Origin of the sequence: Glaesserella parasuis (assembly GCF_002015085.1) — a bacterium.
GTDB lineage: Bacteria > Pseudomonadota > Gammaproteobacteria > Enterobacterales > Pasteurellaceae > Glaesserella > Glaesserella parasuis.
In genome coordinates, this window is the sequence record NZ_MUXW01000003.1 from 57672 (window position 1) to 115342 (window position 57671).

Sequence of the window (57671 nt, forward strand, 5' to 3'; positions counted from 1 at the left end):
ATTGAATTATCGCTCTTTGGACAAGTGCTACGTTTATACTGCCCGCCAGAACAACAAGAAGCGTTATTGGCTTCAGCCAAGCGGTTAGAAGATCGAGTTGCAGAGCTAAAAGAGCAATCTGGTATTATTCAGCTTGAAAAAGTGTTGTCGATCGTTGCCTTAAATCTCAACTATGAATTAGAACAAGAACAACGCAAAAATGCTGAAAATAAAAATGTGTTAATGGCGTGTGTAGAGCAGTTAGACAGCTCTCTTGCAAAATTCCAATCTAGTGGGATGGATTCGGTTTCTGTTGGTCAAGAAAATAACGAATAAAGCGAATTTCTATGATTTTATTGATCTGAACACTAGGAAAAATTAGCAAATTCCGTTAGTATTCTCTTTGCCTGAGGTGTGCGTTGTTAGTTACGTCCCTGAGCCGATATTTAAAACACTTTGAGTTGAGCTCTTATATTGTTGGTGAGCAGGCTCGTTTACGAGAAGCCTAAAAACGATAATGTTCGACTCCCTTGGACCGTCTGGTTCAAGGACCACAACTGATGACGGCACTTCGGGTCTTTTTTATGAACGATATTTCTCCACTTTCTATAAGCGAACAACGCTATCAACTTCGCAAGCAGATGCGAGCCAAACGTCTAGCCTTAACCGCTGATGAACAAGCCTTTGCGGCACAAGATATTATCCTAAAATCATTAGAACTCATTGAACGTTATTCCGCTCAACATATTGCCTTTTATTTGCCATTTAACGGTGAAATCTCACCGCTTGCGTTAATGGATAGACTTATCAAACAAGGCAAAAAAATCTATCTTCCCGTGCTACACCCCTTTTCAGCCAACCAACTGCTTTTTCTCCAATATCAAGGGGAAGCACAGTTAGAACGAAATCGCTTTGGGATTTTGCAACCGAAATTAGATGTACGAAATGTGTTGCCACTCAATGAGTTAGAGATGATCTTCGTCCCACTGGTTGCCTGTGACACACAAGGCAATCGGCTGGGAATGGGTGGCGGCTTTTACGACCGCACCCTTTCTCAAGCTAAACAGTTAATCAGCGTTGGGTTGGCTCATCAATGTCAGCAGTTGGAGTATTTGCCGTTGGAGAGTTGGGACGAGCCGTTGGATTATGTGGTGGTAGGAAATCAAGCCTAAAACCGTTTTTCCACCGTCAAAAACCATTCTCCAGTTTTTCTTGAATAGAAATCAGGCATATTGCTTCGAATTTTCACATAACTAAAATTCAGCTTCGGCATTAACCCTTTCCAAGTCCATTGTTTATTCCACAATGACCAATTCGCCCGATATTCATTATCGACACGCTTATAGCCGTAAAGGTAATGTTTCCCTTCAAAATTGCGTTTGGCATAGCCTCCGCTGAGTTCGCTGCCCCAATTTTTCCAACGGTAAATAACACCAAGCGTTCCCCCAATTTTATGGGAAGAAGAGGCTTTTTCTTTAGTTTGATCTCGATTAGCTTCAATACTTGCAAAAATTTGCCAAGATCTGACCGCTTGCCAACGTAATGTCAAAGCGCCACTGTTTTGAAAACCATTATAACGGCTGGCAGTTAAACTATCGTGATAACGTTTTTGACTATGCGTTAAACGAGAGGATACGATCCATTTTTGCGTTAAGTAGCGATAACCGTGCAATGTTGTACCGAATTGTCTGCTATAACGTGGGCTACCTAACCAATTTTGTTCAATAAAAGGTGTAACGCCTAAGCCCATTTTGGCATTGCGATATTGATAGCCCAAACTAAAACGGAGCGATTGTTCGCTGTAATCCTGATTATCCCAGTAGTAAACCCCGCTGTAATGAACTGAGCCGTTAAGATAGTGATTACCTGCTAAGTTATGAGCTTTTGACACGCCAATACCGTAACGAAAACCTTCCGCTGATTGCGGTAAAGCGGTTTTATCTTTGACAAATTGCCGTCCATTGATATTTACCACAGACGAAGAGGAAGCATTATTTACATTATCGGTACGCACATATTGTAGGCTGAAATCTGGTTGCCAACTCTGCTCTTCCGCCATTCTAGCCAAATAACGTTCGGTCAGCTGCTGCATTGGCAGGGCTAAATTTGCTTTCGCCATTGTAAGTTGTTCGGTAGCTTGGCGGTATTGTTGATTTTCGTAAAGCATTACTCCTAAATCAAAACGAGGGTAAGCCAATGTTGGCTGTTGCGCTAAAACCGCTTGATAATGTTCAATCGCCTCAGGATAACGTTGCTGCCCGTAATAAAATGCCCCTAAAGCATAATGAACAAGGGTTATATCGTAATGAGATTGTTGTTGATAAGCCTGTAACAATGTCGGTAAACGCTGCCACTGTTGTTCGATAATCGCTTGGTTTATTTGAGCTTCAAGGCTCTGCGGATTAGGCAATGACAAAACGGCTTTTGGGGAAGCGGTCAGATCCGCCGATTTTTTTGCAAATTTTTGCTCAAAACCGACCGCTTGTGACAATCGTTCAAAGCTCACAGGATCAGCAAAAGGATTCGCCAAAAGTATCGGGCTTACAAATAAAAGAATAAAAGTGAATTGAGATGATTTCATATAGGCAATGTAGCAAGGCGAACGAACTGTCCGCCCACAAATTGATAAAATGGGCGGATATCAAGATCCGCCCCAACAAAAGAGTTATCAAATTATTTTTGGATCTCGCCACGAGTGCCTGCTAAGCCGTAGTTATTACCATCTAATGACATTTTACCGCCAATTTCTTCAGCGTTTGGTCCAAAGAATTCTAGACGATAGTTACCATTGCTATTAGCTTTACCCGAAAGTGCTGTTCCATTAATATTTGCCTCACCAAGAGTTACTTGACCAACCGGCAATCCTGATACAGAACCCGAACCTACACGAGTTGCGAAATCAACGTTATAAGTTAGATCACCGGCAGTTTTACCTTCAAAGGCTTTACCTGAGTAAGTTGCAGCTCCCTCATTTGGAATTGCATCTTTTTGAGTTTTCAAACCTTTAACTTGAATATTACTAAATGAAGATTCATCGATCCAAGAACCGTTTAATAATCCTTGTCTTGCACTGTAATCCCCTGAAACAACAGAATATTTTTGGTTGTAGAGTGTTTTCCCTGTGGTTGTTGTGCCACTCCAGCTTGTACAGACAGAATTTACACAACTATTGCTAGCAGATGATGAGGAAGAATAGTTTAAATGGTTAAATCCTTGCTGGTAAGTATTTTCAGAAAACCCTTTTGTACTATCAATTTCCCTTTGTAATCGAGCTTGCTCTTCTGCAATCTTTTTAGCTTTGAAAACTTCTATTGCTTTAGGTAACTGTTCTAGTGTTCCATTAAGATTATCTTGTGCTACCTGAGTAGCTTCTTCATCAGTTAAACCAGCTTGTTTTGCAATCGCAATAAAACTTGCTAATTTTTCTTGACGAGCTTTTTCAGCTGCCAAACGTTCCTCCTCTGCTTTAATCTTTGCTTCTTGAGCTTCTTTTGCAAGACGTTCCGCTTCTTGCTTTGCAGCGTCTGCTTCAGATTTTGCTTGTTCTGCAGCAATTTTAGCATCTTGAGCTAATTTCATCGCATTATCTTTTTCTGCTTCTGCGGCTTTCTTAGCATCATTTGCTTCAGTAGCCAAACGCAAAGCCTCTTCTTTTTGTTTATTGGCATCAGCAAGTGTGGCTTTAGCTTCTGCTGCAGCTCGGATAGCTGCGTCTTTATCGGCTGTTGCCTGAATTAATTGAGCTTGGGCTTCTTTTAAATTCTGGTTTGCTTGTTCTTGTGCAGCAAGGGCTTTTTCTTTTTCGCTATTTGCTGCTGGAATTTGCTCTTGTATAGTTTTTAATGTTTCATCAGCTTGTTTTTTAGCTTCGATAGCTTGAGCAGTTAAACTTTCCGCTTCAGCTTTTGCTTTCACTGCATTATCAAGAACGATTTTAGCATCAGCAGCAGCTTTTTCTGCAATGGTTTTATTTTTTATTGCATTATCTAATTGAGTTTTTGCAGCAGCTGATAATTTTTCTGCTTCTGCTTTTTCTTTTAGAGCCTGTTCTGCTTTAGCTTGAGCTTCTGCAGCTAATTTTTCTGCCTCTGCTTTTTCTTTATTTAAACGGGCTAATTCTTCTTTAGCTAATGCTGATTGTGAGGAAGCTACTTCTGCTTCTTTAGCTTTTTCCGTAGCTAAACGTTCGGCTTCCGCTTTTTCAGCGGCTAATTTATCAGCTTGAGCCTGTTGTTCTGCTGTTTGTGAGGTATTCCGGTTTACGGTGCTATCTGATGAGCCTCCACCACTACTTCCACAAGCAGTTAAACCTAAAAGAATCAAGCTCGCTAAAGTTACTTTTTTCAATGACATAAGAGTTTCTCCATAAAATAAAAATGCTAAAAATAGCCTTGTAATTGTCCTTTTTCTAAACAATGATTTATCAATCAAATTATTTAAAGCGTAAATCGTTTTATTGATAAAAAAGATTTACAGCTATTCATAATGCAGAAATGCACTCAGAATCCGATAAAACAGGCTTTAGCAAAAGATTAAAAGTCGCCTTAGAATTGGCTGGGCTTCAATCTTTATCTTTAGCTGAAATTTCAAACAAATTTAATCTTCGTCACCCGAACAAGCCTGTTACACCACAAGCGGTACATAATTGGCTGATTGGGCAGTCTATTCCTACGCCTGATAAAATCGAAACCTTATCGAAATGGTTAAATATCAGCCCTGAATGGCTACGTTATGGAAAAGAGCATTTTGAAGGGGAGAGCCTTTCTCAAAATGAAATTTTAATGTTGAAATATTTTCGTAATTTACCTGCTAACCGCCAGCAAGCGATTTTGGCATTACTACACGAATTTCATAAATAGATAAAATGACTGGCGTTAATTCAACGAAAACAGCATAATTCCATCGTTTATTTAGTGAGATTAATCTATGGAACTCAAACTTCCCCCTCCCTTAGTTGCACTAATTTGTGCAGTAATTATCTATTTTCTACCGAACTATGCAGAACCTAACTGGGTATATCAGAGCTTTGCGGTCATCTGTTTGATATTGGGAATTGGTGTTGATCTTTGTGCATTGTGGGCTTTTTTGCAAAATAAGACGACAATCAACCCGCTTGCTCCCAATAAAACATCAGCTTTAACAACACAAGGTATTTATCGCTTTAGTCGAAATCCGATGTATTTAGGGTTGCAAGTCTATTATCCGCTTGGGCGTTTTGGTTAGGAAATACGTTCGCATTGCTTGTCGTGTGGGGATTTATTGCTTATATAACCCGTTTTCAAATCGAGCCGGAAGAACGGATTTTAGAACAGAAATTTGGAGAGAGTTATCGCCAATATAAACAAAATGTTGCTCGTTGGTTGTAATAAATAAAGGGGCTGTATTAGATTAGCCCTAAATTCCACACCATTTTCTCAACGTTTTAAGTTGCTCTTTTGGTGTTCCAAAGTTAAATCGAAATTCACATTCTTTAAAGAATAAAGGGAAACTTTTTCGATCAATCCCATTATATTTTCGGAGGAATAGTAGACAAAATGGTTGCTATGCCATATAAAAAGCAGTGTTATGTAGCAAGTGCTATATAACACCGATTAAACGCATAGTTTGTAAAACATTAACACATTTGTCTACTATGTCATTTACTTCGGTAATCTCTGACACTTTGGACAATAGAAACTATTTCGTTGCCCGATTACCTTAGCTTCAATAATAGAGCCACAATCGTTACATTCCTCGCCTTTGCGACCATAGACTTGTAATACTTGGGCGAAATATCCAGGTTTTCCATCGGGTTGAATAAAGTCTTTCAAAGTCGTTCCTCCTTGGATAATCGCTTTTGTCAAAACCTCTTTAATCACAGTGACTAATCTCTCACACTGTTTCGCGGTTAGATTTTGTGTGGCTAATTCGGGGTGGATTCCAGCCATAAAAAGTGATTCGCAAGCATAGATGTTGCCCACGCCAACGACGATAGCGTTATTCATAATGAAGTTTTTCACAGCAACCGTTTTATTGCGACTTTTTTCAAATAAATAACCGCTTGTAAAGGCTTCTGAAAGAGGCTCTGGTCCTAAATTTGCTAATAACTCTGCTGTTTCAGCTTGCTCTGCCCAAAGCCAGGTTCCAAATTTCCGTGGGTCGTTATAACGTAAGATTACGCCGTTTTCTGTGATGAGATCGATATGATCGTGCTTATCTATCGCCTTATTCTCTTTGACCGATAAAATACCCAACGATCCCGACATTCCTAAATGAACTAAAATATCGCCCTTATCTGTCTGAATAATTAAATACTTAGCTCGGCGGTAAATCTTAATTATCGTCGCCCCTTGCATAGTTGAAAGCTCTGAACTCACAGCCCAACGTAATTTCGGCTGACGAACAATAATCTCTTTGATCTTCTGCCCTACAAGGTAAGGCGAGATGCCTCTCATACTTGTTTCGACTTCGGGTAATTCTGGCATTGTTTTTCCTTATAAAAAAGGGGCGAAAACGCCCCTATACAACAAAATAAGATGAATTAATCTTTTTTCACTTTACCAACCACATAACCAATCACACAGCCAACAAGTGCAAATGGCAACCACTCCATTGAGTAGGCTTTAAGTGGAAGTTGAGCAATAAATTCAACGCCTGCCACAGATAAGATTGAAATGACCGTTACAAATACAATCGATAAACCTTGTGCTAAACGTGGTAATGGGAAGAATAAGTTCACTAATAATACCAACAATGCAGTCATTGAAATCGGGTATAACACAAGTAATACAGGTACAGACTTGCTAATTACCGCATTTAAACCTTGGTTTGCTAAACCGAAGCCGATTAACGTGAAAATCACCGCATAAACTTGGTATGAAATTTTCGGGAAAATGCTATTGAAGTAAGCTGATGTTGATACAATCAAGCCAATCGCTGTGGTTAAACACGCAAGAGTTACGATGAAACCTAATACGGTACGACCTAATTCACCAAAGGCTTGGGTTGTGGTTTCATTTAAAATAAATACCCCTAAGTTTTGCCCTTTAGCAGCAACGTCTGCCACTGTTTCTGCACTTAATGGAATTTTATAACCGATCCAGCCGATAGAAATATAGATAACGGCTAATGAAATTGCAGCGACAAAAGAAGCGTAAGTCGTTTGTTTAACTAAAGATACGTTGCTATTTGCATTTTTTGCTTTAATACCATTGATCACTAACACAGAGAAAGCAAAGGCTGCTAATGCGTCCATTGTTTGATAGCCTTCTAAGATACCGCTTGTTAAAGGTGATTCTAAGGTTTTAGCTTCTGCTGTTTCAACGCCTGAGAATAGAGCTATCGCTTTGATCACTAAGGCAATAATTAGAATTAATAATGCTGGGGTTAAAATTGAACCAATGCGGTCGATCATTTTGCTTGGGTTTAGACTTAACCAAAGTGATAAACCGAAATAGATAGCTGTGAAAATAAATAGCGATGTAGAATCAGGCTCACCTACAAACGGCACAATTGCCATATCATAAGCGGTCGCTCCCGTACGCGGAATTGCGAAGAATGGACCGATTGTCAAATAGATTGCCGCTAAGAGAAGCAACGAAATCGCTGGGTGGATATTTTCAAGGGCTTTTTTATAACCACCTTCGTAGCAAGCTGCAACGATAGTTGCGATTAAAGGTAAGCCAACACCTGTTAAGGTAAAGCCTAAAATTGCAGTCCAGAAATCTGCTCCGCTATCGAAACCCAATTTCGGTGGGAAAATTAAGTTACCTGCCCCGAAGAAAATTGCAAACAGCATAAAGCCGATGACAAAGATATTTTTAACCATAATGTATTTCTCTAGTTTATTTTTGAAAAGGGATTTATTATCCACAATAATAGATAAAAATAAAGCTGAATTTTGCCTATTACAAAATTCAGCTTTTATTTATTTTTTGAAATAATTAATTCATATATAAACCGCCATTCACATGAATGGTTTCACCGTTGATATATGCTGCATCATCAGAAGCTAAAAATGCCACCGCTTTTGCAATATCTTGTGCTGAACCAAGTTTGCCTGCTGGGATTTGGCTTAAGATCGCATTTTTTTGATCTTCGGTAAGTTCGTCTGTCATATCCGTTGCGATAAAACCTGGGGCAACCACGTTTACCGTTACGCCACGAGAAGCCACCTCTTTAGCCAGTGATTTAGAGAAGCCAACAAGACCCGCTTTCGCCGCACAGTAGTTGGTTTGCCCTGGGTTACCCACTGAACCTACCACCGAACCGATAGAGATAATACGACCGCCTTTTTTCATCATCGGACGTAATACCGCTTTAGATAAACGGTAGATTGATGTTAAGTTGGTTTGAATAATGTCGAACCAGTCATCTTCTTTCATACGCATCAATAAACCGTCACGAGTGATCCCTGCGTTATTCACGAGAATATCAATGTCGCCAAACTGTTCTTTGATTTGAGCAAGCACTTGCTCAATTGAGGTAAGGTCAGCCACGTTTAACACTAAGCCTTTGCCTTTGTCACCTAAGGAAGCTGAGATTGCCTCTGCCCCTTTTTCTGAGGTTGCCGTGCCAATCACGAATGCACCTTTAGACACTAATTCTTCAGCGATTGCACGCCCAATTCCACGAGTTGCTCCCGTGACTAATGCGATTTTGTTTTGCATGTATATTTTTCCTAATTGAATTTAACCATTTCCCCCTTTGAAAAAGGGGGGGCTAGGGGGGGATTTTAAATGGTACGGGAAAATATCCAGATCTTTAAATCCCCCTTAATCCCCCTTTTTCAAAGGGGGAATTTTTTAATTAAAACACCGCCGCCTCAAACGATGCCACATCATTTACCGCTCTTGCCGATAACTCTTTCACAATACGGCTTGTTAAGCCTGTTAAGACTTTATTTGGACCGATTTCATACAGTGTTGTTACGCCATCTTGTGCCATTTTTTCGACAGTTTCTGTCCAACGAACAGGGCTATAAAGCTGGCGAACTAACGCATCACGAATTTTATCTGCATCAGTTTCAACGGCTACGTCCACGTTGTTAATTACTGGAACAAGCGGTGCGTTTAACGAAATATTTTGCAATGCCGCCGCTAATTTTTCTGCCGCAGGTTTCATTAACGCACAGTGTGAAGGCACGCTCACCGCTAACGGTAACGCACGTTTTGCGCCTGCTTCTTTACATAATTCTCCTGCACGCTCTGCCGCTGCTTTTGTGCCTGCAATCACCACTTGACCTGGTGAGTTAAAGTTTACCGCTGAAACCACTTCGCCGATTTCACTTGCTGCTTGTTCACACGCTTTGATGATCGCATCGTTATCTAAGCCGATAATCGCAAACATCGCCCCAGTACCTGCTGGCACAGCACTTTGCATTGCTTGACCACGCAATTCGACTAATTTGATTGCATCTTGGAAATCCAACACGCCGGCACAAACTAACGCCGAATATTCGCCCAAGCTATGCCCTGCCATTACAGCCGGTTTTTGCTCAGGGAATTTTTCTTGCCAAATACGGTATAGCGCAACAGAAGCTGCCAATAACGCAGGCTGGGTGCGTTCAGTTTTACCCAAATCTTCCGCCGTGCCGTTTTGGACTAAATCCCATAAATCATAACCAAGCACATCGCTTGCTTGTTTGAAGGTTTGTTCTACCACAGGGTAAACAGGTGCAAGATCAGCAAGCATACCAACCGCTTGTGAACCTTGCCCTGGAAATACCATTGCAAATTTAGACATTGTTTGTTCCTCTTTTAAATTTGTAAAAATTTGTTGAAAATTAACCGCTTGATGATGGACACACGCAGTGTGTCCCTACTTTTTAATCGGGTGAATAATATAATTTACCGATTTCAATACGCTGGCGACCTGTTTCTAAACGCCATTTATTCGTGTCACGCAATGAATAAACGCAACCGCAATACTCTTGTTGGTAAAAACGCTCGCGTTTGCTGATTTCGATCATACGTTGTGAACCACCACCTTTACGCCAGTTGTAATCCCAATAAACCACATCATCATAAGCCGCTGCCGCACGGTGTCCGCAGCCGTTGATTTGGTTCATATCTTTCCAACGGGAAATCCCTAAACAACTCGTGAAAACAGGGTAGCCGTTTTCGTGAGCATATTTTGCGGTTTTCTCAAAACGCATATCAAAGCACATTGTGCAACGAATACCACGCTCTGGCTCCCACTCCATACCTTCTGCTTTCTTGAACCACTCTTTACGGTCGTTTTCATAATCGTCATCGACATCAATAAACGGAATACCGTGTTTTTCCGCAAAGCGAATATTCTCTTCTTTACGAAGCAAGTATTCTTTGAGTGGGTGAATGTTTGGATTGTAGAAGTAGATCGCAAATTCGATCCCTGAAGCGTGAATAGCTTCCATTACTTCACCTGAACAAGGCGCGCAGCAAGAGTGTAATAAGAGCTTGTTGTGTCCATTTGGCAATTCTAGTTTTTCACGCACAAAAGGGGCGTTTGGATCTTTGCCTTTACGAGTTAATTTGCGTTTTTGTTGTAACGCTTCTTTGTGGGCTTGGGGTTGGTTGGTTTGTTCTGTCATTGTTAATATATAAAACGTAGGGACACACTGCGTGTGTCCGTTGTAAAAATGAGATATGGTTTATTTTGCGGACACACGCAGTGTGTCCCTACAAAATTGTTTAATAAGATCGATCCACCGACAAATACGCCAATGAGATCAACGCTTGTTTATATTCACTTTCTGGCAAAATGGCGAGTGCATCAACAGCTTTTTGTGCTTCCTGTTTTGCTCGTTCCATTGTGTAATCTAAGGATTTATGCTCCGCCATAATCGCTAAAATCTCGTCTAGGGCTTCACGTTTTCCGCCCTGTTCAATCGCTTCACGGATTAATGCTGCTTGTTGCAGATTACCGCTTCGCATTGCGTGTAGCAATGGCAAGGTTGGTTTACCTTCGGCTAAATCATCACCGATATTTTTGCCTAATTGTTCAGCATTTGCACTGTAATCTAAAATATCATCAACCAGTTGGAATGCCGTACCAAGATAACGACCATAATCACGCATCGCAATCACAGTCGCTTGATCCGCACCTGAAACAATCGCAGAGCATTGACTTGCCGCTTCAAACAGACGAGCGGTTTTACTGTAAATCACTTGCATATAATTTGCTTCGGTAGTTTCAGGATTATTGACGTTCATTAATTGCTGAACTTCGCCTTCGGCAATCACATTAGTGGCATCAGACATCACTTGTAACACATCAAGAGAACGCAGACTTGCCATCATTTGGAACGCTCGGGTATAGATAAAATCACCCACAAGCACACTTGCCGCATTACCAAAACGGGCATTTGCCGTTTCACACCCACGACGCATATCCGACTCATCAACGACATCATCGTGTAGCAAGGTTGCCGTATGAATAAACTCAACAAAAGCCGCACAGGTAATATGCTCTTGACCTTTATAGCCAACCGCATTTGCAGCCAATACTGCAATCAACGGGCGAATACGCTTACCGCCACCGCTAATAATGTAATGTCCAAGTTGATTAATCAGAACAACCTCTGAATTAATTTGAGCAAGAATAGCCTGATCGACTGCCTGCATATCTGCTTTGACGAGAGTTAAAATTTGCTCTAAGGAAAGTTGCGTTGTCATTATCGTTATCTTTTCGTTACAAAATAAGGCAAGATTTTACCTCAATGGCTCCGTCGTATCAAAAAAAGAATGCAAAAAAGCGGTCTGTTCCGATCAGAAAAGTGCAAGGTTTATGTGAACAAATAGACATAATTAATGCTTAGACTCAACATAAGTATAAATAATCATCTCTGACTATCTTTAGAGTAAAATCATTTAGTCGCTATAACATATGATTTTGATACCATTGCGCTAATAAAATCCCTGCATTTACAGCCACATTCAGCCCACTATTGAGAGAATTAGCAAATGAGAGCTGAACAATACTATCTTCAGGATATTCAACTTCATTTGATATAACTTCACTTAAAACAAATACAATCTTTTTAGATAATACTATTCTAGATAAATGTGGCGCTTGCCTTTGGCGAGTTAAATGCACAATTTGATAACCAGCCTTACGTAACTGCATTAAGGCAATGTGTTTATGTTTTGTCTCTAAGGGATACACAAATTCTAGACCGCCTTCAGCAACACGAGCAGCATTACTTGAATTCAGTATGTCATTATTTTCTACAATAATGCCTTTTATTCCATAAAAGGCACAAGTACGTATAATTCCCCCTATATTTTGAGCATTATTTACACCATCTAATAGTATTAAGCAATCATGTTGTCGTTCCAGTTGTAAATAGCCTTCTAACGAGAATGGTGTAGATTTTTTTACTAATAAACACATACCACCGTGATGCTCTGTTCCTGTAACTCTCAGCATTTCTTCAGTATCTACTAAATGATATGCCTTTTTATGATCTGCAAGATAGCTTAATAACGCTCCTGTTTTTTTGGCACACTCAGAGGTAATCCATAAACGAACGATAGCTTCAGGGCGTTGTTGAAAAATAGCAGAACAAGCATGTTCTCCATAAACTTTCATTTCACTGGCTCGATTATTACGGATTTTTTCTGGTGCTCTTGGAGATAGGGCACCACTTTTACTTTTTATAGGTTTGTTTCTGTCTTTTACACTGACTTTTACAAAGCCCTCTTTACTAGATTTGTTAGCTTCAGTTGTATAAATCGATAAACTTGGTTTGTCTTTGTAGTGCTCATTTTTTGATGTTTGAACATAATCTTGTTGTAGTGAAGATTTTTTCGTTTTAAATTTAAGAGGTTGGCATGCTTTTACTGACTTAAAACTAGGGGGGTTAGGATTGAATTTATTGTTCATCATTTTCTTAATAAAAATTACATTTGATAGGTGATTAATGAATATTAAACGGAAATATAAAAAGTGTCGGTAATAGAAAAGCTAAAACCAACACTTTTTACTATCTATCTGGCTTTAACATTTTAATCAACTAGCAATCTTGTTTACCATATTGCTCTTGACGAAGAATTGCACGCACGCTTGCATCGAACTGTGTCAATACCTCTTCCGCGTTTTTCGGATCAGTACCACGCGCATCTAAGTAAAACTTAATTTTCGGTTCTGTACCTGACGGACGAGCGATTAAACGACTACCATTTTCAAGCACAAACACTAAAATATCGCTTTGACGATCTGTTTTCGTATGATCTAAGAAAGTCGCCACTTTGAAACCACCGACTTCGCTTGGTGGGTTAGTGCGTAATGCGGTCATTAACTTACCGATTGCGGATAAGTCATCAACACGAATAGAGATCTGACCGCTTACATAAGCCCCAAACTCTTTAGTAAAGTCATCTGCATAATCTGCTAAGGTTTTACCTTGTTTTTTCAAGTTACGCACAAGATCTAAGAACATAATCGCTGCAGAGATACCGTCTTTATCACGCACTTTATCTGGATCAACTAAGTAGCCTAATGCTTCTTCAAAACCGAATAATAAGCCGTTTACTTTACCGATATATTTGAAGCCCGTTAATGTTTCTTCTGACTCAAAGCCATATTTCTTCGCAATTTCTGCAAGTGCTGGGGAAGAAACAAGTGAACAAGCTAAAATACCTTTTTTGCCTTGTGCGTGATATTGTTTTGCTAAATACCAACCTAAGAAACAACCGATAACATTGCCATGTAAAGGTTTCCAGTTACCTTGTGCATCTGGTACTGCCACTGCCAAACGGTCTGCATCTGGGTCGTTCGCAATAATAAATTCCGCATTTCTCTCTTTAGCTACTTTAATCGCTAAATCTAATGCACCTTTCTCTTCCGGGTTCGGGAAGTTTACTGTTGGGAATGTGCCGTCCGGCCATACTTGTTCAGCAACGATAGATGGCTGCGGTAAACCTGCTTTGGCTAATGTTTTGCTCAATACTTCATAACCTACGCCGTGCATTGCCGTATAAACATAGTTAATATCAACTTGTGGCTCTTTAGCAAGGCTTGCCGTTTTTGCAATATAGGCATCAACAATTTCATCATCTAATACAGTGTAATTTTGGCTACGTGGTAAGTCTTTGATACTGCCTTGAGCTACTTTATCAATACAAGCCGCAATTTCTTGGTCTGCTGGCGATACAATTTGACCACCGCCGTTTGCTTTACCTAAGTAAACTTTATAGCCGTTATCTTCAGGTGGGTTATGGCTTGCTGTTACCATTACACCTGCGGTAGTGTCAAAGTACTTGATTGCATAGGCAAGCACTGGCGTTGGTAATTTTCTTGGAAGAAGGTAAGTTTTAATGCCTGCTGCTGCCATAATTTCTGCAGTATCACGAGCAAACACATCTGAATTTTTACGTCCATCATAACCTAACACGATAGATGGCTCTTTGTCATAGCCTTTTAGAAATTCTGCTAAACCACCCGCAGCTTGAGCAACAAGTACACGGTTCATACCCATTGAACCTGCTTGTAAGCGACCGCGTAAGCCTGCAGTACCAAATTGTAAACGTCCATCAAAACGGCTAGATAATTCAGCTTGAGCTTTCGCATCATTTGCTTTTGCTTGCGAAATCAATTGCTCTAACTCTGCACGAGTTTCTAAATCAGGATCTTGATCTAACCAATTTTGAGCTACTTGAAAGAGAGTTTCCATAGTGAGTTTCCTTATAGTTAAGATAAACAAATAGACAGTAATAAACTAACTGAAAAGCAGTAAGATTGAAATGATTATTTGTAAATATTGCGTAGTTATTTGATATGGATAAAAGACAAACGGTTACATATAAAAACACCGCCTAATTAGACGGTGTATTTATCATTAAATTAGAATGTTTGAGCAATACGATCCAGTTCAACTTTAGCCGCTTCAAGAGCTTTATCTGAAATTTCTGCTCCATAGCCAAGACCTTCCGCGTAAACAAACTCGATGTCAAAAATACCAATAAAATTAAGAACTGCATGCATATACATTTTGGCTAAGTCTGTAGGTGTATCCCTATAGACTCCTCCGTGAGTAAGCACAACAATAGCTTTTTTACCTTTAATTAAACCTTCATGACCATTTTCTGTATAACGGAAAGTTACGCCAATACGGGTTAAATAGTCTAGATATGTCTTAAGCTGTGCTGGTATACCTAAATTATACATAGGAACAGCAAATACAATGAGATCGCATTGATTTACTTCATTGATCAGATTATTAGAAAGAGTCAGAGCATTATATTGAGTATCATCTTGTGATTTTCCTCGTATATCTAATACAGCATTTATATCATAATACGGGAGCGGATTTTCACCTAAGTTGTGTTCTATAATATTAGCTGAAATTTGAGACTTGAAGTGATCAACCAATTGATTAGATTTTGATTTATCCGCAAGAATACTTGACTTTATCACTAAAATATTTTTCATTGCAACTCCGAAGGTCAAACGATTATACCTAATAAACGACGATTATTTTATCTAAATAGCTAGAGAAATAAAATAAAAAACGTCTATGAAAAGAATTAAAGTGAACTTTTTTTTGACAGCTTATTATTTAACTTGTCCAACACCATTTCAGGCTGAATATCGATCAAACTTTGGTGATAACCGTCTTGCCCTTCGCCTTTGCGGATCTTAATTAAACCACCTTCAATCAAGCGGATAATCACCGCAGATTTAGAGAGCGGTGGCGTATATTGCGGGCTAGTTGGACCATAGAGCGCAACAAGCGGTCGGTTAAGAGCAGCGGCAATGTGCATTAATCCAGAGTCGTTGCTGACAACGGCTTTGCAATCAGCAATTAAATCAACAGCTTGGTTTAAATCCGTTTGTCCTGCAAGGTTGATACAGTAGCGTTGTAAGGCTTCAGGCAAACTATTGCGAATTTGTTCCCCGGCTTCTTCATCTTTTTTTGAACCAAATAAACGCACGGAATAGCCTCGCTCAATCAGTTTTTGAGCCAGTGTTGCATAGTGGTAATGGGGATAACGTTTCGCAGGTCCAAACTCTGCACCTGGGCAGAAACCAACCGCTTCGCGGTTTTCGGCATATTCAAACTGTTTAGCAAAATGTTGTTTGGTTTGTGCAATTTTCTCGCTATCGACTTGTAGGTAAGGATAAGCAATCGGTAAGTTTTCTGCTGTCGGGATTTTACCTTGCTCAAACGCAAGTGCCACATAACGTTGTACCATCATCGGATAGTCGTTTTTATTCGTGCGTAAATCGTTGAGAAAGCTATAACGCATTTCCCCTTTCCAGCCACGACGTTGGGGAATTTTAGCAAACAGCGGAATAAAAGCAGATTTCAATGAATTAGGCAGAACGATTGCCATATCGTATTGATTTCGCAAATTTTTGCCTAAATTGTACCGCTTACATAACGCAAACGAGCCGTGACCGATTGGCATTGAAATCGCTTTGCGAACTTCTGGCATACGAGAAAGTAACGGGCGACACCAGTCGGGTGCCATCACATCAATTTGGCAATTCGGATAGTTGGTTTTGAGCTGTTGATAAAGGGCGTGGGACATCATCATATCCCCAACCCAAGAAGGTGCAATAACTAAAATATTCATTATGCTTCCTATTGCTTCACGCAGTTTTCGGCAAGGATTTTATTGCGGTTATCTCGCAATGTGCCTTTGCCATCAAAATCTTCTGACCATATCCAGCGGATATCGCTGTATTTTTTGCCTTTTTTCGTCACACTTGAATAAAGCGTATGGGTACTTTGCTGAAAAGTAATATCAACAGCTCTATTTTTCTTTGTGTTGTCATATTGTACCCTAACGATTTGTTTATTATCACATAGATATTCGTAATAAATACGTTCATTAATTTTAACAATCATTTGGGTATTTTTTGTTGGTATTAATGACTTTTCAAGTTGAGAAACAGGTGATACAGCAGGTACCATACAAGCAGAGAGCAATGCTATCATTGCATATATTGAAGAATACTTCCTCACTATTATGGATATCATCTCATATCTCCTTTTAAATATAGAGAGAGGCAATGATGATATTATTGCCTCAATATTTATTATTTAAAAATATAAGTACCATTTGATTGACGAGTATAAATTCCAGCATTTATTCTCATTTCAACAACACGGCTATTTTTGTCTAATCGAACAGTTACTTTTTCTCCGACTTTGAGATTGCTGACCGCTTTGTTTGCTTTGCTCATAGCGTTTACATCTGAAATATTTAGGTGATTGTCACGGAAAACCTGCATTAAAGACACACCTTTTGGAATCGTTAATGTCTTGCTTGAAATAAAGCCAGATGAAGCTGATGTAACAACAGGTTTAGCAGTTACGACTACCACTTTTGTTTTAGCAGGCTGTTCTTTTTCTATGTTGACTTCTGCTTTTTGAGTTACAGCAGAAACTGGTTTAATTTTTTCTACTCGAGTTTTCTCAGCTTGAATTTTCTCTACTTCTGATTTTTCTTCTTCCATCTGGTAGCTCACACTTCCGCTACTTGTTGGTTTTGTTACGACTTCCTCAGTAGGCTTTGTAATTTCTGTACTTGTTACAGAAATAGGCGTAATAGAAGCATTTTCAACGTTAGATGAAACTGTCGAACCTCCCGTTGTTAATGGCAGTATTGTTTCTACGGTGTTTACGGGGGGAGATATCGGGGGAGCTTGCTCTACTTGAGCTTGTGGGATAGTTAATGCTTTTGCTTCTTCTGCGCGCTTCGCTTCTGCTTCATCAACTGGGCGGAATTCAATAGGTAGAGTATTATCTTGTTCCAATTGTTCCAGTGTTTCCGGTGTATTTGGTTTTAACAAGAAAAGAATCAAAAGTGATGCCAATACCAATGCTCCCACAAGAAGTAATCGGCGAGATTGAAATGGTACCTTTTCTGCGATTGATTTTTGAAAATTAGGTTGAGAACTAGGCAGAATTCTCTCTATAGTTTGAGTAGTCATTGCTGGTTGCTCGGCATTTGTTGTTTCTGTTTCCTTTTGGAGTGCTTCAGATAATGGCTCCTCTGTTGTGGTGACAACAGGAGAAAACATAAATGCAGATGTTTTTTGTTGCTCCAATGTACGCTCTTTTGAATCTTGTTGATTTTTTTGTTCTTCCATTGAAGCAAAAGAAAAAGTACCACCTACAGGACGCTTCATTACTGGAGTAAAAGTGTGTCCTGGCGATTTAGTTGAATGTAATGAAAAATTAACCTTCTTAGTAAGTTTATGTGCTGAGAGAGTTAATTTGCTTTCCGAATTTTCGTTCTCTGTTTTTACTGCGCTAGGCTCACCAAAAACAGGTTCTTTACGTAAATTTTGTTGGCTCATTTTGAGTATCCCAAATGATTAAGTTTAAGGAAAAATTGTATTATTTTAAAGGATTTCTGATGGATTTTCAGAAAAATTTCACAATAAGCTGGCTATTTTTGCTAACTTTTTACTAAAACAAAAAAATAGCAGTATTGTCTAGAAGATTTTTCAATTTTTTCGATCTGCGTCGAAAAACACATTTTTACTCATTGCAGGCTGTTTGTTTGATTTGTAAGGTATGCGTGCAATTTAAACCAACCTTTAAGGAGTAATTTATGAAAAAACTTTCTCGTTACACATTCAGTCTTTTATTTGGGCTTTTCTCTGCAACAACATTTGCTGAAGAAAAAGTAACTACGTCAACAGAACATACACCGGTAGTGATGCAACAAGTCGCAGCGACACAAAAAGTAAATGCGAATGTTGTAAATATCAATACTGCGACAGCCTCAGAAATCCAAGATAAGTTAGTTGGTATTGGAGCGAAAAAGGCTCAGGCAATTGTGGAATATCGTGAGAAAAACGGTAAGTTTTTAAATGTTGAGCAGCTCACCGAAGTTTCAGGTATCGGGAAAGCGACACTTGAAAAAAACCGAGATCGTATTGTGATTGAATAATCATATGAGGGGCGAATCTTTATTCGCCCTGATATACGGCTTATTTAGAGATAGTCAAATTCAAACATCTAGGGGCTGTTGATCTTTTGAGTTTAAATCTTAACCAAACAACAATCTCCCCCAGAGAATACAACAAATCATTGCTAGCGATGCCGCATAATTTCTTGCTAACTTATCGTACCGAGTCGCAATGGCTCGGTATTGTTTTAAAAAAGCAAACGCATTTTCAACTAAATGGCAATAACGATATAAATACCAGTCTATATCCTGATTACCCACCTTTGAATTTCGTCTGCGAGGTATAACTGGAACTGCTTTTGTTGTCAAAATAAGTGCTCGGAAGGCTTCACAATCATAACCTCTGTCTGCAACAATGGTCTCACTGTCAGGTAACAATACCTCAAGCTCAGACGCAGCTTTACTGTCGTGAACTTCCCCCCCGTCAGAACAAAATCAATAGGATTTCTACAACTATCTACCGCTAAATGAATTTTTGTGCTATTACCTGCCACACTTTTACCAATCGCTTGCGGATTTTGACCGCTTGCGCCTGTTGAATGCTGGTGAGCCTTGATGACACTGCGATTAATAAAAATCCATTCAGAATCAATATGTTGTCTAAATGATTTTAGCACTTCTTGCCAAACACCCTTTTTAGACCAAAGATTGAACCGACGATAAATCGTGTTCCACAAGCCAAATTCAGCAGGTAAATCACGCCAAGGGCATCCCTTACGAATACGATATAAAATCCCTTCCACTGTATTACGATGTTCAGGTTTATTATAAACACGTCCTGTACGGTCGAGTAAATAGGCTAGGCGTTTCCAAAGATTATCTGTTAAAATGGTTCTAAGCGACATAGTTTGTATGGGATGGTTAGGTTTTGGCGAACTAAATTATACCAAATTTCTATGTCGTTTGTTTTTTGGGCTTAGGAGATCAACACGCTCTACTTACTCTGCTATAATGTCCCACTTTTATTACAAGCGGTACAATTTCATGGAAAATTTGCAAGAACAACCTGACTGGAAACCATCAGCCTCTATTCAACACTTATTGAAACGAGCCAAAATTATGGCGGAGATCCGTCAATTTTTTACGGAGCGTGGGGTATTGGAAGTTGAAACACCTGCGATGAGTGAGTTTTCCGTGACGGACGTACATCTTTCAACCTTTAGCACTCAGTTTTTATCGCCGTTTTCAAGCCAAGCGAAAACCTTACACTTGATTACTAGCCCTGAATATCATATGAAACGCCTGCTTGCCTGCGGTAGTGGGGCGATTTTTCAGCTCTGTCGAGTGTTTCGCAATGAAGAAGTCAGCAAACGCCATAACCCTGAATTTACGATGTTAGAGTGGTATCGCCCTCATTTTGATATGTACCGTTTGATTAATGAAGTGGACGATCTGCTACAACAGATTTTAGATTGTGAGCCTGCTGAATCCTTTAGTTATCAATTTGTATTTCAGACCTACGTTGGCTTAGATCCACTCTCTGCAACCAAAGCCCAGCTTGTGGCTAAAGCGCGTGAACACGGTTTGCAATGTGATGAAGATGAACAGCGTGATACTTTACTGCAATTTTTATTTAGCGAAGTGGTCGAAGCGAATATTGGCAAAGAGCGTCCAACGGCAGTTTATCACTTCCCTGCAACTCAAGCGGCACTTGCTCAAATCAGTACGGAAGATCACCGCGTGGCTGAACGCTTTGAGTTTTATTACAAAGGGTTAGAACTTGCTAACGGCTTTCACGAACTCAGTGATGCCAAAGAGCAAATTCGCCGTTTTGAACAAGATAATGTGTTGCGTGAATCGATGGGTTTACCGCCACAGCAATTAGACAGTCGTTTCCTTGAAGCGTTAAAAGCTGGTATGCCAAACTGCTCTGGCGTCGCCTTGGGGGTGGATCGTTTAATGATGATTGCGATGAATGCTGACAATATCGATCAAGTGATGGCATTTGGGGTGGAAAGGGCGTAAAATTGATTTTGTACGTCTAACTGATGTACAATTTCAAACAACAGGGGGATTTTATGACAACAATGGCAACGAGCCGTCTAGCTGCTCGAGTAAAACCAGATACTTACGCCTTAATTAAACGTGCTGCAGAAATTGAAGGGATAACGCTCACCGATTTTATGATCACAAATTTACAAGCTGCCGCTCGTAAGGTGATTGCCGATTCGGAAATCATTCATTTATCACTTGAAGATCAACATCGTTTGGCAGACGCATTACTTGAGCCACATCAACCAAACGAAAATATGCTCAAGGCAATGCAAGATTACCAAGCTATCTTTGGTAAAAAATAGATGGATATTGCAAAACTCTCTTTTATTCGATTTTCGGATTTGACTATTCCAAGAAACACCTTTAGCTCTTCTTCTGAAGAGCTAAATAGCTATTTTTATACGCAAGTTTCTCAAGACATCAAAAGACGAGTAACAAATTGCTTTGTGTTAATTGATCCTGAAAATCAAACTATAGTAGGTTACTATACTCTCGCTGCTTCTAGCATTTCACTAAAAGATCTTCCAGTTGAGAAACAGAAAAAACTCCCCCGTTATCCTAGCGTTCCTGTCATTCGGCTTGGTCGTTTAGCATTAGATAAAAGGTATATTGGCAAAGGGCTGGGAAGATTTCTGTTAGTTGATGCTATATTACGAGTAGTCAATGCTGATATTGCTGCTTATGCGATAGTCGTAGATGCTAAAGATAAAAATGCCACTGCTTTTTATCAAAAATATGGATTTTTATCTTATGCAGATAACGACAAACTTTTATATTACCCTTTATCTTATTGGAAATAACAAAGGAATAACCTTGAACAATTTATTTATTATTGACTCACATTGTCACTTAGACTCGTTAGACTATGAAACTCGCCATAAAAATGTGGACGAAGTGATCGACAATGCCAAAGCGCGTGGCGTACAGCAGATGATCTCGATTTGTACGACACTTGGTCGCTTTGAAGCGATGAAGCAACTCACTGCTCATCGTAGTGAAGTGGCCCTCTCTTGTGGTGTTCATCCGTTGAACGTGGAAGATGAACCGTTTGACTATGATAAACTGGTAGCATTGGTGCAAGATCCTAGAGTTGTTGCTGTGGGGGAAACGGGGTTAGATTATCACTACACGCCCGAAACCAAAGCACTACAACAATCGTTGTTTGAGCAACATATCGAAGTTGCAAAACAGGTGCAGAAACCGTTAGTGATCCATACCCGTTCTGCTCGTGAAGATACAATGCAGTTTTTAGAACAAGGGAATGCCGAGCAGTGTGGTGGTGTATTGCACTGCTTTACGGAAGATTGGGCAATGGCAAAGCGTGCGTTGGATATTGGTTTTTATATCTCGATTTCAGGGATTATTACTTTCCGTAATGCTGAAGAATTGCGAGATGTGGTGCGGAAAGTACCACTTGATCGTCTGTTAGTCGAAACCGACTCTCCGTATCTCGCGCCGATCCCTTATCGTGGTAAACCTAACCAGCCAGCTTATGTTCGAGAAGTGTGTGAATATGTGGCAACATTAAAAGGCGTATCTTTAGAAGAATTTGCTAACATTACTACGCAAAACGTGCGAAAATTGTTTAAAATTTAATGATTATATTAATGCCGAACTTTCGGATAAGGATTTTTTATGAGAGCAATGTTTAAATACTTTCTAATTTTAGTTTCACTCTCGTTACACATTGTATTAGTCGGTGCAGTCAACTATGCATTTCCTAGCTATGAACAAACAATGATTACAGGAATGGAAGTACGTCGTATGGATAAAGATGGGGTAATCAGCAAATCAAATCCAGCAGATGGCGAAGTGCGTGATGTGTATTTTCTTTTCACCGAACACCCTGATACCAAAGCGGTAATGGTGTATCGTAATGAAGATACAGGCTGGGGATTACCGCTCTATTTCAAATTTGGCTCTGCCGATATTCAAGCAAAAGCACAAGCCTATGCGAACGAAAAACAGATGGTACAAATTAAATACTACGGCTGGCGAATTAATTGGTTGAATGAATTTAGAAATATCGTGTCAATCACACCACTTGCAGAAGGTGAGAGTGTATCAAAACCGTGGGTAAGCTATATTTTATATGCTTTCTTTGCATTGACGTTCTTCTTGTCTGTGCAGTTTATTCGTGGGTGGTTTGATAGCGAAAAATAATTAGTGTAGGGACACACTGCGTGTGTCCGTCACGGTTTCACATAATAAAAAGATATTGTGGACACACGCAGTGTGTCCCTACATTCAAGGCATTCCATATCATAACAACAAAAAACAATGACCACCTACTTTATCGCCGATCTTCATCTTAACGACAATCAACCCGAATTGACGGATCTGTTTTTGCAATTTATGACAGAAAAAGCACCGCTTGCTGAAGCAGTGTATATCTTAGGGGATCTGTTTGATTTCTGGATTGGTGACGATGAGCAATCGCCTTTAATTGATAAAGTGAAACACGCCATTCGTCAGCTTACAGATCAAGGCATTCCGTGCTACTTTATTCACGGCAATCGTGACTTTCTGATTGGTAAAGCTTTTGCTAAAGCCACAGGAATGACTTTATTACCTGATTATCAACTGATTGATTTATATGGTAAAAAAACCTTAATTTGTCACGGTGATACTCTTTGTATTGATGATATTAAATATCAACAATTCCGCCAAAAAGTTCATCAAAAATGGCGACAATGGCTATTTCTCTGCTTACCACTCAACCTGCGTATTCATATCGCTCAAAAAATCCGAGCTAAAAGCCGTGCAGACAAACAACAAAAGTCGGCTGAAATTATGGACGTCAATCCTGAATTTACTGCTCAAGTTGTGGATAACTATCACGCTGAATGGCTTATTCACGGACATACTCACAGACAAGCGGTGCATTTTAGTAAAAATTTTGCAAAATCTGACCGCACATTCACTCGCATAGTCCTTGGCGATTGGGGGAAAACTGCATCTATTTTATCTGTATCACCTCAAGGTTTTGCTTTTAATGAGGAACGTTAAATGATCGATGTGATTATCCCGTGCTATAACGCAGAACAGACCCTTCAACAAGCAGTACAAAGTGTGCTTAACCAAGCTGAATTAGGCACATTATGGATCATTGATGATGCTTCTACCGATAACACCTTTGCCCTTGCCAAACAGTTTGAAGCACAAGTTCCACATAAGATTAGAGTTGAACAGATGCCTCGAAATAGCGGTGTTGCAAAGGCTCGAAATTGGGGGGCGTTACAAAGTGATGCAGAGGTTATCGCTTTTCTTGATGCCGATGATGCTTATGAAAATGGGGCATTGCAAGTTGCCGAAGCAATTTTCCATTTCCGTCCTGAAGCAATGGTAGTTCGCCTTGCCTTAAAGCCTGTTGGTATTGCAGAACGCTATGCTTCTCACCCTAATTTTGAGTATGCGTGGCAACATATGCGAATGACCTGTGGTGGAAATGTGGTCTTTCGCCGTGCATTCCTCCTTGCTTGTGGCGGTTTTCCACAATATCAACTATTTAGGGAACTGGGCGGTGAAGATGGTGCTTTAGGCATTGCAACGACCAAAATCAGCTATGTCGCAACGGCATTTACTGAAGTGGGCGTATTACATTACTGCCGTGACGGTATGCACGCAGAACGTTTGCTTGACGCAGTTCTCTTTAATAAACACCCTGAAAATGTAACAGAAGAGAAAATGGCTCAAGCCAATGCGGTGACAGACAATATTTGCCAACAAATCACCGCATTAGTCCACCATCTTAAGCAAGAACAGGCAGGAATATATCCGCTTGTATTAACTCGTGAGGATATTGCTTAGATTGAAGTTAGGCCATTGCTCTAACTGCCTTGACAACCCCAACAAGATGACTAAGTTTAGTTAAAATCTCGGTAAGATGTGTTCTGTCTTTCACGCTGACCAATAATTTCACTTGATACACACCACCTTCTCGCTGTTGGCTGTGAATATCAAGGATATTGCTGTTCATTTTGGCAATCGTAGAAGTAATCCCTGCTAGAATGCCTTGTTGGTTGAGAATATCAACCACGATTTCTGCTTCAAATTCAACGGATTTATCTTTAGCAATTTCCCAGCTTACCGGCATATAGTGACGGTGATCCGTCGCAGCTTCTTTCACATTGCGGCACGTTAAGCAGTGAACCATTAACCCTTTGCCCGAACTGATATGCGCAATAATTTCATCACCAGGGACAGGTAAACAGCATTTCGCAAAGCTAATCAAACCGCTATCTACCCCTTGGATTGCAAGAGATTGATTATTTTCAGGATTACCGTCTGTATCAATCTCTAAGGTCTTACTAGATAAGCGTTGAGCAATCACTCCACTAATTTGATTACCCAAACCGATTTCGGCTAATAGGTCATCAAAATTGGATAATTGTAGATCTGTTAGCAATGCCTCAATTACAACGGGATCAAGATGTTCAAAATTAGAGGTATTAAGTGAGAGCAATAATTGTCGTCTTCCAAGAGAAATTGCCTGTGTACGCTGCTGGTTTTTTAAGGTGTTACGAATACAAGAGCGTGCTTTTGCCGTGACCACAAAGTTCAGCCACAATGCATTTAACCGTGGACTTTCTGCCGTTTGAATTTCAATGGTTTGCCCTGATTGTAACGGCTGAGAAAGTGGATACGGCTGATGATCGACCACTGCACCAATACAGCGGTCGCCCACATCAGTATGTACCGCATAGGCAAAATCCACAGCAGTCGCATTGGCTGGAAGCTGTACGATACGACCTTTCGGAGTAAAGACATAAATGTCGCTTGAAAACAGATCAGATTTAACGTTTTCGATAAACTCTGCCGAATTTCCTACATTTTGTTGCATTTCCACAATACTTTTTAGCCATTGTTGCGTTCTGACTTGAACACTCATATTAGCTTGTTCTTGATAGCCCCAATATGCAGCAACACCAAAACGAGCTGCTTGATCCATCTCTTCAGTGCGAATTAATACATCAACAGGCACACCTTTAGGACCAATCATTGAAGTATGTAAAGATTGATAGCCATTTGTTTTAGGAACCGCAATATAGTCTTTTAGTTGGAAAGGACGAGGTTTATATAGACTATGCATCTGCCCTAATACTCGATAGCAATTATCCACACTATCTACAACAACTCGGAAAGAGTAAATATCCAAAATAGAATTAAAACGTTGTACTTTTTGCAGCATACGTCCATAAAGATAATAGAGATGGCGTTCCTTACCATACACACGGGCTTTAATCCCTACTTCATCAAGGCGAATTTGAATTTCCTTTGAAATTTGTTCAATCAGCCCTTGACGGCTTCCTCTAGCCATATCGACTGCTGCTTTTAACACCTTATAACGATAAGGATACATTGCTTCTAAACAGAGATCTTCCAATTCATTTTTAATATGTTCAATGCCTAAACGGTGAGCCAATGGTGTGTAGATTTCAAGGGTTTCTTTCGCAATGCGTTGGCGTTTATCCGGACGCAATGCCCCAAGTGTTTGCATATTGTGAGTACGGTCAGCCAGTTTGATTAACACCACACGAACATCTTTGGTCATCGCCAAGATCATTTTTCGGAAGTTTTCTACCTGTGCTTCTTGGCGGGTACGGAACTTTAATTTATCCAGTTTTGATACGCCCTGCACAATTTCTGCGGTGCTTGTGCCAAACTCTGCGGCAAGCTGTTCTTCGGTGTAAGGTGTATCTTCAATTACATCGTGCAGAAGTGCTGCCATTACCGCTTCGTGATCGAGTTTCATCTCGGCGATAATACACGCCACAGCGACAGGGTGAGTAATGTAAGGTTCGCCACTTGAACGGAATTGCCCCTCGTGTGCATCACGAGCCACAACAAATGCCCGCTTCACAATATCAATTTGATCCGCAGGTAAATAACCTTGAATAATGGTATTAAGACTTTCAAATAACTGCACTTTACACCTCACACAACAAAAACTGAGATTTCGTAATGTATAACGAAAAATGGACAATGAAAAGGGCAAATCACCCTTTTCATTGTCCATTTTTAACGAAATTTGATCTAATTATGAATTTGCTTGCACATCAGCCAAGAATGAAATAGCTTCTTTCTCTGCCACTTCTTGCACGATTGCATCAAATTTCTCTTGTTGATCCATAATTTGATTATTAATCAAACCTTCTTCAATTTCACGCAATGCGATAACCGTTGGTTTATCGCCCTCTTCAGCCACAAGCGGCTCACGAGTGTGAAGTTGAAGCTGTCTTGCACGGCGTGCTGCCGTTAAAATCAAATCAAAGCGGTTACCAATTTTCTCTACTGCATCTTGAACGGTTACACGAGCCATTGTTTACTCCAAATTTTGCAAAATTCTGAACTTGTAAAAGGGTGAGGATTATACAGAAGTTGTATAAGGCTGGCAATGATAGAGAGGGAAATCTTTATAGAGATAATAGCTCTATTTGTAAATAATTTTGCTGTAGTTAAATTTTGTAAAAGATATAAACTCATATAGCCTATTTTATCTCTCCTCGCTGTTTTCTCATTTTAGTGTATCTTAGGTTATCGGTTTTCATTGGAACGAAAATTGTAGGAATATCATTGCTCCACTATTTTCCTCTATCAGATAATTGGAGAGAACCATATTTGTCATATCGAATCAAATAAAAGCCCCGATTATATTTCGGGGCTGTTAATCTAAAGAATAATTAGAACTTCGCTAAAAGCATTGCTTCTAATTTCTCTTGGTCAATCGCAAATTTACGGATACCTTCCGCTAATTTTTCAACTGCCATCGCATCTTGGTTATGTTCCCAATAGAATTCAGCTTCAGTCATTGGTGCTGGACGAGCTTTCACCTCACCTTTGTACTCTAATTTACGCACTAAAGGTGCTTCGCTTTCTTGTAACTCTTTTAATAATGCTGGTGCAATCGTCAAGCGGTCGCAACCGGCTAATTCTGTGATTTCGCCTACGTTACGGAAACTTGCACCCATTACCACTGTGTTATAACCGTGTTGTTTGTAGTAGTTATAGATTGAAGTTACTGAAACCACGCCTGGATCTTCTGCTGGTGCATACTCTTTCTTATCAGAATTTGCTTTGTACCAGTCAAGGATACGACCTACGAATGGCGAAATTAAGTAAACGCCAGCTTCCGCACAAGCACGCGCTTGAGCTTGTGAGAATAATAGTGTTAAGTTACAGTTAATCCCTTCTTTTTCTAACTGCTCAGCCGCTTTGATACCCTGCCAAGTTGAAGCAATTTTAATTAAAATACGGTCGTTGCTGATACCTGCTTCATTATATAAAGCAATTAATTTGCGCGCTTTTGCGATCGTTTTTTCAGTATCGTAAGAGTAGCGAGCATCCACTTCTGTTGAAATGCGACCTTTCACCACTTTTAAAATTTCTAAACCGATATTTACTGCTAATTTATCTTCTGCATCAATCAGTTGCTGTGCTTTATCATTGCTTTTTGTTTTTGCATAAGCAATCGCTTCATCAATTAATGGAGCATATTGAGGTAGTGCAGATGCACTTAAAACTAATGATGGGTTTGTTGTTGCATCTTCTGGTTGATACGCTTTGATTGCATCAATATCACCGGTATCCGCAACTACGACAGTCATTTGACGTAAAGCATCTAGTTGGTTCATAAAAAGTTCCTCTATAATATAAAAAACACCGCCTGTAATAATAACAGTAACTGCTTAAAGCACCTAGTATGAATTAAGTAACGAGATTATATTTTACAATATGTTAACTGGGTACTATTTCTTTTCATTCCAAGGTGCTACCCAAAACAAACATAACATTCCTGGAATCGCTAAGAAAAAGCAGATCCAATAGAAATGGTAGAAGCCAACGCTCTCAGCTAATGCCCCAGATGTCGCACCAATCAATTTACTTGGAATCGCGGTTAAGCTGGTGAAAATCGCAAATTGTGTCGCTGTATAAAGTGGATTTGTTTCACGAGAAATATAGGCAACAAAGCAAGCTGTGCCTAAGCCAATTCCGATATATTCACCAATAATGACCGCAGATAAAGCAAAGCGTTCGTAAGCGCCGATTGTTTCAAACTTACCGTGACTTGCAAGCCACGCAAAGCCGAGTAACATTAGCATTTGGAACACACCGAAAATCCATAAAGAGCGATTTACGCCAATACGCAACATCAGCACGCCACCCACCATGCCCGCCACAATAGAAGCCCATAGCCCATTGATTTTGACTGCGGTGCCTAAATCAGTACGACTAAAGCCCATATCCAGAATAAAGGCACTTTGTAAGGTAGCCGCAAAGGAGTCGCCTAAGTTATAAAGCAATATAAAAGTGAGTGTGCCAACCGCAGCCCATAAACCTTTACGTTGGAAGAACTCTTTGAATGGAATAGCAAAGGCTTCGTGGAAAGGAAGATTGCGGTTATCTTGTAAAATTGTTGGCTCTTTCGCTAAGAATAAACTCAGAATAATCCCAGGGATCATAAAGAGTGCGGTAAACAAAAAGACTGTTTCCCAAGGATAGTGGTCAGAAACAATCAACGCTAACCCACCTGGAATTAACCCAGCAATACGATAGCCGTTAATATGAATAGAGTTACCTAAACCCAGTTCTTCATCAGACAAAATTTCACGGCGATAAGCATCAACCACAATATCTTGTACCGCAGACACAAAGGCAACTGCAATGGCTAACATCATTACGGGTTTAATATCTTGTGCTGGATTGAAGAAGCCGAAGCAAGCAATTAACCCCAATAGAGCTATCTGCGTGAAAAACATCCAGCTACGGCGACGACCAAGGAAATTTGGGTAATAGCGGTCAAACAGTGGAGCAACTAAAAATTTCCAAGTGTAAGGCAAACCAACGATAGCAAAAAAACCAATGGTTTTTAAATCTACCTGTTCAGAGCGAAGCCACGCTGGAATTAATTGATAGATAAAATATAACGGCAAGCCAGATGTAAACCCTGTAAATACGCAGAGCAACATTTTGTAACTGAAAATTTGCCGCCAAAGAGAAACCTTTACTTGCTCGCTCATTTTTACCCCTTATACCCATTTGGATTATTTTTTTGCCAATTCCAAGTGTCTTTCATCATTTGCGTTAAATCGTATTGCGTTTTCCAACCTAGCTGTTCAAGAGCTTTTTGTGGATTAGAGTAACAGACCGCAATATCGCCAGGGCGACGTTCAACCAATTTATAAGGCACTTTAATGTCGTTTGCTTGTTCAAAGGCGTTCACCATATCTAACACAGAATAGCCAGTGCCTGTACCTAAATTATAGACGTGGAAACCTGCATCATCTTGATGTTTTTCCAACGCTTTTAAATGCCCAATTGCCAGATCAACAACGTGAATATAATCACGCACGCCAGTGCCGTCGTGGGTTTCATAATCACAACCAAACACAGACAGTTGTTGCAATTTGCCTACGGCAACTTGGCTGATATAAGGTAATAAGTTATTTGGAATACCGTTAGGATCTTCGCCAATCAGACCGCTTGCGTGCGCTCCAACAGGATTGAAATAGCGTAATACAACCGCACTAAATTGAGGGAAGGCTTTCGCTGTATCCTCCAGGATACATTCTACCATATATTTTGATGTGCCATAAGGGTTAGTTGTTCCACCCACTTCACAAGATTCAGTAATCGGGATCTCTTTTGGATCGCCATAAACCGTTGCTGATGAGCTAAACACAATGGTATTTACATTGGCTTTTAACATCTCTTCCACCAACACAATTGAACCTGTCACATTGTTTTGGTAGTAACGCAACGGCTCTCGAACACTTTCGCCTACGGCTTTCAAGCCTGCAAAGTGAATAACAGAGTCAATCTGATTTTCTGCGAAAATGCGGCGTAACATCTCACGATCTAAAATATCGCCTTGATAAAAGCGAACGGATTTTCCTGTGATCTGCTTAACACGCTCTAAAGAGATTTCAGATGAATTAGATAAGTTATCTAATACTACAATCTCTTTGCTTTGATTTAATAATTCAACCACCGTATGTGAGCCGATATAGCCAGCTCCGCCTGTTACTAAAATTGTCATATGTTATCCTTGTCATGAATTTTTGTTGATTATATTCTGATATAATACAAATTTTAATTAAAATTTAATGATTTACTGCTCTCAATTTTAATTTTGTAAATAAGAGCTTCTTTTGAATATCATCTAAAATTAAATATTCTCCAGGAGCCAGAGAACCTAGTTTGAAGTAACTGACTCCAACCCTAACTAATCTTAATGTTGGAAATCCGATATGAGCAGTCATTCTCCTTACTTGGCGATTTTTACCCTCAACAATTTTTAATTCAATCCATGAGGTAGGAATATTTTTTCTTTCTCGAATTTTGGGGGCACTTTGCCATTTAAAATGAGGATCTGGGATAATTTTAACTTTAGCTGGCTTTGTTAAGCCATCCTTTAATATTACACCACTAGCTAATCTATTAAGATCTTCTGGTTGAGGAATGCCCTCAATCTGAACCCAATATGTTTTTTCTTTTTCAAACTTAGGGTTTGCTAAACGATGTTGAATTTGACCATTATTAGTCAGTAATAATAGACCTTCGCTATCTTTATCTAAACGTCCAATAGGATAGACATTTGGAATAGAAATAAATTCTTTCAGGGTTTTGCATGCCTGATTGTTAGTAAATTGAGATAGGACCCCGTAAGGTTTATTAACTAAAACAACTATTGTTTCATCAAAAGTCAGTTTGGCGTTATTAATACGTTGTACTGGTCTAATTAAGGCAGATTTGAGTTTAAACATAATGATTTTTAGAAAAGTTTTAGAGAAGTTGCTGGATTCTATCCATACTAAGCTATTAAAACAATAGAAAGCTGAGAGCCAATTTTATCACTTGCGCCGACTAAACTGCTTCAGTAGAATGTTAATTATTCTTTTATTAATATCTAATGGGGTCATAACATGTTTGGAAAAGGTGGCTTGGGCGGCTTAATGAAACAAGCTCAGCAAATGCAAGAGCGTATGCAAAAAATGCAAGAAGAGATTGCACAATTAGAAGTAACTGGCGAATCAGGAGCTGGCTTGGTGAAGGTGACAATTAATGGTGCGCATAATTGTCGTCGTATCGAAATCGATCCATCGTTAATGGAAGATGATAAAGAAATGGTGGAAGATTTAGTTGCTGCTGCATTCAACGACGCGGTTCGCCGTGCTGATGAAATGCAAAAAGAGAAAATGGCAAGTGTTACTGCGGGTATGCAATTACCACCAGGAATGAAGTTCCCATTCTAATTATCTAGTTAATCAGTTTAAAAGTAGGGGCAAATTGCCCCTGCTACTATTTATATCATATCACTTATGCAAAGTAGCCCTTTACTTGAAAATCTTATGGAAGCCCTGCGTGTATTGCCTGGAGTCGGCCCAAAATCTGCACAACGTATGGCGTATCATCTTTTACAGCGTAACCGCTCAGGCGGTGTGAATTTAGCTAAAGCATTGAGCGAAGCAATGACTCACATTGGACATTGCAAATCTTGCCGAACTTTTACTGAAGAAGATGAGTGTGCTATCTGCCAAAACTACCGCCGCCAAATCAGCGGACAACTTTGTGTGGTTGAAATGCCTGCAGATATTCAAGCGATTGAACAAACTGGGCAATTTTCAGGGCGTTATTTCGTATTAATGGGACATCTATCTCCTTTAGATGGAATAGGGCCTCGTGAAATTGGTTTAGATTTATTACAGAAACGCTTAGAAGAAGAATCTTTTCAAGAAGTGATTCTGGCAACCAATTCAACGATTGAGGGGGATGCAACCGCAAATTATATCGCTGAGATGTGTTCTATTCACAATATTAAAGTTACTCGTATTGCACACGGTATTCCTGTCGGAAGTGAATTAGAAATGGTTGACGGAACAAGCCTTTCTCATTCATTTGTAGGAAGACGGGATATTTCTTTATAAATAATTTCTTACTAGCCTATCAGGACGTTTTGCTGTAAACTACGCTCCCGTCCTGATGGTTTATTCCATTCCGAATTTCAGCTCTATTTATCACATAAAAGGCAGACAAAATGGCAACGAATTATATTTTCGTGACGGGTGGCGTTGTTTCTTCTTTAGGAAAAGGCATTGCGGCTGCGTCGTTAGCATCAATTCTTGAAGCTCGTGGCTTAGATGTCACTATTATGAAGCTCGATCCTTATATCAATGTCGATCCAGGTACAATGAGTCCAACGCAACACGGTGAAGTGTTCGTAACTCAAGACGGTGCAGAAACGGATTTAGACTTAGGTCACTATGAGCGTTTTATCCGTACCAAAATGACCAAAGCGAACAACTTTACAAGCGGTAAGATCTACTCAGAAGTTTTGCGTAAAGAGCGTCGTGGAGACTATTTAGGTGCGACGATCCAAGTTATTCCACATATTACGAACGAAATCAAAGCACGAGTGATTGAAGGTGGTAAAGGTCACGATGTTGCAATCGTTGAAGTGGGTGGCACTGTAGGCGATATTGAATCACTGCCGTTCTTAGAAGCATTACGTCAATTAGCCGTTGATGTGGGGCGTGAAAAAACATTGTTTATGCACTTAACCCTTGTGCCATATATCCCAACGGCAGGTGAAGTGAAAACTAAGCCAACACAGCACTCAGTGAAAGAGTTGCTTTCTATCGGTATTCAACCTGATGTGTTGATCTGCCGTTCAGATCGTATGATCCCAGCAAATGAGCGAGCAAAAATCGCTTTATTCTGTAACGTGCCTGAGCGTGCGGTTATTTCTCTCAAAGATGTTGATTCCATCTACCGTATTCCAGCGTTATTAAAATCGCAAGGTTTAGACGATTTCATTTGTGATCGCTTCCGCTTAACTTGCAAAGAAGCAGATTTATCTGAATGGGAACAAGTGCTGTACCAACAAGCAAACCCAACGGGTGAAGTGACTATCGGTATGGTCGGTAAATATGTTGAGTTACCAGATGCTTACAAATCGGTCAATGAAGCATTAAAACACGCAGGCTTGAAAAATCGTTTAACGGTGAACATTAAATATATTGATTCACAAGATGTAGAAACCAAAGGTGTTGAAGTGTTACAAGGGGTTGATGCGATTTTAGTCCCTGGCGGTTTTGGCTATCGTGGTGTGGAAGGGAAAATCCGTACCGCACAGTATGCTCGTGAAAATAAAATTCCATACTTGGGTATTTGTTTAGGTATGCAGATTGCATTAATTGAATATGCTCGTAATGTTGCAGGTTTAACTCAAGCGAACTCATCAGAATTTGATAAACACTGTCCACAACCTGTCGTGGGTTTAATTACCGAATGGCAAGATGAATCAGGGAATGTTGAGACTCGCTCAGATGAATCAGATTTAGGCGGCACAATGCGTTTAGGTGCTCAGCAATGCCACTTAATCGAAGGCACAAAAGCACGCGAAGTGTATGGGACTGAAACGATCGTTGAACGTCATCGTCACCGCTATGAAGTAAACAATACATTACTTCCACAAATTGAAGCAGCAGGCTTGAAAGTGAGCGGTTTATCGGCAGATCGTAAATTAGTCGAAATCATCGAAGTGCCAAACCACCCTTGGTTTATCGCAGCACAATTCCACCCAGAATTTACTTCTACTCCACGTGACGGACATCCGTTATTTGAAGGATTTGTGAAAGCGGCAAAAGAGCATCAAGGTAAAAACGCTTAATGATTTTAGGCATAGTAGACAAAATGGTTGCTATGCCCTTTTTTTGTCTACTATGCCTAGCCAAATTCCCCTCCAAAAGTCATTTTTCTTTCAACTTTTAGAGGGGAAACAACAGCTAGTATAAAACCCTAGCCCTAATCGTTCCATCAATCTCTTTCAAACATTTTAATGCCTCGCCAGTCTGTTCGGTTTCAACGTCGATAACTACATAACCAATAGTCGGATCAGTTTGTAGATATTCTGCGGCAATATTCACATTCGCATCAACGAAGACTTTATTGAGTTGATTTAAAATACCTGGGCGGTTTTCGTGGATATGCAATAAGCGTTTTGTGCCTTTATGTTCAGGCAAGGAAACTTCTGGGAAATTGACCGCTGATAATGTAGAGCCATTATCAGAATATTTTACAAATTTACTTGAGACTTCAGTGCCAATATTTTCTTGTGCTTCTGATGTAGAACCGCCAATGTGTGGGGTTAAAATCACATTATCAAATTCGCAAAGTGGAGACTCAAACGGATCGCTTGCAGAAGCTGGCTCTTCAGGGAACACATCAAGGGCTGCGCCACGCAATTTGTCTGTTTTTAATACTTCAACTAAGGCATCAATATCTACCACAGTTCCTCGCGCTGCATTCACTAATACTGCACCTTCTTTCATCTGGGCTAAACGTTTTGCGTCAATTAAATTTTTTGTTGAAGCATTTTCAGGAACGTGTAATGAAATCGCATCACAGGTTGAAAGTAGTTCTTCAAGGCTAGCAACTTGTTGAGCATTTCCAAGCGGTAGTTTATTTTCAATATCATAAAAATACACTTGCATACCGATAGACTCGGCAATAATGCTTAACTGCGAACCAATATGCCCGTAGCCGATAATCCCTAATTTTTTACCACGCACTTCGTTTGAACCAGCGGCAGATTTATTCCAAATACCACGATGTACTTCCGCATTTGCTTTTGGCACTTGACGCATTAACACGATGATTTCACCTAACACCAATTCTGCAACAGAACGAGTATTTGAGAAAGGTGCATTAAACACAGGGATCCCACGACGTTTTGCCGCATCTAAATCAACTTGATTGGTTCCAATACAATAACAACCAATAGCTACTAATTTTTGAGCTTGTTGTAAGACTTCATCTGTTATAAAAGTACGCGAACGGATACCAACAAAATGAGCATCTTTGATCGCATCAATTAGCTCTTGACCATCAAGAGCTTTTTTATGGTATTCAATGTTGGTATAGCCTGCATTTTTCAGAACATCAATTGCATTTTGATGAACGCCTTCCAGCAGTAAAAATTTAATTTTAGATTTATCTAAAGAAACTTTGGTTGTCATATTGCCTTCCTTATACAGAAGAGAGTTGAGTAGCAACCCCCAACCCTCCGTAGTGATTTTTCTTATTCAATAATTTTTGCACCATCAGGCGTACCTACGATGGTCACATTCGCATAACGTTGTGCAAAAATCCCGTTAGTAACAACACCTGCGATATTATTGATGGTATGTTCCATTTTTAATGGCTCAAAAATTTTGAAGTTATACACATCTAAAATCACATTGCCATTATCTGTTACAACGCTTTCACGGTATTCGGGCGATCCCCCTAAGGCTACTAATTGACGAGCAACATAAGAACGAGCCATCGGGATCACCTCAACAGGCAGAGCGAAAGTAGAGCCTAACACATCTACTTGCTTACTTGCATCAACAATACAGATGAATTTTTTTGCAAGTGAACTCACAATTTTTTCACGCGTTAATGCCGCCCCACCGCCTTTAATCATATAGCCTTGCGGAGTAATTTCATCTGCACCGTCAATATAAACATCAAGCTCAGTCACCTCATTGGCACTAAATACTTCAATACCTAACGCTCTTAAACGTTCTTCAGATGCTTTAGAAGCGGCTACTGCACCTTTAATATCACCAGCCATTTCACCTAATGCATCAATAAAACAGTTTACAGTTGAGCCACTTCCCACACCAACAATAGTGTCAGGTTTAACATATTGCAAAGCTGCACGAGCTGCAATTTTTTTCATCTCAAGTTGATCCATAGCGTTCTCCTTAAAGCAAACGTTTGCGTTATTATAGTTTAAAAAAGAACAAGCGGTAAGATCCTTACAAAATTTTGTTGAAATCTTACCGCTTGCGATTAGTTACGTTTCACCGCTTCTGAAATCTCTTCCGCACAACTTTGTGCTAAAGCCCCATCTTCGCACTCCACCATCACACGAATTAGCGGTTCTGTACCTGATTTACGCAGTAAGATACGACCTTTGCCAGCTAAACGTTGTTCAACATCTTTTGCAACAGCTTTAACTTCATCACTGTCTAATGGATTTGCACCACCTGCAAAACGAACATTGATCAACACTTGTGGGAATAACGGCACAGCTTTAGCCAGATCATTTAGGCTTAATTTATGTGATACCATTGCAGCCAATACTTCGAGTGAGGCGACAATACCGTCACCAGTAGTATTTTTGTCTAACACGATAATATGCCCTGAGTTTTCACCACCGAGCTTCCAGCCTTTTTCTTTTAAGACTTCAAGTACATAGCGGTCGCCTACATTTGCTCGTGCAAACGGAATAGCTAACTCTTTTAAGGCAAGTTCAAGGCTCATATTACTCATTAATGTACCAACGACACCGCCGTGTAATTTGCCTGAACGTAATGCTTCACGAGCAATAATAAAGAGAATTTGGTCACCATCAACCTTGTTGCCTAAGTGATCGACCATAATTAAGCGGTCACCGTCGCCATCGTAAGCTAAACCGACATCTGCACCAGCTTCGACTACCATTTGTTGCAAGGCTTTAATGTCCGTTGCACCGCATTTCTCATTGATGTTCAAACCATTTGGGTGTGTGCCAATTTCGATCACTTCTGCACCTAACTCACGCATTACGTTTGGAGCAATATGGTAAGTTGCACCATTTGCACAATCCACCACGATCTTATAACCATCTAGGCTTAAATGTGATGGGAAAGTACTTTTACAAAATTCAATGTAACGTCCTGCCGCATCATTAATACGACTTGCACGACCTAATTCAGCTGAAGCCACGCAATCCATCGGCTGATCAAGCATTGCTTCAATCGCTTCTTCGACTTCATCTGGTAATTTTTCACCGATTGCAGAGAAAAATTTGATCCCATTATCATCATAAGGGTTGTGAGATGCTGAAATTACAATCCCTGCTTCTGCACGAAATGTACGAGTTAAGTAGGCAATCGCAGGGGTTGGCATCGGGCCTGTAAAGGCGGCGGATAAACCTGCCGCTGCCAAGCCAGATTCAAGTGCAGACTCAAGCATATAACCTGAAATACGAGTATCTTTACCAATTAATACTTGTTTAGAGCCTTGAGTAGCAAGCACTTTACCTGCTGCCCAACCCAATTTCAATGCAAAATCAGGCGTAATCGGAAATTGCCCTACTTTGCCACGCACCCCATCGGTGCCAAAATATTTACGTTCTGCCATAAATAATTACCTTAAAAAATATTGATATGCTGGACTATCATTAACATCTTGATAGCGATAACCTAATCGGTCTAAATCTTGTTTAAATGCCTCTTTTTCACTGCCGTTCACAACAAATGCAGCCAAGATGTCACCATAATCTGCACCGTGAGCTCGGTAGTGGAACAGTGAAATATCCCAATCAATTAACGTTTGTAAGAACTTCAACAACGCCCCTTTCTGCTCAGGGAACTCAAAACTGTATAATTCTTCTTGCTGAATAGAACTTGGGCGACCGCCGACCATATAACGAATGTGGGTTTTCGCGATGTCATCATCGGATAAATCGGTAACTGGATAGCCATTTTGTTGTAAATCTTTAATGATCTCTAATTTTTCAGCATTCCCACTAATACGCACGCCCACAAAGATACAGGCTTGCTGATCGTCTGCGTGACGATAGTTAAATTCTGTGACCGCACGATTACCAATAATTTGACAGAACTTGAGAAAAGCGCCTTTTTGTTCAGGAATAGAAACGGCTAAGAGTGCTTCGTGTTTTTCGCCGATTTCACAACGCTCTGACACATAACGTAGTGTGTGGAAGTTAAGGTTTGCCCCCGATAAAATACAGGCGAGATTTTTACCTTCAAGATTGTGTTGAGCCACATATTTTTTCAGTCCCGCTAAAGATAATGCCCCTGACGGCTCTGCCACCGCACGCACATTCTCAAACACATCTTTCAATGCCGCACAGATTTCATCGTTATCGACTAACACAACATCATCAACATACTTCTGACACAAACGGAATGTTTCATCGCCAATACGTTTAACCGCAACACCATCAGCAAATAACCCCACACGTTCTAAATCAACTGGTTGCCCTGCTTGCAAGGCATAAAATAGACAAGCGGAATCTTTAGACTCAACCCCAATGACTTTAATTTCAGGCATCAATTGCTTAATCAGCACAGCAATACCCGCAATCAAACCACCGCCACCGACAGGAACAAAAATATAGTTCAGATCGGCATTTTGTTGTAATAATTCCATACCGATAGAGCCTTGTCCTGCAATCACTAGCGGGTGATCAAACGGGTGAACAAAGGTCATATTCAGCTCTTGGGAAAGCTCAATCGCTTTGGCTTTGGCTTCATCAAAATTTGCTCCATGGAGCAACACTTCCCCACCAAAACCACGTACGGCATCAACTTTGATCGACGGCGTATTTTGTGGCATCACAATTAACGCTCGCAAACCGAGATGTTTCGCAGACAAAGCAACACCTTGAGCGTGATTACCAGCAGAAGCCGCAATCACCCCTGCATTTTTCTGAGCTGGAGAGAGATTAGAAATCATCGCATAAGCCCCACGCAGTTTAAAACTATGCACTGGCTGGCGATCTTCACGTTTAATGGAAATATGATTACCCAAACGCTCTGAGAGCTTTTCCATTTTTTGTAATGGCGTGACTTGGGCAAGATCGTAGATTTTAGAGCTTAAAATGGCACGGAGGTAATCCGTGCCTGATTGTAATGGGGTATCACTCATCGTTCAACCAACCTTTAATTAGTGGTTGCAACCACAACCGCCGTGTCCGTGATGGTGATGATCGTGGTCGTGATGACCGCCACAGCAACCGTGATCTTCATCGTGATCGTGACCACAGCAACCACCTTCTTGATGAACGTGACCGTGAGCAATTTCTTCTAATGTCGCTTCACGAGTTGCAACCACTTCCACAGAGAATAATAACTCTTGACCAGCTAACATATGGTTACCATCAACAACCACTTCATCGCCATCAACTTCCGTGATCACCACAGGTAATGGACCTAAATCTGTGTCGGCGATAAAACGCATACCCACTTCTAATTCATCAACGCCCATAAACACATCTTTTGGCACACGTTGCACCATATTTTCATTGTATTCTCCATAGGCTTCTTCTGGTTTAACACGCACTTCAAAGGTATCACCAACCGCTTTACCTTCTAACGCATTTTCTAAACCAATAACAAGGTTATTGTGACCGTGTAAATATTCTAATGGTTGCTCAACTGGTGCCTCATCAACTAATACGCCATCTTGAGTACGAACTTGGTATGCAATGCTAGGCACAACATTTTTGGTAATTTTCATTTAAGTATCCTTATTTTATTGGGTAAAAAGTTCTAGGCATTGTAGCTTGTTATAGAGGATTTGCAAATGTTAGTAACAAAATGACCGCTTATTCTTACAAGCGGTCAAATTTTGAAATTAATCCACAATATCAGGTGTCACCGCATCAACCACATCAACGGCAGTTCCAACAACACCACCAACAACAGAAGTGACTAAACAGCCACTTACCGAAGTGCAAAGTAAAGTAAGACCGAGTAACTTAATCCATTTCTTCATTTCAAGCCCTTACTTTTCAAATTTCACCTGCCCCGAAGCAAACGCAGAAATAGTGGCTTTGCCTGTCTCAAGTGGAATATCCACATCTGCCTCTTTCGCATAACTTGCGGCTCTTAGTGCGATTGGACGGCTATGATGTTCCTGTCCGTTAGGGGTTTCTAACTGAACATTACTAATAATATAACGTTTCGCATTTAGCCCTTTTTGAATAACTTCGGCTTTGCGCTGAAACTGAGCAATAATGTCTAACGTCATTTCATCTTCAAGAGAAGCTAATTTTTCAGGCGACACACTAAAATGAATTTGACCAATCGCCACATCATCGCCTAAATTCTCAAGCACCTTTGCCATAGCGTCAAAATTTTTACTTTTCAACTGAATGCGACCTTCTGCGAACCAGCCTGTCACCTTACCTTTATTATCGTATTCTGGATAGTTACTAATGCCATCTGTAGATAACTCAATGCTTTTATCTTGTTTCGCTAATTCAATCACCTGATTGAGATGAGCAGAAACTTGCTTTTTCAGTTCATTCAGGTTTTTACCTGACATTCTGCTATATACCTCAGCTTTCATCAGATCTTTATCCACCGCACGACTTACTTGCGTTGAAAACTGGAAAGTCGAGTTGGTATCAAAGGTATTTGGCTCTGCCGATACAGCCAATGAGGTAAATACAAGCGGTAAAATGGCTAAATATTTTTTCAATGTCATTCTCTATTCCTTTTATATCAGGGCGTAAAACACCACTTAGAACGTATTTCTCTTGATTAGTTCAATGTTTAAAATATGTGCAAGATCCTGTCGCACCTTATCTATCTGCCAAGTCACGTTATAGCCAGCCAAGTGCATACCATAAATTCGCTCACTTGGTTTACTTTGCTGATATGCGGGTCGAGGGTCTTGTGCAACCACATCACATAAAAATTGCACAGGATCTTCAATGCCAAATTTCGCAAAGTTCTGACAAGATTTGACCGCTTGTAGTGCTTGCTCAGTCAAAAGCACTTGCAATTTCACCTCAGGTTTATCTTGAGCAAACCCCGATAACGCATTCGGTTCACTATCAGCATAAGCAACGTAAGGTTTAATATCCAAAATCGGTGTACCATCGACTAAATCAACACTGCCTAAATGTAAATAAACCTCGCCCTCTTTAACTTCAATACGATCTAATGCCACCTTCGATAAACCTAACGGATTTGGGCGATGTGTCGCACGGCTGGCAAATACACCAACACGCTCATTCCCACCCAAGCGGGGAGGGCGAACAGTAGCGTGCCACTCTCGTTCAGGAATTTGATGAAATTGAAAAATAAGCCAAAGATGGCTAAATTGCTCCAAACCTCGTACTGCATCAGGCGTATTATAAGGTGGCAACAAACGCAAAATACCTCGCCCTTCACGGACTAAATTGGGCTGACGAGGAACGGCAAATTTTTCCCCATAAGGTGTTTGTATCGTTCCAATGGGAGAAAGGGTTAAAGAGGACGGATTTGTCATAAAAAGGCAAATTTTCTGTTAAAAATCAAAACATATAAGAACATTTTGTAATAAAATACACAGTTTTAAAAGAAAAACTTCATTAAAGTGACTAATTTATTGATATGAATAAAGGTTCTATGTTCTCTATTTGGCTTTCAACGGCTCGCCCAAAAACCTTACCGCTTGCATTAGCTTCTATTTTGGTTGGTTCTGCATTAGCTTTTTGGCAAGGAAAATTTGATTGGCTAACCACCCTACTGGCTTTTATCACAACGATTTTGTTACAAATTTTGTCTAACTTTGCTAATGATTATGGTGATCACATCAAAGGATCTGATACGGAACAGAGGATCGGCCCTTTACGAGCAATTCAACAGGGTGAGATTTCGGGACAACAGTTGAAAACAGCCTTGATTTTTGTTGCTGTATTATCTTTTATATCTGGAAGTGTATTGATTGGTTATGCTTATCAAAGTTGGCAAGATCTTATTGTTTTTGCACTACTTGGCATTTTAGCGATTGTCGCAGCAATTACTTACACCGTAGGAAAAAAACCTTATGGCTATTTAGGATTAGGCGATATTTCCGTACTCATTTTCTTTGGATTTTTAGCTGTTTTAGGTACATTCTACTTACAAGCCCATACCCTACAGTTTGATCTATTACTTCCCGCTTTCGGCTGTGGTCTATTATCTGTGGCAGTATTAAATATCAATAACTTACGCGATATTGAGCAAGATAAACAAGCGGGTAAAAATACCCTTATTGTCCGTATCGGTAGCCAGAATGGACGCCGTTATCATCTTCTTTTACTCAGTTTAGCTGTACTATCCTATCTTTTATTCACTCTGACGAATTTTGCTCATTGGTACAATTTCCTATACTTATTAGCAATCCCTTTACTAGTCAAACACGGTTTATTTGTTTACCTCCACAAACATCCAACAGAACTTCGCCCTATCCTTGGACAAATGGCAGGGTTGGCATTGATAACAAATTTGCTGTTTGGGTTGAGTATCATGTTATAAATCTGGGATTAACTGGCTTACAGTTTGTATATCTTTATAGCTTCTCCGCTTTCTCTGGCAACAACACAGGAATGCCATTTTCAATCGGATAATAAACATTCGCCGAACGGCTAATTAAACGGTTGTTTTCTTTATCCCACTCTAATTTGGTCTGAGTGATTGGGCAAGCGATCGTATTAAGCAGTTTTTCGTTCATTCTGTTTTCTCACTAATTCAAGGACGGGTTCTAATAAACAAGCGGTATCTTGTGCTGAAAATTTTGCAGAAACAGGCACATACCACCAATTTGGTTGAGCAAAACTACGGCATTTTACCGCATCTTTTTCGGTCATTAATAGCGGTAAGCCGTCTTTCTGTAAAGGTTCGATTATGTTTAACGCGTAAGGTTGATGATCAGCAAAGCCATAACTTTCTTTAAGTTGAATGCCAAGCTCTTGCAACATCATAAAAAAACGAGACGGATAGCCAATGCCTGCAAGGGCAATCGCCGACTGATGATAAAAATCGGTTATCGGTTTTTTCTCGCCTGTTTTTAAATTGATTACCCATTCAGGTTCTAACTGCATTAGATGTTCGCCTACTTGTGCAGATTTTCCGTTGCAAATCACCGCTTGCACTGATTTTAAACGGCTTGGAAGCTCTCTCAATCCACCTGCCGGCAAGACAAAACCGTTGCCAAAACGACGCTCGCCATCGACAACAACCCACTCCATATCTCGTTCAAGGGCGTAATGTTGTAAGCCATCATCAGTAATAATGAGATCCAACTCAAATTGGCTCAATAATAGTTCAATGCTTTGTCGGCGGTTCGGCGAAACGGCGACTGGAGCGAGTGTTCGTTGCGCAATGAGTACAGGCTCATCCCCCATTAATTCGGGATTGCTATCGGCTGTGACTAACTGTGGATATTGCTTGTTTTTTCCACCATAACCACGGGAGATAACACCAACTTTCACGCCACGCTGTTGAAGCTGTTCTACCAACCACACGACCACAGGTGTTTTGCCGTTTCCGCCAACAGAAATATTTCCCACCACTAAGACTGGCACTGGCGAGCGGTAAGATGTTAGGATTTTTTTGCGGTATAACATCACTCGAATTTGGCTAATCAACCAAAAAAGCAGGGAGAGAGGGGCAAGTAGCCAAGTGACGAGGGATTTTGTTTGCCAGATGTTCATAGTTGTTATACGTAAAGTCATTTATATGTTTCTATGATGTACTGTCCATTCTATGGCATCAAATAAGTAATGTCTAAAAAATAAATTATTTTTGTAAGCATAGGGCGTGTTGATCTTTTAAGTACAAAAAACAAACGACATAGAAATTTGGTATAATTTAGTTCGCCAAAACCTAACCATCCCATACAAACTATGTCGCTTAGAACTATTTTAACAGATAATCTTTGGAAACGCCTAGCTTATTTACTCGACCGTACAGGACGTGTTTATAATAAACCTGAACATCGTAATACAGTGGAAGGGATTTTATATCGCATTCGTACGGGATGCCCTTGGCGTGATTTACCTGCTGAATTTGGCTTGTGGAACACGATTTATCGTCGGTTCAATCTTTGGTCTAAAAAGGGTGTTTGGCAAGAAGTGCTAAAATCATTTAGACAATATATTGATTCTGAATGGATTTTTATTGATAGCAGTGTCATCAAGGCTCACCAGCATTCAACAGGCACAAGCGGTCAAAATCTGCAAGCGATTGGTAAAAGTAGTTGATTCCAGCATAGCATGACTATAAAATAAATAATAATCATTATTAACTTGTGCATAACAACATGAACTCTTATAGACAACAAATCACCCAGCTTCTTGCTGAAAACCCGAATATGATTACCCTTGAAATTGCGGAAAAATTAGCTCTCCCAGAAGGGCAAGTGCTTTGCAATTTACCGAGTGAATTTGTCCGCTTGTTCTCTGCAGATAGAGCGGAAGAGATTCTACAAGCGATCAGTCAATGGGGAACATTTACAACTATCATCGAAAAAGAAGGTTCCATTTTTGAAATTAAAGACCGTTTTCCAAGCGGGATCTTTGCTCGAGGTTATTACAATTTGAATATGAAGGATCAAGAAGGCACACTTCACGGGCATTTAAAGCTTGATAATATTGCTCGAATTGCCTTTGTTAGCTTGCCGTTTAGAGGGAAAGAAAGCTACAACATTGCTTTTATTGCACATAACGGGCAAACCATTTTTAAAGTGTATCTCGGTCGAGATGAGCAGCGGCAACTCTTCCCAACACAAGTTGAAAAATTTAAGACATTTCAATAAAAAGGAGCGATAAATGTCAAATCGTCAAGAAGTATTACAAAACCGTTTAGGGCCAGAAATTCAAGAATTTAAAGCAAAAATGAAAACATTGGTGCTTGCCACTGTGGATAAAGAGGGAACCCCTAATGTAAGTTATGCACCATTTGTGATCAACAATGGTGAATATCAAGTATTGATTTCCACCATTGCCCGCCACGCATGCAACCTACAGGAAGTGCCGAAAGTGTCGTTAATGTTGCTGGAAGATGAAAGTCAGAGCCGTGAAATTTTTGCTCGTCGCCGTTTGACCTTCGACGCAACCGCTCGCATTGCCGAACGCTATAGTGATGAGTGGAATGATGGCATTGCCAAATTAAAAGCCCGTCACGGCGATTTAGTCGATGAGTTAGCAACCTTGCAAGACTTCAAACTGTTCTGCTTTAAACCACAACAAGGATTATTTGTAAAAGGGTTTGGTAAAGCGTTCCAAGTAAGTGCTGATGAATTAGTGAATTTTGTTCATCTTGATGAAGGGCATAATAAAGAAATCGGTCCGCACAAGAAAGAGGCATAAAATATAAGCGGTCAGTTTTCGCAAAAAATTTGCAGAAACTGACCGCTTGTCTATTTATGGTAAACTATTCAGCGTCTTCTTTCGCCCATTCTAATGAACGTTTCACCCCGCGCGTTTCCAACCTTTGTAACGTCTTGCACGTTTTTCTTCGTCATTATCTGGAAGAAGGTTTTTTCGATTTCCGCTTTACCGCGTAATTCTTCTAAGCTACCCCAGAAACCTGTTGCCAAACCTGCAAGGTAAGCCGCACCAAGAGCGGTCACTTCTAGCACTTTCGGACGTTCTACTTTAGCATTGAGAATATCTGCTTGGAACTGCATTAAGAAGTTGTTCGCAACTGCACCGCCGTCTACGCGTAAAGTCGCTAATTTCGCACCGCTGTCCGCTTGCATTGCGTCTAACACTTCACGAGTTTGGTAAGCGATAGACTCCAATGTTGCACGCACAATGTGGTTACGGTTTGCACCACGAGATAAGCCCACGATAGCACCACGCGCATACGGATCCCAATATGGTGCGCCTAAACCCGTAAACGCAGGAACAACATATACACCATTTGTACTGCTCACTTTAGTTGCAAAGTACTCTGAGTCACGAGCGTCGTGGATAATCTTAAGTTCATCACGCAACCATTGAATTGATGCACCGGCCATAAAGATTGAACCTTCTAAGGCATAGCAAGGCTCACCTTTGGCGTTACACGCAATGGTGGTTAATAAGCCGTTTTTCGATTCAACCGCTTGATCGCCGGTGTTCATCAACATAAAGCAGCCTGTACCGTAAGTATTTTTCGCTTGACCAGATTCGACACAAAGATGTCCGTAAAGTGCCGCTTGTTGGTCACCTGCAATTCCTGCAACAGGAATACGCACGCCATCCATACCACCAATGTTGGTTTGTCCGTAGATTTCAGATGAGTTTTTCACTTCAGGCAACATTTCGCGTGGAATATCTAATAGTTCCAACATTTTGTCGTCCCACTGTTTGGCATGAATGTTGAATAACATCGTACGAGAAGCATTGGTATAGTCGGTAACGTGGCTTCTTCCTTGAGTCAATTTCCATACTAACCAAGTATCGACCGTACCGAATAGTAATTCACCTTTTTTCGCACGTTCTCTTGCACCTTCTACGTTATCCAAAATCCATTTCACTTTTGTGCCTGAGAAGTACGGGTCTACCACTAAACCTGTTGTTTTACGAATATAGTCAGCGTGACCTTCTGCTTTTAATTTTTCACAGAAATCAGATGTACGGCGACATTGCCATACAATCGCATTGTAAATCGGTTTACCTGTTTCTTTTTCCCAAACAATCGTGGTTTCACGTTGGTTGGTAATACCAATCGCCGCAATTTCATCGGCTTTTACCCCTGCTTTTGCAACAACTTCATTTAAAGTTGAACTCTGACTTGCCCAAATTTCCATCGGGTTATGTTCAACCCAACCCACTTGCGGATAAATTTGAGTAAATTCACGTTGTGCCACTTCAACAATGTTTGCATTTTTGTCTAATAACACCGCACGAGAGCTGGTTGTGCTTTGATCTAAGGCAATGATGTATTCTTTAGTCATAGGATCACCTCTGAAAATTATTTAAGATTACATGGTAAATTTTTACCAATAACACGGGTATAGATAAAGCCACCTAATAAAGCCCCAACAATAGGGCCAAAAATAGGTACTAGGAAATAAGGAATATCACGTCCGCCAGTGAGCGCTATATCTCCCCAACCAGCTAAGAATGCAAAGAGTTTTGGGCCAAAATCACGATCAGGGTTCATCGCAAAGCCAGTTAATGGCCCCATTGCACCACCAATAGTCGCAATGAGTAAACCGATAAGTAAAGGAGCCATTGCACCTCTTGGTAAACCGTTACCATCATCCGTTAAAGCAAAAATTAATGCCATTAATACGGCGGTAATCACCACTTCAACAAAGAAGGCTTGTAATACGCTGATATGTGGATTAGGATAGGTCGAGAAAACACCTGCAAAGCCGACACCTTCACCACGCACAATATTTTGTGCCGCTTCACTGGCAGCAAAAAGATCTTTATATAAGAAGTACACTAATGCTGCCGCACAGAAAGCACCGAGCATTTGAGAAATAATGTAAGGCAGAATTTTTTGCCATCAAAACAAGCGAATTTCCATAACGCAATAGTAACAGCAGGGTTTAAGTGAGCACCAGATAACCCCGCAGAAGCATAAACAGCCATTGCGACCGCAAGTCCCCACACGATTGAAATTTCCCACAAGCCGAATGTGGCTCCAGCAACCTGTGCTGCGGCAACACAGCCTGCCCCAAAAAAGATAATCAAACCTGTACCAATAAATTCACCAATACAAGCAGCTTTTAATGATTTGTCCATAAATTCCCCCTAAGGAAATTAAATTAGAAAGTAAAAATGTTTGAAAACGAAAGTTTTCGAGGGTGAGATATAAAAAAAGAACACTTTACGCAAACAATTAAATAAAAATTTGTGAAGTTGCTCACAATTTTTTAAAAAAGAAAGTGATTTTTGTGAAATGTTAATATGTATCCCAAATACGTTACAAACTTTATAGCCGTTTTGTTAGATAAAAATAAGCATATTTCATTAATCTCAACTGTCGTTTCCAGCGAGTAGGCTGATGTAAAATACGAAACAACCACTCCAAACCTAAATTTTGCCAACATTTAGGAGCTCGCTTAACCTTACCGACAAAGACATCATAAGTGCCTCCTACCCCCATATATAGTGCATCAGGATAAAGTTGCTGAGCTTTTTGCATAAATTTTTCTTGTTTTGGCGAGCCCATCGCCACGGAAATAAATTTCGCACCACTCGCTTTTATTCTCCGGATAATTTCTTCTTCCTGCTCTTTAGCGAAATAACCATTTTGTGTTCCAACCACTTTTACTTGCCATTCCTGCAATTTCATTGCTGTTGCTTGTAAGGTATCCTCTGAGCTTCCAACTAAGAAAACAGGTAAACAGCATTCTCCCAACTCAGCCATCAATCTCTCCCACAAATCAGCGCCTGCAATGCGTTCAATTTTCGAATACTTCGGATATTTAGATCTGATAGTACAAACTACACTTATTCCATCGGCATATTTATATTCAGCCTCCTCTAATAGCCTTTTCATTTCATTATCTTCTTGATAAATCATAATTTTTTCAGCATTTATTGCTATCAATTTACCTGTTAGAAGAACTCCATTATTCAATAAATAGGCTACCAAAGTTTGCTGATTTTCAACGGCTAATAACTCAACTCCACCAACTGATACTTTATTCATACCCCTCTCTCACCCTATTTATCAAATAGGCTACTATATAAGAAAATACAAAAATCACACTAAAGAAGCAGAACCGTGAAATAAAAGCATCTATGCCTTCTCGTATCAATACAATCAAATTGAACAAATTTGCCAAACAATAACTTTGAATAACTGCCGAATTTTTTCCATAGGCAAAAAAATTATCAAAGATACGTATTAAACCACCAACCACCGCCATTCCTATAGCAATCATTGGTATCCCCCCCATAATATAAAAAGAGCCTAATAACGTTGGCGACATCGCTAAACCAGAAAAGTTACCTAATACACTTTTCGTGAAATAGTTTGCTGTATTCCACACGATGTCTGGGCGTTCCTCCCATAATGATTGAGGAATATACACATAAAAATCACGCACGATAGGCATTAATCCTTGAAACTCAATCTCTGCATCCATTATTTTTGCTACATTTTCCCAAGGCGAAAAGGTATCACGTGTCAAATAAAGAAAAGTGTAAAATGCTTCCGAACCTTGTACATTAAGCCGATACCGCCATAATGCCAACAAAAACATTGCAATAACTGTCAAAAGCCCTGCCCTCACCAGCCATTTAAATGATAAAAACCTCCGCAAATACCCCAACAGCATAAACATAACAAAGGCTAATGCAAGGTTAGCTCGTGTGCCCCCAACGGCTAGGTAACTCAACACCCCAAATGTCATTCCAGCTACCAAAAATAGCCACCAACTTTCTTTAGTAGGCTTTAAGAAAAACCAAATTAACAAGGCGGGTAAAAAGAAATAAAAGAAACGTTTTAAAGCCACACCACTAACTTGTGCAGAAAAAATGTGGCTATATTTTTCTAATTTGAATAACAATAGCCCTTGATTTAACAACATAAATACTAACAGGCTCAGTATTGCAATCGTCATTAAAATCCAAGCGGTCAAATTAGCTAGCGATTTTACCTCCACCGCATACCTTGGTATTTGCTTATTTCTTCCTATGTAAAGATAACTTACGTAATAGATAAGATAGCCGCCTAAAGCTATTGCTAGTATGTTCCACAACATTGAGATGGCAGGAAGGCGATATTCAAATAGCTCTGCCATCGTCATCGAAAAAGGAAACCCGCCGAAGAAGGTAATAAGATAGATGCCACTAAACAGCAAATGGAATGAAAAGCCTTGCTGGCGATAATCTCGTTGAATTATCCAAACCAACACACTTATAGCGATTACATAAAAAAGGATTAATCCCGCTAACATGTTAATGTTCCTTAAACAAGGTGGGTAATTTTTACTGAAATTAGACCGCTTGTAAACTAAGAGAATGTAAACAGTTCAGCCATTCTTGCTTATAACTTAGAGGGAAAAAAGTAATTTTACTTTTATCAAGTAAAGCCAACTGGGATTTAACTCGTATAATCTCTGAGTTACTGATTTCATCTGCGAAAAGAAAGCTAATTCCCTCCGCTTGTAAATCTTGTTGAAAAGGATTTGCTCTATGAATGGCTATCGGGATGTTCATCTGTATGAGTAAACACATCGTTCCGATCCCTTGCTGACGCTCAAAAGGAAAGTAACCAAGATCACATTGAGACAGTAGATCCAAATAAGACTCAAATTCTAATTTCTGAGTAAGAATGTTCACCTGCCCTTGTTGGAAGTCTTGTTCTGCTTGTTGGCGAACTTGAGCAATATATTTTGAATTACCTGCGGGATACCCCATCGGCACGACTATTCGTACATTTTCGCCAAATATCTCTCGAATTTGCTTTAATCCAAGTAAATGTTGATTGCTCGGATCGCCAGAATTTCCTAACAAAATTGTCCGTTGATATGAACATTTTTTAGTCGGAAAATTCGTAGGCATTCTAGTTGGAAAATAAAGCCGTTGATCAAGAGAGCTCTTACGTTTTAATTGTTGATAAGCGTGATTTAAATCTCCTAAAGTTCCCCACAAGCGTGCTATTTTACGTTGTGCAAGTCTTCGCAATGGATAAAACAATCTAAACTTTAAAGAAGAAGAGAGCTCATAAAGATCTGCTCCCCAAATATGCCAAACACAACGATTTGCTGGGACTAATCCTAACAAGATAGCTAACCACAACGATGCATTGAATTGCCCATGTAGCACAAACCAAGCGGTTGGTTCCTTTCTTGCAATTTTGATAACTTCTTGAGTGAGTAAATATTCATCTGGATATGAATTAATATCTAATAATGTAAAAGTTTCAGACAAATCACTACGACTAACAACATAAAAATGAAAAGCATTCGGTAGTTCATCCAATAATTCATTTTGGAAGAAATTTAGTATTGTGTGATTGTGATGGGGAATATTAGCCCCTAAAACATGGATTATATTTGCCATATTCCATCTATACCATATTAAAAAGAATAGTCTTGATGTGACATATAAATCACTATTTAAATGTTGCCAAGTGTTCCTATGATATTTAATCCTTTGACCCATGCTTTAATATTCATTTCACATTAATGACATTATCTATAATTTTTGGTAAATATATTGAGCAACAATAGAGAAATATACGTGAGATTTGAAAATTTTCCTGTAAAATTTTACCTCATAAGTTGAATAATTATAGCCAGCCATAATGTTAAATACAAAAGAAAAACAGAAAGAACCCATAGCGAAAAAGCCCTACTTTATCCCAACTTGCTTAAAACTAGCTCTCTTAGCCACTTGCTATGTTGGGATATACGGCATCTATTTAGATGGAAAAATTCGTTCTAAAATGGACGGGCAAATTTGGCAATTGCCTGCCGAGGTCTATAGTCGTATCGAAAGTGTTCGCCTTGATGACAATCTTACCCTTGAGCAAGTCAAACTCGCCTTGTTAGACAATGGCTATCGTGAAGTTTCATTAATTGCAACACCAGGTGATTTCAAAATTGAAGGTGACAATCTTGTTTTGCTTCGCCGTGCTTTTCCTTTCCCTGAAAATCCTGAAGCTCAACGTGTACTGCGTTTACGCTTTGTCAGTGATAAACTCGCTCGTATTGAAGATTTAGTGCAATTTAAAGAGGTCGAGGAATTTCGTCTTGACCCTAAAATGATTGCAATGTTGCATTCGGATAACGATGAAGAACGTCAAGCGTTACGTTTGCAGGATTATCCTCGTCTGCTTATTGATGCGTTGCTACTTACCGAAGATAAGCGTTTCTATCAACACGAAGGAATTAGTCCACTGGGGATTGCTCGAGCCTTTTTGACAAACTATCAAGCAGGCAGAACAGTGCAAGGGGGCAGTACTTTAACTCAGCAATTAGTTAAAAACCTCTTTTTAAGTAATGAAAAAACCTTAGTGCGTAAAGTAAATGAAGCGTTAATGTCGCTGATTTTAGATTTTCGTTACGATAAAAACCGCATTCTCGAAACCTATCTAAATGAAATTTATCTTGGTCAAAATGGTAGTTATCAAATTCACGGTTTTGCTCTGGCAAGTCAATTCTATTTTGGTCGTCCTATTCAAGAAATTAATCTAAATCAAATCGCTCTGCTAGTGGGAATGGTGAAAGGTCCGTCCCTCTATAATCCGTGGAAAAATCCAGAAGGGGCATTAGAACGCCGTAATGTTGTGTTGCGTGTATTGCTAGGACATAAGGTGATTAATCAAGAATTGTATGATTTACTTAGTAAACAACCGCTTGGCGTGAAAGAGAAAGGGAATATCTATCGTCAGCAACCTGCGTTTATGCACGCCTTAAATTTAGATATTAAAAGTCAGTTGGGTGAGAACAAATCTGCTCTGCTGTCAGGGGCAAAAATTTTCACGACTTTAGATAGAAAACAACAGCGTTCTGCGGAAATGGCGGTTATCAATGGGGTATCCGAATTAGAAAATAGCAGTAAGAAAATCAAAGAGTTGCAATCTGCTATTGTGGTGGCGGAATATAAAACGGGTAAAGTACGGGCGATTGTCGGGGGAGTACAGACACAATATGCTGGCTTTAACCGTGCTATTCAAACCAAGCGTCAAATCGGTTCATTGGTTAAACCGTCTATTTATGCCATTGCTTTGGCAAATCCGCAGTATTTCCGTCTTAACACGCCGATAGCTAACCAACCGATTACCATTACCGTTGGAAGTAATACTTGGACACCTCGTAACTATGATCATCGTTTTAGCGGTTCTGTGATGTTAATGGACGCTTTGGTTCGTTCCCTTAACATTCCTACGGTAAACATTGGAATGAAACTTGGGCTGAAAAATGTGATTGCCAAGCAGAAAGAAATGGGCTGGGATAATGCCGAAATTCCACCTTATCCTGCGACATTACTCGGCTCTTATTCTATTTCACCTTATGATGTCACGAAGTCTTATCAGGTTATTGCAAATGCTGGCTTAAAAGTACCGCTTACCACAATTGAAGCAATCATATCCCCAACAGGTGAAATGATTTATCAGCCTGTTCTCACGCAGACAAGTAAACGCGTTTTGCCTGCAGAAGCCACGATTCAAACACTTTATGCAATGCAACAAGTAACGGAGCGAGGTACGGCTCGTAGCCTACAGGCAGATTTTGCACAACTGCATATCGCAGGCAAAACCGGCACCACCAACAATGCACGAGATACTTGGTTTGTCGGCATAGACGGTGAAAATGTCACAACCGTTTGGTTAGGTAAAGATAACAATAGCGATACCTATCTCACCGGTTCAAGTGGTGCATTGCAAATATATAAAGAGTACCTTAAACGTGCCGAACCCTTGGCATTCAAGCTACCAAGCATACCAACTATTCAATGGGTAGGTATCAACAGCTACGGCTCTTGGGACTGCTCCAGCCCTCGTCAAATTCCTGTTTGGAAAGATAAAGGACAACGCTATTGTACGGGTGGCGGTTCTGTAGTTGAAGCAAAACCAAGTGTGTGGGACGCATTATCACTAGGCAAAGACGTCCCTCAAACCCAACCGAATAAAGCCGACGAAGCAGAAGGGCAAGCTCCGATTGAGGAAGAACCATTAGAGGAATAGATTAAGAACGGCATAGTAGACAAAAATTACGGGCAAAGGGTCATTAGTTTTCATCTACTCTGCCATATCTTACAATTCTTACGCTTTTTCCGCCTCTAATCTTTCAAAAGAAAGCACTTTGCGTTCAACTCTGCGTAAGATTACGGTCATAATCCCTGTAATAACCAAATAAACTACACCGGCTAAACCATAAATGGTTAATGCATCATACTCTGTACCATAAAGCTGGCGAGCATAGCCCATAATATCCATAATGGTAATGGTTGAAGCGAGTGATGTTCCTTTGAATACTAAGATAATCTCATTGCTGTAAGACGGTAATGCCCGTTTTAATGCATAAGGAACAAGGATTTTCAAGGTCTGTAATCGACTTAATCCTAATGCAGCACAAGTTTCCCACTGCCCTTTTGGTATCGCATTGACCGCACCGTGAAATAGTAAGGTGGTATAAGCAGAACTATTTAATGCAAGGGTGAGCATTGCACAGAACCACGCATCTGATAACAAAGACCAAAATGGACTTGCGACAATCCAAGGAAACTGCCCAGGACCTGCATAAATCAAGAAAAACTGTACTAACAATGGCGTTCCAGTAAATAGGGTTAAAAAGCCATTTACTATTCCTTTTACTAGACGATTTTCCATTGAAAGTAAAAACGTCATTCCAACAGCAAGGAAAAATGCCACGATTAAAGAAACAAACGTCAGCAATAAACTAGTCGGGATACCTTGAACTATCACCATAAAGTATTCTTGCAACATTATCTACCCCCTCTTTCAAAACGAGTGAAGCGTAGCTCTAATTTACGAATAATCACTTGGCTAACTAAGGTTACACCGAGGTAAATTAATGCTGCTGTGCCGTACCAAGTAAATGGCTGATGAGTGCTGGTGTTAATTAACTCCGTTTGTCGCATAATATCGTGTACACCGATTAAAGAAACCAAAGCGGTATCTTTTAATAACACTAACCACTGATTGCTTAACCCTGGTAAGGCGTGTCGCCAAACCTGTGGCATCACAATGTTTACAAAAGTATAGCCACGACTTAATCCAAGAGCTGCCCCAGACTCCCACTGCCCAAGCGGAATAGCTTGAATAGCTCCACGCAATGATTGAGAAGCGTAGGAAGCAAAAATAATAGATAGTGCCACGACACCACAGCCAAATGCACCGAGTTCGACATATTCCCCTGTGATCATTTCAAGCACTTCAGGCGCACCAAAATAGATTAAAAAGACCACTAAAATTTCAGGCAAACCACGCAATAACGCAACAACAACTGTGGTTGGTTGACGCACCATTGTCCATTTATGCGTTTCAAGCACCACAAAAAGAATGGACAATAGTAATCCGAGCAATAAAGAGCAAACTGCCAACCCTAAGGTCATTAGGGTTGCAGAATACAATAGAGGAAGATAATCCAAAAACATAATGATTATTTAGTCATCCATTTATCATAAATTTTTTGGTACTCACCGCTTGCTTTAATCGCTGCGATACCTTTGTTTAATTTTTCAACTAACTCAGTGTTAGATTTTTTCACTGCAATGCCTAAGCCATTGTTGAAATAACGTTTATCTGTCACTTTCTCGCCAACAAATTGTGCTTCAGGGATTTTGCCTAACATATCTTTTAACACATCAGTGTCACCAAAGATTAAATCAATACGACCATTTTTTAAGTCTAAGATTGCATCTTGTAAATTCGCATAAGATTTTGCTTGATATTGTTTAGCTTCTGCCGTTGCGTATTGTTGGTAAGTTGTACCGTTTTGTACACCTACTGTTTTAGCAGATACTAAATCTTTACCTTGTAAAGCAATATAGCTTGCTGAACTTTCGTAGTATGGTGCTGAGAAAGCCACTTGTTTTGCACGAGCTTCTGTAATATCAATTGCTGAAATTGCCGCATCAAAACCGCCACGCCCTTTAATTAAGCTAGGGATTAACGCATCAAACGATTGAGATTTAAATTCGCAAGTCGCTTGGACTTCTTTACAAATTGCATTTGCAATATCTACATCAAAGCCAACGATTTCACCTTTCTCATTGGTTTGCTCAAACGGTGGATAGCTTGGCTCCATTGCAAACGTAATTTTGTCATTCGCATAAGCTGAAACTGCTGTTGCTGCCAAAATGGTTGCTAAAAGTAATTTTTTCATAGTAACTCCTATTAATTGTATGATGTTGTGATTAATCTGAATGTGAAAGATATTGAGCAAATTGCGTTGTTTTTGGTTGTTCAAAACAGCTTGCATCGCCCATTTCAATAATTTTGCCTTGTTCCATATACACCACTTTAGTGGCAACTTTACGAGCAACAGAAACCTCGTGTGTCACAATCACTTGGGTGATCCCTGTTTGTTGTAACTCTTTAATAATATCAACAACTTGAGCGGTAATTTCAGGGTCTAAAGCAGCTGTTGGCTCATCAAAAAGCAACACTTCTGGTTGCATCATTAACGCTCTTGCAATCGCCACACGCTGTTGCTGACCGCCTGAAAGCTGTAACGGAAAACGTTCTGCAAAGGCAGTAAGTTGCAAACGTGCTAACAAACCTTTGGCTCTTTCTACCGCTTGCTCTTTAGTTAAACCCAACACTTTCATTGGTGCTTCAATCAAGTTTTGCATTACACTAAGATGTGGCCATAGATGATACTGTTGGAACACCATTCCCACTTCTTTGCGTAATAATGCTACCTGTTTCGCATTGGTTTTAGCGGTCAGATCAAACTTGTGATTTGCAATTTCAAGCTGACCAGATTGCGGTACTTCCATTAAATTTAACGTGCGGATTAAAGTACTTTTCCCTGCACCACTAGGGCCGAGTAACACAACGGTATCGCCTTTTTCAATGTTTAAATTAATATCAAACAAGGCTTGACTCGAACCGTAAAAGAAATTGACATTACTAATGCGAATTGCCATTAACTACTTCCTATCAAAGTTTCAAAACTGAATAGATATTAAATTTTATTGCATAAATATGCAAGTGATTTTTGTAAATTTGAGGTAAAAATTTTGATGAAAAAATTAAAATACATATCTGTAATTGTAGGTTATAATAATTACACTGTATAAAATCACATAAAGAGGCGGAGATGGATTTTTCTTTATTACTTGACGGCTTAAATGATAAACAACGAGAAGCAGTGGCAGCCCCTATTGGCAACTATTTAGTTCTAGCAGGGGCTGGTAGTGGGAAAACCCGTGTACTTACCCACCGTATTGCGTGGTTAATTGGCGTTGAAAATATTGCTGAGTCCAATATTCTTGCTGTGACCTTCACTAATAAAGCCGCCACAGAAATGCGTCATCGTATTGAATATACCTTATCGCAATCTAGCGATCACCACTTATTCGGTATGTGGGTCGGTACATTCCATAGCATTGCTAACCGCTTACTTCGCTCTCATTATCTTGATGCCAATCTGCCGCAAGATTTTCAGATTATGGACACTGAAGATCAGCAACGTTTGATTAAACGCTTACTCAAATTGCATAACTTAGATGAGAAGCAGTTTCCACCTAAACAAGTGGCTTGGTTTATCAATGCTCAAAAAGATCAGGGCTTGAGAGCAAAAGATCTCAAACAATCTCACGATGATCCCCACTCACAACAACTC

Annotated in this window: 59 protein-coding genes, 1 other RNA gene and 4 pseudogenes (2 of these 64 cut by a window edge); 23 read left to right on the forward strand and 41 right to left on the reverse strand. The window is 39.9% G+C overall.

Annotation, left to right across the window (positions count from 1 at the left end; translation table 11 throughout):
- The 3 genes from B0183_RS01755 to B0183_RS01765 form a co-directional block, all read left to right on the forward strand.
- A protein-coding gene (locus B0183_RS01755) for a cell division protein ZapA (RefSeq protein WP_071610381.1) crosses the window boundary here: on the forward strand, positions 1-315 show its 3' portion. The gene continues 15 nt to the left of window position 1, outside the view; the window shows 315 of its 330 coding nt (coding positions 16-330); the start codon falls outside the window, past its left edge; its stop codon occupies positions 313-315.
- 65 nt (positions 316-380) lie between these two features.
- A non-coding RNA gene (gene ssrS, locus B0183_RS01760) (6S RNA) lies at positions 381-561 on the forward strand.
- Positions 562-563: 2 nt separating this feature from the next.
- Entirely contained in the window at positions 564-1151 is a 588-nt protein-coding gene (locus B0183_RS01765) for a 5-formyltetrahydrofolate cyclo-ligase (RefSeq protein ID WP_041603256.1), read from the forward strand.
- Here B0183_RS01765 and B0183_RS01770 read toward each other — a convergent pair.
- Positions 1148-2560 carry a surface lipoprotein assembly modifier gene (locus B0183_RS01770; RefSeq protein ID WP_078208239.1) on the reverse strand — a complete coding sequence of 471 codons (1413 nt, stop codon included), beginning with the start codon at positions 2558-2560 and terminating at the stop codon, positions 1148-1150. The two genes, B0183_RS01765 and B0183_RS01770, sit on opposite strands and share 4 nt — an antisense overlap.
- Before the next feature lie 92 nt (positions 2561-2652).
- Positions 2653-4332 (reverse strand): factor H binding protein domain-containing protein, encoded by a 1680-nt coding sequence (locus tag B0183_RS01775; protein WP_021119228.1) that lies wholly within the window; start codon positions 4330-4332, stop codon positions 2653-2655.
- Positions 4333-4472: 140 nt separating this feature from the next.
- Between B0183_RS01775 and B0183_RS01780 the strand changes: the two genes are divergently transcribed.
- The 3 genes from B0183_RS01780 (at position 4473) to B0183_RS12910 (ending at position 5345) form a co-directional block, all read left to right on the forward strand.
- Positions 4473-4838, forward strand: a complete 366-nt coding sequence (locus B0183_RS01780) for a transcriptional regulator (protein WP_005713990.1) — start codon at positions 4473-4475, stop codon at positions 4836-4838.
- Positions 4839-4905: 67 nt separating this feature from the next.
- Complete coding sequence (locus B0183_RS01785; protein ID WP_234802015.1) at positions 4906-5202, forward strand: methyltransferase family protein; 297 nt, start codon at positions 4906-4908, stop codon at positions 5200-5202.
- Positions 5203-5216: 14 nt separating this feature from the next.
- Positions 5217-5345 carry a methyltransferase family protein gene (locus B0183_RS12910; RefSeq protein ID WP_261468051.1) on the forward strand — a complete coding sequence of 43 codons (129 nt, stop codon included), beginning with the start codon at positions 5217-5219 and terminating at the stop codon, positions 5343-5345.
- A 28-nt stretch (positions 5346-5373) separates the two neighbouring features.
- Here B0183_RS12910 and B0183_RS01790 read toward each other — a convergent pair.
- The 13 genes and pseudogenes from B0183_RS01790 to B0183_RS01850 form a co-directional block, all read right to left on the reverse strand.
- Positions 5374-5499 (reverse strand): annotated as a pseudogene (locus tag B0183_RS01790) (IS1595 family transposase); the annotation flags it as partial.
- A gap of 119 nt (positions 5500-5618) precedes the next feature.
- On the reverse strand, positions 5619-6443 hold the full coding sequence (mutM, locus tag B0183_RS01795; protein WP_075604743.1) for a bifunctional DNA-formamidopyrimidine glycosylase/DNA-(apurinic or apyrimidinic site) lyase: 825 nt from the start codon (positions 6441-6443) through the stop codon (positions 5619-5621).
- A 56-nt stretch (positions 6444-6499) separates the two neighbouring features.
- Positions 6500-7786, reverse strand: coding sequence for a branched-chain amino acid transport system II carrier protein (brnQ, locus tag B0183_RS01800; protein ID WP_021114065.1), 1287 nt, complete (start codon positions 7784-7786; stop codon positions 6500-6502).
- 115 nt (positions 7787-7901) lie between these two features.
- Positions 7902-8627, reverse strand: coding sequence for a 3-oxoacyl-ACP reductase FabG (fabG, locus tag B0183_RS01805; RefSeq protein ID WP_010786301.1), 726 nt, complete (start codon positions 8625-8627; stop codon positions 7902-7904).
- A 139-nt stretch (positions 8628-8766) separates the two neighbouring features.
- A complete protein-coding gene (fabD, locus tag B0183_RS01810; RefSeq protein ID WP_021114064.1) occupies positions 8767-9702 on the reverse strand; it encodes an ACP S-malonyltransferase in 936 nt (311 codons plus the stop codon).
- 82 nt (positions 9703-9784) lie between these two features.
- A complete protein-coding gene (locus tag B0183_RS01815) occupies positions 9785-10531 on the reverse strand; it encodes an epoxyqueuosine reductase QueH (protein WP_021114063.1) in 747 nt (248 codons plus the stop codon).
- A gap of 100 nt (positions 10532-10631) precedes the next feature.
- Positions 10632-11615, reverse strand: a complete 984-nt coding sequence (gene ispB, locus B0183_RS01820) for an octaprenyl diphosphate synthase (RefSeq protein WP_021112652.1) — start codon at positions 11613-11615, stop codon at positions 10632-10634.
- 202 nt (positions 11616-11817) lie between these two features.
- The gene (locus B0183_RS01825) at positions 11818-12825 is read right to left on the reverse strand and encodes a TrmH family RNA methyltransferase (RefSeq protein ID WP_005714004.1); all 1008 of its coding nucleotides are present in this window, start codon (positions 12823-12825) and stop codon (positions 11818-11820) included.
- Between the two features lie 130 nt (positions 12826-12955).
- Positions 12956-14614, reverse strand: a complete 1659-nt coding sequence (locus tag B0183_RS01830) for a phospho-sugar mutase (RefSeq protein WP_078208240.1) — start codon at positions 14612-14614, stop codon at positions 12956-12958.
- Between the two features lie 170 nt (positions 14615-14784).
- Positions 14785-15372: an FMN-dependent NADH-azoreductase gene (locus tag B0183_RS01835; RefSeq protein ID WP_021111029.1), complete on the reverse strand. Its 588-nt coding sequence runs from the start codon at positions 15370-15372 to the stop codon at positions 14785-14787.
- 95 nt (positions 15373-15467) lie between these two features.
- Positions 15468-16520, reverse strand: coding sequence for a lipopolysaccharide heptosyltransferase II (gene waaF / locus B0183_RS01840; protein WP_078208241.1), 1053 nt, complete (start codon positions 16518-16520; stop codon positions 15468-15470).
- 8 nt (positions 16521-16528) lie between these two features.
- Positions 16529-16927 carry an MliC family protein gene (locus B0183_RS01845; RefSeq protein WP_005714011.1) on the reverse strand — a complete coding sequence of 133 codons (399 nt, stop codon included), beginning with the start codon at positions 16925-16927 and terminating at the stop codon, positions 16529-16531.
- Positions 16928-16986: 59 nt separating this feature from the next.
- Positions 16987-18252: a LysM-like peptidoglycan-binding domain-containing protein gene (locus B0183_RS01850; protein ID WP_021112664.1), complete on the reverse strand. Its 1266-nt coding sequence runs from the start codon at positions 18250-18252 to the stop codon at positions 16987-16989.
- A gap of 257 nt (positions 18253-18509) precedes the next feature.
- Between B0183_RS01850 and B0183_RS01855 the strand changes: the two genes are divergently transcribed.
- Positions 18510-18851, forward strand: coding sequence for a ComEA family DNA-binding protein (locus B0183_RS01855; RefSeq protein WP_021112680.1), 342 nt, complete (start codon positions 18510-18512; stop codon positions 18849-18851).
- A gap of 99 nt (positions 18852-18950) precedes the next feature.
- Here B0183_RS01855 and B0183_RS01860 read toward each other — a convergent pair.
- A protein-coding gene (locus B0183_RS01860) for an IS5 family transposase (RefSeq protein ID WP_106406633.1) occupies positions 18951-19714 on the reverse strand; the annotation gives its coding sequence in 2 pieces (ribosomal slippage) (positions 18951-19294 and positions 19294-19714; 765 coding nt in all).
- A gap of 139 nt (positions 19715-19853) precedes the next feature.
- Here B0183_RS01860 and epmA point away from each other — a divergent pair.
- The 7 genes from epmA to B0183_RS01895 all read left to right on the forward strand — a co-directional run bounded on the left by epmA (position 19854) and on the right by B0183_RS01895 (position 24674).
- Complete coding sequence (epmA, locus tag B0183_RS01865) at positions 19854-20834, forward strand: elongation factor P--(R)-beta-lysine ligase (protein WP_035495957.1); 981 nt, start codon at positions 19854-19856, stop codon at positions 20832-20834.
- Positions 20835-20887: 53 nt separating this feature from the next.
- Positions 20888-21166, forward strand: coding sequence for a type II toxin-antitoxin system TacA family antitoxin (locus B0183_RS01870; protein ID WP_005714674.1), 279 nt, complete (start codon positions 20888-20890; stop codon positions 21164-21166).
- Positions 21167-21664, forward strand: a complete 498-nt coding sequence (locus B0183_RS01875) for a GNAT family N-acetyltransferase (RefSeq protein WP_021112650.1) — start codon at positions 21167-21169, stop codon at positions 21662-21664.
- A gap of 13 nt (positions 21665-21677) precedes the next feature.
- A complete protein-coding gene (locus B0183_RS01880) occupies positions 21678-22460 on the forward strand; it encodes a TatD family hydrolase (protein WP_016527622.1) in 783 nt (260 codons plus the stop codon).
- A gap of 39 nt (positions 22461-22499) precedes the next feature.
- The gene (locus B0183_RS01885; protein WP_078208242.1) at positions 22500-23027 is read left to right on the forward strand and encodes a DUF1523 family protein; all 528 of its coding nucleotides are present in this window, start codon (positions 22500-22502) and stop codon (positions 23025-23027) included.
- Between the two features lie 117 nt (positions 23028-23144).
- Entirely contained in the window at positions 23145-23873 is a 729-nt protein-coding gene (gene lpxH, locus B0183_RS01890; RefSeq protein WP_071610444.1) for a UDP-2,3-diacylglucosamine diphosphatase, read from the forward strand.
- Positions 23874-24674, forward strand: coding sequence for a glycosyltransferase family 2 protein (locus B0183_RS01895; protein WP_078208243.1), 801 nt, complete (start codon positions 23874-23876; stop codon positions 24672-24674).
- A 7-nt stretch (positions 24675-24681) separates the two neighbouring features.
- Here B0183_RS01895 and spoT read toward each other — a convergent pair whose 3' ends face one another.
- The 6 genes from spoT to B0183_RS01925 form a co-directional block, all read right to left on the reverse strand.
- Positions 24682-26793 carry a bifunctional GTP diphosphokinase/guanosine-3',5'-bis pyrophosphate 3'-pyrophosphohydrolase gene (gene spoT, locus B0183_RS01900; protein ID WP_078208244.1) on the reverse strand — a complete coding sequence of 704 codons (2112 nt, stop codon included), beginning with the start codon at positions 26791-26793 and terminating at the stop codon, positions 24682-24684.
- Between the two features lie 111 nt (positions 26794-26904).
- Entirely contained in the window at positions 26905-27186 is a 282-nt protein-coding gene (gene rpoZ / locus B0183_RS01905) for a DNA-directed RNA polymerase subunit omega (RefSeq protein ID WP_015939584.1), read from the reverse strand.
- Between the two features lie 361 nt (positions 27187-27547).
- Positions 27548-28498: a transaldolase gene (gene tal, locus B0183_RS01910; protein ID WP_078208245.1), complete on the reverse strand. Its 951-nt coding sequence runs from the start codon at positions 28496-28498 to the stop codon at positions 27548-27550.
- 114 nt (positions 28499-28612) lie between these two features.
- Complete coding sequence (locus tag B0183_RS01915) at positions 28613-29884, reverse strand: AmpG family muropeptide MFS transporter (protein WP_078208246.1); 1272 nt, start codon at positions 29882-29884, stop codon at positions 28613-28615.
- 2 nt (positions 29885-29886) lie between these two features.
- Positions 29887-30903, reverse strand: a complete 1017-nt coding sequence (gene galE, locus B0183_RS01920; RefSeq protein ID WP_035520529.1) for a UDP-glucose 4-epimerase GalE — start codon at positions 30901-30903, stop codon at positions 29887-29889.
- Between the two features lie 64 nt (positions 30904-30967).
- Positions 30968-31630 carry a pseudouridine synthase gene (locus B0183_RS01925; RefSeq protein WP_021111046.1) on the reverse strand — a complete coding sequence of 221 codons (663 nt, stop codon included), beginning with the start codon at positions 31628-31630 and terminating at the stop codon, positions 30968-30970.
- A 159-nt stretch (positions 31631-31789) separates the two neighbouring features.
- On the opposite strand from B0183_RS01925, the gene B0183_RS01930 reads away from it, so the two are divergent.
- The 3 genes from B0183_RS01930 (at position 31790) to pyrG (ending at position 34536) form a co-directional block, all read left to right on the forward strand.
- Positions 31790-32119, forward strand: coding sequence for a YbaB/EbfC family nucleoid-associated protein (locus tag B0183_RS01930; RefSeq protein WP_005712069.1), 330 nt, complete (start codon positions 31790-31792; stop codon positions 32117-32119).
- 66 nt (positions 32120-32185) lie between these two features.
- Positions 32186-32791, forward strand: a complete 606-nt coding sequence (gene recR, locus B0183_RS01935; RefSeq protein WP_005712067.1) for a recombination mediator RecR — start codon at positions 32186-32188, stop codon at positions 32789-32791.
- 110 nt (positions 32792-32901) lie between these two features.
- A complete protein-coding gene (gene pyrG, locus B0183_RS01940) occupies positions 32902-34536 on the forward strand; it encodes a glutamine hydrolyzing CTP synthase (protein ID WP_035522832.1) in 1635 nt (544 codons plus the stop codon).
- Positions 34537-34651: 115 nt separating this feature from the next.
- Here pyrG and serA read toward each other — a convergent pair whose 3' ends face one another.
- The 8 genes from serA to tsaA all read right to left on the reverse strand — a co-directional run bounded on the left by serA (position 34652) and on the right by tsaA (position 41924).
- Positions 34652-35884: a phosphoglycerate dehydrogenase gene (serA, locus tag B0183_RS01945; RefSeq protein ID WP_005712064.1), complete on the reverse strand. Its 1233-nt coding sequence runs from the start codon at positions 35882-35884 to the stop codon at positions 34652-34654.
- A 62-nt stretch (positions 35885-35946) separates the two neighbouring features.
- Entirely contained in the window at positions 35947-36606 is a 660-nt protein-coding gene (gene rpiA, locus B0183_RS01950) for a ribose-5-phosphate isomerase RpiA (RefSeq protein WP_015939591.1), read from the reverse strand.
- A gap of 98 nt (positions 36607-36704) precedes the next feature.
- On the reverse strand, positions 36705-38039 hold the full coding sequence (gene glmM, locus B0183_RS01955; RefSeq protein ID WP_021112676.1) for a phosphoglucosamine mutase: 1335 nt from the start codon (positions 38037-38039) through the stop codon (positions 36705-36707).
- Between the two features lie 6 nt (positions 38040-38045).
- A complete protein-coding gene (gene ilvA, locus B0183_RS01960; protein WP_005712058.1) occupies positions 38046-39572 on the reverse strand; it encodes a threonine ammonia-lyase, biosynthetic in 1527 nt (508 codons plus the stop codon).
- 18 nt (positions 39573-39590) lie between these two features.
- Positions 39591-40163 (reverse strand): peptidylprolyl isomerase, encoded by a 573-nt coding sequence (slyD, locus tag B0183_RS01965; RefSeq protein ID WP_005712056.1) that lies wholly within the window; start codon positions 40161-40163, stop codon positions 39591-39593.
- A gap of 117 nt (positions 40164-40280) precedes the next feature.
- Complete coding sequence (locus B0183_RS12230; protein ID WP_005712054.1) at positions 40281-40421, reverse strand: hypothetical protein; 141 nt, start codon at positions 40419-40421, stop codon at positions 40281-40283.
- A gap of 9 nt (positions 40422-40430) precedes the next feature.
- The gene (locus B0183_RS01970; protein WP_021113786.1) at positions 40431-41135 is read right to left on the reverse strand and encodes an SIMPL domain-containing protein; all 705 of its coding nucleotides are present in this window, start codon (positions 41133-41135) and stop codon (positions 40431-40433) included.
- A 36-nt stretch (positions 41136-41171) separates the two neighbouring features.
- Entirely contained in the window at positions 41172-41924 is a 753-nt protein-coding gene (tsaA, locus tag B0183_RS01975; protein WP_016527609.1) for a tRNA (N6-threonylcarbamoyladenosine(37)-N6)-methyltransferase TrmO, read from the reverse strand.
- 104 nt (positions 41925-42028) lie between these two features.
- On the opposite strand from tsaA, the gene B0183_RS01980 reads away from it, so the two are divergent.
- Positions 42029-42934: a 1,4-dihydroxy-2-naphthoate polyprenyltransferase gene (locus B0183_RS01980; protein WP_078208247.1), complete on the forward strand. Its 906-nt coding sequence runs from the start codon at positions 42029-42031 to the stop codon at positions 42932-42934.
- A gap of 34 nt (positions 42935-42968) precedes the next feature.
- Here the strand turns inward: B0183_RS01980 and B0183_RS01985 are convergent, their stop codons facing one another.
- Positions 42969-43130 (reverse strand): Trm112 family protein, encoded by a 162-nt coding sequence (locus B0183_RS01985; protein ID WP_016527607.1) that lies wholly within the window; start codon positions 43128-43130, stop codon positions 42969-42971.
- Positions 43111-44112: a tetraacyldisaccharide 4'-kinase gene (gene lpxK, locus B0183_RS01990; RefSeq protein ID WP_078208279.1), complete on the reverse strand. Its 1002-nt coding sequence runs from the start codon at positions 44110-44112 to the stop codon at positions 43111-43113. Before lpxK ends, B0183_RS01985 begins: the two co-directional genes overlap by 20 nt.
- 192 nt (positions 44113-44304) lie before the next feature.
- Between lpxK and B0183_RS01995 the strand changes: the two are divergent.
- The 3 genes and pseudogenes from B0183_RS01995 to hutZ form a co-directional block, all read left to right on the forward strand.
- Positions 44305-44655 (forward strand): annotated as a pseudogene (locus B0183_RS01995) (IS5 family transposase); the annotation flags it as partial.
- A gap of 65 nt (positions 44656-44720) precedes the next feature.
- Positions 44721-45215 carry a heme utilization cystosolic carrier protein HutX gene (hutX, locus tag B0183_RS02000; protein WP_016527605.1) on the forward strand — a complete coding sequence of 165 codons (495 nt, stop codon included), beginning with the start codon at positions 44721-44723 and terminating at the stop codon, positions 45213-45215.
- Between the two features lie 13 nt (positions 45216-45228).
- Positions 45229-45768 carry a heme utilization protein HutZ gene (hutZ, locus tag B0183_RS02005; protein ID WP_078208248.1) on the forward strand — a complete coding sequence of 180 codons (540 nt, stop codon included), beginning with the start codon at positions 45229-45231 and terminating at the stop codon, positions 45766-45768.
- Between the two features lie 64 nt (positions 45769-45832).
- Here hutZ and glpK read toward each other — a convergent pair.
- The 5 genes and pseudogenes from glpK to B0183_RS02030 all read right to left on the reverse strand — a co-directional run bounded on the left by glpK (position 45833) and on the right by B0183_RS02030 (position 51414).
- Positions 45833-47342, reverse strand: a pseudogene (glpK, locus tag B0183_RS02010) (glycerol kinase GlpK).
- A 17-nt stretch (positions 47343-47359) separates the two neighbouring features.
- Positions 47360-48141, reverse strand: a pseudogene (locus tag B0183_RS02015) (MIP/aquaporin family protein).
- 190 nt (positions 48142-48331) lie between these two features.
- Positions 48332-49054, reverse strand: a complete 723-nt coding sequence (gene wecG / locus B0183_RS02020) for a lipopolysaccharide N-acetylmannosaminouronosyltransferase (RefSeq protein WP_005712037.1) — start codon at positions 49052-49054, stop codon at positions 48332-48334.
- The gene (wzyE, locus tag B0183_RS02025; protein ID WP_078208249.1) at positions 49047-50306 is read right to left on the reverse strand and encodes an ECA oligosaccharide polymerase; all 1260 of its coding nucleotides are present in this window, start codon (positions 50304-50306) and stop codon (positions 49047-49049) included. Before wzyE ends, wecG begins: the two co-directional genes overlap by 8 nt.
- A 40-nt stretch (positions 50307-50346) precedes the next feature.
- Positions 50347-51414: a TDP-N-acetylfucosamine:lipid II N-acetylfucosaminyltransferase gene (locus tag B0183_RS02030; protein WP_078208250.1), complete on the reverse strand. Its 1068-nt coding sequence runs from the start codon at positions 51412-51414 to the stop codon at positions 50347-50349.
- A 244-nt stretch (positions 51415-51658) separates the two neighbouring features.
- Between B0183_RS02030 and mrcB the strand changes: the two genes are divergently transcribed.
- Complete coding sequence (mrcB, locus tag B0183_RS02035; protein WP_021113796.1) at positions 51659-54043, forward strand: penicillin-binding protein 1B; 2385 nt, start codon at positions 51659-51661, stop codon at positions 54041-54043.
- Between the two features lie 78 nt (positions 54044-54121).
- Here mrcB and artM read toward each other — a convergent pair whose 3' ends face one another.
- Genes artM through artP form a run of 4 tightly spaced genes read right to left on the reverse strand, consistent with a single transcriptional unit; the run spans position 54122 to position 56973 of the window.
- Positions 54122-54805: an arginine ABC transporter permease ArtM gene (gene artM / locus B0183_RS02040; protein WP_078208251.1), complete on the reverse strand. Its 684-nt coding sequence runs from the start codon at positions 54803-54805 to the stop codon at positions 54122-54124.
- Positions 54805-55476 carry an arginine ABC transporter permease ArtQ gene (artQ, locus tag B0183_RS02045; protein WP_078208252.1) on the reverse strand — a complete coding sequence of 224 codons (672 nt, stop codon included), beginning with the start codon at positions 55474-55476 and terminating at the stop codon, positions 54805-54807. Before artQ ends, artM begins: the two co-directional genes overlap by 1 nt.
- A 5-nt stretch (positions 55477-55481) precedes the next feature.
- Positions 55482-56207, reverse strand: a complete 726-nt coding sequence (locus B0183_RS02050; protein ID WP_021112677.1) for a transporter substrate-binding domain-containing protein — start codon at positions 56205-56207, stop codon at positions 55482-55484.
- Positions 56208-56238: 31 nt separating this feature from the next.
- On the reverse strand, positions 56239-56973 hold the full coding sequence (gene artP, locus B0183_RS02055) for an arginine ABC transporter ATP-binding protein ArtP (protein ID WP_005712022.1): 735 nt from the start codon (positions 56971-56973) through the stop codon (positions 56239-56241).
- Between the two features lie 173 nt (positions 56974-57146).
- Here artP and uvrD point away from each other — a divergent pair, with 173 nt between their 5' ends.
- Positions 57147-57671, forward strand: the 5' portion of a protein-coding gene (gene uvrD, locus B0183_RS02060) for a DNA helicase II (RefSeq protein ID WP_078208253.1). It continues 1659 nt past the right edge of the window; 525 of the gene's 2184 nt are visible here — the first part of the coding sequence; its start codon is at positions 57147-57149; its stop codon lies beyond the right edge, outside the window.

What these genes read in the sequence shown, in the direction of transcription:
- B0183_RS01765 (WP_041603256.1), top strand. Translation starts at nt 564, where the DNA reads ATGAACGATATTTCTCCACTTTCTATAAGCGAACAACGCTATCAACTT.
- B0183_RS01770 (WP_078208239.1), bottom strand. Translation starts at nt 2,560, where the DNA reads ATGAAATCATCTCAATTCACTTTTATTCTTTTATTTGTAAGCCCGATA.
- B0183_RS01775 (WP_021119228.1), bottom strand. Translation starts at nt 4,332, where the DNA reads ATGTCATTGAAAAAAGTAACTTTAGCGAGCTTGATTCTTTTAGGTTTA.
- B0183_RS01780 (WP_005713990.1), top strand. Translation starts at nt 4,473, where the DNA reads ATGCACTCAGAATCCGATAAAACAGGCTTTAGCAAAAGATTAAAAGTC.
- B0183_RS01785 (WP_234802015.1), top strand. Translation starts at nt 4,906, where the DNA reads ATGGAACTCAAACTTCCCCCTCCCTTAGTTGCACTAATTTGTGCAGTA.
- mutM (WP_075604743.1), bottom strand. Translation starts at nt 6,443, where the DNA reads ATGCCAGAATTACCCGAAGTCGAAACAAGTATGAGAGGCATCTCGCCT.
- brnQ (WP_021114065.1), bottom strand. Translation starts at nt 7,786, where the DNA reads ATGGTTAAAAATATCTTTGTCATCGGCTTTATGCTGTTTGCAATTTTC.
- fabG (WP_010786301.1), bottom strand. Translation starts at nt 8,627, where the DNA reads ATGCAAAACAAAATCGCATTAGTCACGGGAGCAACTCGTGGAATTGGG.
- fabD (WP_021114064.1), bottom strand. Translation starts at nt 9,702, where the DNA reads ATGTCTAAATTTGCAATGGTATTTCCAGGGCAAGGTTCACAAGCGGTT.
- B0183_RS01815 (WP_021114063.1), bottom strand. Translation starts at nt 10,531, where the DNA reads ATGACAGAACAAACCAACCAACCCCAAGCCCACAAAGAAGCGTTACAA.
- ispB (WP_021112652.1), bottom strand. Translation starts at nt 11,615, where the DNA reads ATGACAACGCAACTTTCCTTAGAGCAAATTTTAACTCTCGTCAAAGCA.
- B0183_RS01825 (WP_005714004.1), bottom strand. Translation starts at nt 12,825, where the DNA reads ATGAACAATAAATTCAATCCTAACCCCCCTAGTTTTAAGTCAGTAAAA.
- B0183_RS01830 (WP_078208240.1), bottom strand. Translation starts at nt 14,614, where the DNA reads ATGGAAACTCTCTTTCAAGTAGCTCAAAATTGGTTAGATCAAGATCCT.
- B0183_RS01835 (WP_021111029.1), bottom strand. Translation starts at nt 15,372, where the DNA reads ATGAAAAATATTTTAGTGATAAAGTCAAGTATTCTTGCGGATAAATCA.
- waaF (WP_078208241.1), bottom strand. Translation starts at nt 16,520, where the DNA reads ATGAATATTTTAGTTATTGCACCTTCTTGGGTTGGGGATATGATGATG.
- B0183_RS01845 (WP_005714011.1), bottom strand. Translation starts at nt 16,927, where the DNA reads ATGATATCCATAATAGTGAGGAAGTATTCTTCAATATATGCAATGATA.
- B0183_RS01850 (WP_021112664.1), bottom strand. Translation starts at nt 18,252, where the DNA reads ATGAGCCAACAAAATTTACGTAAAGAACCTGTTTTTGGTGAGCCTAGC.
- B0183_RS01855 (WP_021112680.1), top strand. Translation starts at nt 18,510, where the DNA reads ATGAAAAAACTTTCTCGTTACACATTCAGTCTTTTATTTGGGCTTTTC.
- epmA (WP_035495957.1), top strand. Translation starts at nt 19,854, where the DNA reads ATGGAAAATTTGCAAGAACAACCTGACTGGAAACCATCAGCCTCTATT.
- B0183_RS01870 (WP_005714674.1), top strand. Translation starts at nt 20,888, where the DNA reads ATGACAACAATGGCAACGAGCCGTCTAGCTGCTCGAGTAAAACCAGAT.
- B0183_RS01875 (WP_021112650.1), top strand. Translation starts at nt 21,167, where the DNA reads ATGGATATTGCAAAACTCTCTTTTATTCGATTTTCGGATTTGACTATT.
- B0183_RS01885 (WP_078208242.1), top strand. Translation starts at nt 22,500, where the DNA reads ATGAGAGCAATGTTTAAATACTTTCTAATTTTAGTTTCACTCTCGTTA.
- lpxH (WP_071610444.1), top strand. Translation starts at nt 23,145, where the DNA reads ATGACCACCTACTTTATCGCCGATCTTCATCTTAACGACAATCAACCC.
- B0183_RS01895 (WP_078208243.1), top strand. Translation starts at nt 23,874, where the DNA reads ATGATCGATGTGATTATCCCGTGCTATAACGCAGAACAGACCCTTCAA.
- rpoZ (WP_015939584.1), bottom strand. Translation starts at nt 27,186, where the DNA reads ATGGCTCGTGTAACCGTTCAAGATGCAGTAGAGAAAATTGGTAACCGC.
- tal (WP_078208245.1), bottom strand. Translation starts at nt 28,498, where the DNA reads ATGAACCAACTAGATGCTTTACGTCAAATGACTGTCGTAGTTGCGGAT.
- B0183_RS01915 (WP_078208246.1), bottom strand. Translation starts at nt 29,884, where the DNA reads ATGAGCGAGCAAGTAAAGGTTTCTCTTTGGCGGCAAATTTTCAGTTAC.
- galE (WP_035520529.1), bottom strand. Translation starts at nt 30,903, where the DNA reads ATGACAATTTTAGTAACAGGCGGAGCTGGCTATATCGGCTCACATACG.
- B0183_RS01925 (WP_021111046.1), bottom strand. Translation starts at nt 31,630, where the DNA reads ATGTTTAAACTCAAATCTGCCTTAATTAGACCAGTACAACGTATTAAT.
- B0183_RS01930 (WP_005712069.1), top strand. Translation starts at nt 31,790, where the DNA reads ATGTTTGGAAAAGGTGGCTTGGGCGGCTTAATGAAACAAGCTCAGCAA.
- recR (WP_005712067.1), top strand. Translation starts at nt 32,186, where the DNA reads ATGCAAAGTAGCCCTTTACTTGAAAATCTTATGGAAGCCCTGCGTGTA.
- pyrG (WP_035522832.1), top strand. Translation starts at nt 32,902, where the DNA reads ATGGCAACGAATTATATTTTCGTGACGGGTGGCGTTGTTTCTTCTTTA.
- serA (WP_005712064.1), bottom strand. Translation starts at nt 35,884, where the DNA reads ATGACAACCAAAGTTTCTTTAGATAAATCTAAAATTAAATTTTTACTG.
- rpiA (WP_015939591.1), bottom strand. Translation starts at nt 36,606, where the DNA reads ATGGATCAACTTGAGATGAAAAAAATTGCAGCTCGTGCAGCTTTGCAA.
- glmM (WP_021112676.1), bottom strand. Translation starts at nt 38,039, where the DNA reads ATGGCAGAACGTAAATATTTTGGCACCGATGGGGTGCGTGGCAAAGTA.
- ilvA (WP_005712058.1), bottom strand. Translation starts at nt 39,572, where the DNA reads ATGAGTGATACCCCATTACAATCAGGCACGGATTACCTCCGTGCCATT.
- slyD (WP_005712056.1), bottom strand. Translation starts at nt 40,163, where the DNA reads ATGAAAATTACCAAAAATGTTGTGCCTAGCATTGCATACCAAGTTCGT.
- B0183_RS12230 (WP_005712054.1), bottom strand. Translation starts at nt 40,421, where the DNA reads ATGAAGAAATGGATTAAGTTACTCGGTCTTACTTTACTTTGCACTTCG.
- B0183_RS01970 (WP_021113786.1), bottom strand. Translation starts at nt 41,135, where the DNA reads ATGACATTGAAAAAATATTTAGCCATTTTACCGCTTGTATTTACCTCA.
- tsaA (WP_016527609.1), bottom strand. Translation starts at nt 41,924, where the DNA reads ATGACAAATCCGTCCTCTTTAACCCTTTCTCCCATTGGAACGATACAA.
- B0183_RS01980 (WP_078208247.1), top strand. Translation starts at nt 42,029, where the DNA reads ATGAATAAAGGTTCTATGTTCTCTATTTGGCTTTCAACGGCTCGCCCA.
- B0183_RS01985 (WP_016527607.1), bottom strand. Translation starts at nt 43,130, where the DNA reads ATGAACGAAAAACTGCTTAATACGATCGCTTGCCCAATCACTCAGACC.
- lpxK (WP_078208279.1), bottom strand. Translation starts at nt 44,112, where the DNA reads ATGAACATCTGGCAAACAAAATCCCTCGTCACTTGGCTACTTGCCCCT.
- hutX (WP_016527605.1), top strand. Translation starts at nt 44,721, where the DNA reads ATGAACTCTTATAGACAACAAATCACCCAGCTTCTTGCTGAAAACCCG.
- hutZ (WP_078208248.1), top strand. Translation starts at nt 45,229, where the DNA reads ATGTCAAATCGTCAAGAAGTATTACAAAACCGTTTAGGGCCAGAAATT.
- wecG (WP_005712037.1), bottom strand. Translation starts at nt 49,054, where the DNA reads ATGAATAAAGTATCAGTTGGTGGAGTTGAGTTATTAGCCGTTGAAAAT.
- wzyE (WP_078208249.1), bottom strand. Translation starts at nt 50,306, where the DNA reads ATGTTAGCGGGATTAATCCTTTTTTATGTAATCGCTATAAGTGTGTTG.
- B0183_RS02030 (WP_078208250.1), bottom strand. Translation starts at nt 51,414, where the DNA reads ATGGCAAATATAATCCATGTTTTAGGGGCTAATATTCCCCATCACAAT.
- mrcB (WP_021113796.1), top strand. Translation starts at nt 51,659, where the DNA reads ATGTTAAATACAAAAGAAAAACAGAAAGAACCCATAGCGAAAAAGCCC.
- artM (WP_078208251.1), bottom strand. Translation starts at nt 54,805, where the DNA reads ATGTTGCAAGAATACTTTATGGTGATAGTTCAAGGTATCCCGACTAGT.
- artQ (WP_078208252.1), bottom strand. Translation starts at nt 55,476, where the DNA reads ATGTTTTTGGATTATCTTCCTCTATTGTATTCTGCAACCCTAATGACC.
- B0183_RS02050 (WP_021112677.1), bottom strand. Translation starts at nt 56,207, where the DNA reads ATGAAAAAATTACTTTTAGCAACCATTTTGGCAGCAACAGCAGTTTCA.
- artP (WP_005712022.1), bottom strand. Translation starts at nt 56,973, where the DNA reads ATGGCAATTCGCATTAGTAATGTCAATTTCTTTTACGGTTCGAGTCAA.